The organism is Shewanella halifaxensis HAW-EB4 (genome assembly GCF_000019185.1).
GTDB classification, from domain to species: domain Bacteria; phylum Pseudomonadota; class Gammaproteobacteria; order Enterobacterales; family Shewanellaceae; genus Shewanella; species Shewanella halifaxensis.
Genome location: NC_010334.1, coordinates 5052672 through 5110342, shown reverse-complemented (window position 1 = coordinate 5110342; position 57671 = coordinate 5052672). Strand labels below are relative to the sequence as shown.

The following is a 57671-nucleotide window of genomic DNA, read 5'->3' as shown; positions in this document are numbered from 1 at the left end:
AGACCAACCCCAGCCATATATGCAATGTGAGAAAGCGTCGAGACCAGTACTACTCAATATATAGTTTGAGGCTCTGTCTACTTTTTTAAGTTGTCTATTACCTTTTTTATCATTGTAAACTAAAGAACTTCTAAACGATATAAAGTCAAAGTCATTATTAACTTTGCCTAACGCCTCAGCTAAAGCATTACTAGATAAACTATCATCTGCATCCAATCTTATCACATAATCATAACTAGCTAGTTTTAAGGCGTTTTTTCTAGATAAATAAATTCCGCTATTATCTTGAGAAGTCAGCTTAATAGTAAATTCGTCAGAATGATCTCTAATGATATCATTTACAATATCAATGCTTTTGTCTGATGAACCATCATCAATAATAATCCATTCAAAGTTTTTATACGTTTGTTTAATTAAAGAGTTATAGCACTTTTTTATATTTATCTCTTCATTGTACATTGGGGTTATTATTGATACTGACATATCCAAATCTCATATAAAAATTTAAATTCATTTGCATTTTATGCATTCTATAAAGCGTTACATATATTTCAATAGGAATATAAAGCTATAAGCTAATGATCATAAGTTGATAGTTTTAGAATTGTAACTGTACTTCTTTTACGTATGTATCTAGACCAAAATGTGTCATCGACACCACCAAAGAAAGGCATATCGCATTGTCAACTTTACCCTGAGGAAACTCTAGAGCTTGTTGGCAGATTACATCAATCAATCGATTGATCAATCTCTGGTAGCTATTTACTTTATGCAGTGTCACCGACGATTTCCTATGCGATGGCCAATTATTAAACGTATCATCATTTTCTATCATAAATAACTTTATAAATTCCCAGTGTTAAAAATAGGCAGTTAGATTATTTTGTTGGCTTTCGCTGTTCATTACTCATGCTGATAAGCGGGTTGCTAGATAACCATTGGTTATAATACGCACCATTTTTTCCGTATGAGTTATCTGCCATCACGACTTGCCTTCCTAGCAATACCGATAAAATGAGGCCATGGAGTCTATCGGTGTGTACGAGTTCATGTTGTAGAAAATAGTTCGAAGATGTAAATAGCAATGCATCTGATTGAATCTTCCAATCTTTTGCTAATTTATATTTCAATATAGGCAGTTTTTGCATCTTTTTGAAATACTTAAGTAGCATATGATCCGATAGCGTTAGCATGTTTACCCAGTCGAATTCTTTTTTGATGAACTCATTGCTAGTGCCACTACTCTCAATATCTTTGCGTTTTAAATTTAATACTCTTTTAACTTGAGTATCTTTATTGATCACTTCTCTTGCATCAACGAGAGGGTGAAGGCTGTGTGCCATATCGGGCATAAGCATCACTTTATCGCTAAAATGTTTGGCAATCTCGTAGGATCTTTTATCTCTCACTAACATGGTGACATCAGGATGAGAGCTAAAAATGTTCGCAGATTTCTCTTGAGCGGCTTTAGACTTGAAGAAAATAGTTTGTGGTAGCAGCACTATCTGTTTGTCTGGATATTGCTTTACAATAGACTCTCTGAGCTTTTGGTGTTTTAGATACAAGTCACCAAAGTTGCCGCCACCGTGCAGCATGATAACATCGGCCTGTTTTAGCTTGTTGTGATTTATATTTTTTTGAAATGCTCTGTGTATGACGTTAACTTCGTGATCATCAATAAACTGTTCAGTTCCTAAATAGATTAATGTATCACCAACATTATAATGTAGGGGAATATCGATATAAGCGACTTTCTTGCCTACTACTAATTTAGCGATTTCTGAATGCTGTTGTTTTAGTTGATCTAAATTTTGTTTCCATGATTGTGTATTTGAATCAATCATATTTAACTACCTTAATTTATTCATGATGTTATGTCTGACTTTCTACTGAACGCTAATTAGCTTCGCTTTTGTTCAATCAACCATAATCCAACATATTTATTAAAGTTCACTTGTGCATACGTCATCGCAACGATGAAGCCAACGCTACCATCTAAGAAGCCTCTACGAATGAAGTAGATATGGAAGAAGGTCCAAATCCCGCGCAGTAAAGCTAACCACAACCCTTTAGATTTTTTTCCTTTACGAGCATATTTTTGTGACCCGAGCCATGCATATTGAGCGGCTTTGTTTAATCCGTGACCGTAATCTCTATGGGTATAATGCAGCAATAGTCCGCCAAGCTTACCCGTTTTTCCTGGAGCTGGTACCACAGTTTCGTGCACCTCATCGAGGGTATAACGAGAGCCTTCTCTTTGGAAAAGGCGCAATACGGCGCGTGCACTTCGGCCATATTTTAGGGTAGTGCCATATAGTGTGACCCCCCAAGGCAGGCGGTACGAGGTTTCTTCGATGCAGTCTTGTGACAACAAATTAGTTATAGCCTGCTTCATCTCATCATCTAATGCTTCATCGGCATCAATAGATAGTACCCAGTCACAAGTTGCTTTATCTAGTGCGCGCTGCTTCTGCTTACCAAATCCTGGCCAATCGGTGATGCTGATGTCGTTGGTGTACTGCTTACAGATACTGACCGTCTCATCGGTTGAGCCACTGTCGAGTACGATAATTTGATCTGCTAAATCTACGATAGATTTTAAGCAAGCCTCAACACGATCTGCTTCGTTTTTAGTAATTAAAATAACGGATAACCGGTGTTTTTTCATAGAGGTATATAAAGTTTAACAATGGGGTAGATGATAAGTGCTCTTTTATGTTTTAAAGAGTGCGAATACGAAAGAATATTTAAGGGGCGATATTATAATTAAATACCAGATAAAATATAGTGTAAATTATGCTCAACAGTGGTTTTTGATACCCTCCCGATTAAAGTTACTTGCGCATAACATTTTTTCGTTATTTAATTTACAGTCATGGTGCAAATATAGGCTATTAATTTGCTCTTTTATAGTAAGTCATATTATTTATTCAGAAAGATTTAAAGCTGGGATAATGGCGTTACAATTATTTATTGTTAGCCAAGTTTATATATTGCTCCGCAACATATTGACTATCAATCACTTTAAATATCTCTGGATTGTTAAGTACTGGTGGATGAGCCAAACATTCTAAGGCCTTTGCTGCTAGCTTAGCTGGCTGACGCCTTGGAACTAAGTATTGTGCTAGGTCCCCTGTTAAAATTTCGCTCGGTCCGTGAGGGCAATCTGTACTGACCACTGGAGTACCACAAATTAGTGCCTCAGCGATAACGAGCCCAAAACCTTCAAAATCAGAGCTGAGTAGCATGAGCTTTGCACGTGCAATCCATGCATAAGGGTTAGATTGAAAGCCGGGCGTAATGATGCGGTCTTCAACGCCATATTTTCTTGCGAGTTTACGGGCCTTTTCTGGTCGATTAGTTAACAAAACTAACCTAGGAGCTGTCGGCATAGCATGCAAAGTTTGAAAGAGGATATCTAGGCGCTTCTGCCTTGTGACACGACCAATATGGATCATAAACGGCTCATTTGGCAGACCGTCAACCTCTTCCATAGCTTTAGCTTTAATATCGTCGATTCGAAATGGATTGTATATGGCCTGTACACTTTGAGGCTTCAACCAACGGGTGCTTCTGAGCTCTGTTGCGATGCCTTCTGATACCGTGATAATGCGCTTTCCTATTAAGGCTTTCGCTTTCTTCCAGCGGCGTAAGAAGTGAATCGGACCGCGTTTTAGCTCCATAATCAATTCTTGCTGAAGTGCACAATGGCAGAAATAGTAACAAGGCTCGAAGTCGCATCCATCCACGACCACATCACAATCTGTTGAATTGCTCAGGAAGAGCGAGAACTTACCATTTTTCTGTTCGATACTATGAATGCACTGTTGCAGTCTTCTTTTTTGAGCCGCCAGTGACAGAGATTTCTGTGAGTCAAAAACATAGTGAATAGTTATGTTTTTGGGAGGGGGGAAGTCGCCTTGATTCTCGAAAACGAAAAGATGCACATCTTGTCCTGCTTCTTGCAAAATCTCGGCTTGAGTTAACGCAACTTTGACTGTTCCGTTTGCATAAAAGTTGTGGCAAAAAATAGCAATCTTTTTCATTCTGCATTTGTCTCTGACATTTTATTAAGGTTGTGGATAATATCAGATGTGCGACTCGTAAGCACAAGCAAAGATAGTGTCTTGAAGCTAGTGAGCTTTGCATTAACGAAGTTTATTATGACTTATCTTAACCCGTCTCGACGGTATTTTATGATTTTTAATACGCTGTCATTCGATTATAATCATTTGCAGATTATTCTATTGAATTATGGTTGCTAGATTATGAAGTGTTTCGTTATTAGCTTGCTAACAGAAAAGAAAAGGCGAGCTCATATCAATCAAGAGTTTTCTTCACAAGCTATCCCGTTTGAGTTTTTTGATGCAACAACCCCGGATCTAAATGAAGCAGAAACAACTCGCCTGCAGATAGCGACTCAAGATACAACCCTAAGTAAAGGGGAGCTATCTTGCCTGTTAAGTCATGTTGCCTTACTACAGCAAATAGTTGATGAATCGATCCCCTACACCGCGATCTTCGAAGATGACATTCATCTAGGTAAGGATGCAGGCCGTTATTTATGTTCAGAAAGCTGGATCCCTAAAACAGCGGAGTTGATTAAAGTTGAGATGTTTAATCATATCGCTAAAGGAACATTTTTAGGTAATCATAAGTTGGCCCTAGGTGCTGAACTCTTTAAGTTACGAGGCAAGCATCTAGGTACCGCTGGCTATATCATTAGTTGCCGTATGGCTGGGCTATTATTGTCTGAAATCCGTCAATATCAGCCAATAGAGGCGATAGATAAGATTATGTTTGAAGAGATGATTACTTCAAAAAAAGTGGTCGCATACCAGCTCCAGCCAGCAATTTGTGCGCAAGATGACATCATCAACAGAAAAAACAGCTTACTCCATAGTAGTTTGAATGATGAACGAATACTGCCAGCTAAGAAAAAGTTGAGTTTAGGGCTAAAAGTTAAGCGTGAAGTGGACCGTATGCTTAGTCGTCGAATTCAATTTAAATAGCCCCATAAATTAATATCTATCTATCTGACGTTATGCGTCGTGTCCGTTATAATTAGCTTTTACCACTTGTGATATCAACCCATGAATCGTACTAAGAAGATCACCTTAAAACATATGAGCAAGCTTAAAAAAGCCAATGCTAAACTGCAAAATAGTAACAAGCCTAAGTACATTTCTAAGGCAGAAAGAGCGCGGTTGGAGGCTTTAGAAGCAGAAAACTCTGAGCAAATAGGCAGCGAATAGGTTGTTTGTTGCGCAAAAAGTCACTTTTCATGATCCAGATGCCATAATTCCGACACGGCTAATATTATTTACCCTAATGAATATGCCAGAATAGCCGGCTAATTTTGGTTTTGTAGGTTGTTTACTACAAAACCTAACGGATAGGAGTTTCATGAATACTGTATATTCAATCGGAGAACTAGAATCGTTTTTGGTCGCCATCTTGGTATTGTTTATCGGCCACTCAGTTAATCGTCACGTTCCTTTTTTCAAAAAATATAACATCCCAGAGCCCATTATCGGCGGCCTGGTTGTCGCAGCAGTGATTACTGTTCTTCATTTTCAGAATATTACACTAGCGTTTTCCTTGCCAATGCAAAACACGCTGATGCTGATGTTCTTCAGCACTGTGGGCCTTGCCGCCAGTTACAGGTTGCTTGCCCGTGGTGGTAAAAAAGTCTTTATTTTTCTTGGCATTGCCTCGATTTACATCATCTTGCAAAATGCGGTGGGTGTGAGTTTGGCGGCTGCATTAGGCTTAGAACCCTTGATGGGATTAGTTGCTGGTTCTATCACGCTATCTGGTGGCCATGGTACTGGAGCTGCTTGGTCGCAGACGTTTGCCGAGCAATACAACATGAATACGCTAGAGTTCGCCATGGCTGCCGCAACATTTGGGTTGGTGATGGGCGGTATCATCGGCGGCCCAGTGGCACAGAGGCTTATTGATAAGAATAAGCTGGAATCTTCTTATGGTATCGGTGGTAACCATCATAAAGACCACCCCGATCTAGTAACCTATGATCAGTTAGAGATCGATAATGTCACCGCTAAGAGTGTGTTAGAAACGCTGTTTATCATCATGCTTTGTGTCGCTGGGGCTAAGTGGGTAGGGCACTTAGTCGCTAGTTTCGATATTAGTTGGCTGAAGATGCCTGACTTCGTGTATGCGCTATTTATCGGGGTGATGATCACTAACTTCACCGAGATGACGCGCGGTTACAAGATGAATAATGAATGTGTCGATATCTTAGGCACAGTCGCCTTATCTCTGTTCCTTGCTATGGCGTTAATGAGCTTAAAGCTATGGGAAATTTTTGACCTCGCGATTCCGCTATTGATCATCTTAATGGTACAGACGGTCGTTTTGGCCTGTTTTGCTTATTTTGTTACGTTTAGAGTGATGGGCTCAAATTATGATGCTGCCGTGATGGCTGGAGGGCATTGTGGTTTTGGTATGGGGGCTACGCCAACAGCGGTTATGAATATGGGCGCACTGGTTTCCCGAAATGGCCCTTCACCACAAGCCTTCATGGTGGTGCCGATTGTCGGTGCCTTCTTTATCGATATCGTTAACTTGGTAGTACTGCAAGGCTATATCAAGTTCATTTTGTAGTAATTTAGTTTCACTTTAAATCAGGCACGCATAAGCGTGCCTTTTTATTGGACTAGAATTAATTTTGATCATGGTGCAATCAATAACGATTTTGATTCGTTATAGATATTGAACATCTTATTAATCAAAAGGACATTCTGATATGAAATCGACTAAAACAGCTGTAGGTGTAACCGTCGCAGGTATTCTTGCCGCCAGCCTTTCTCTGGGAGCACAAGCTGTACCTGAACAGCCCAAAGAATGGGAAAAATGTGCTGGTGTAGCCAAAGCCGGTGCTAACGATTGTGGAGCTTTAGATGGTAGCCATGGCTGCGCAGGCCAGGCTAAAGAAGACAATATGCCTACCGAGTGGATCTATGTGCCAGCAGGAACTTGCGACAAGATAACAGGTGGTGAAGTTAAAGCTGTTAAACCGGCCAAAAGTTAGTGCTTTCATCAAGTATTGCGGGCGCGGGCATAGGTTTGCGTATTCCCCATGTTCAGCAGTTATTGGCCGATGAGGCCATTAAAATACCTTGGCTTGAGGTATTGGTTGATAACTGGCTGGTGGATGGTGGCTTAAATCAGTACCTACTCAACGCCGTAAGTGAGCGTTTTGAGTTAGTTTTCCATAGTGTCGGCCTATCTCTTGGTGGCCCTAGTCCCCTTAACTTTGACTACCTTCGACAGATAAAAGCCTTGAAAGAGCAATGTGGCGCCCATTGGTATTCTGAGCATGCCAGCTTTTCTGGCAATGATGACTTTAAAGTTGCCGACCTGTTGCCATTGCCTTACACCCAAGAGGCGGTGATGCATATCAGCCAACGCATTAAGCAGACTCAGGACTTTATGGGTGAAAGGATTCTGCTAGAAAACGTGTCTACCTATATGAGCTGTCGACACAACGAGTTGAACGAGGGGGAGTTTATCGCTGCTATAGCCGAAGAAGCCGATTGTTACCTGCTGCTCGATATCAATAATGCGTTCGTCACTAGCATTAATCTCGATCAGTCGTTGCAATCCTTTATGGAGGCGATCCCTGTTGAACGAGTGAAGCAGATCCACCTAGCGGGGTTTCACGATAAGGGAGACTATCTGCTTGATGCCCATAATCATCCTGTTGACCCAAGTGTATGGGCGGGATTTAAGGCCTATATCCAGCAGCATGGTGCAATCCCTAGCATGATTGAGTGGGATAGCGACTTGCCGAGCCTAGAGCGATTACTGCAAGAGCGAGATATAGCAGCGGGTATATTACAAGCCGCTAGCACTGGAAGTGTGGGTGACAAGGCTGTTAGTGATACAAGTATTGGTGATGAGCAATGCGCTTAGCCCAGTGGCAGTCTGCATTTATCCATGCTCTTGAGCCTCATGGTAGTGGAGACAGTCTTGCTCAGTTAGTCAATGAGCGAGAACAGGATAGAGTCGAGATCTACCGCAATAATGCTTTTCAAGCGTTATTGAGTGCACTGCAGTTGGTCTTTCCCGTCTGCCAAGCGGTAGTGGGAGAAATCTGTTTTACGCAATTGGTGAGAGGTTATGGCCAGAAGCACCCGTTAATTGACAGTCACTTGAATAGCTATGGACAGCACTTTCCCCAATGGCTAGCACAAGAGGTCAGTCAGCATGCAGCCTTTAAAGAACTGCTGTATTTGCCTGAGCTCGCCCAGTTGGAGTGGCTGTTGAATCAAAGCTATTACGCAATGGATCTAGATAGGTTTATGCAGCCACCGAATTGCACGCTAGAGCAACTAGCTAAACTCAGTGAGCAGGCGCAGCTGCAAGCGGTTTTATTGTTACGTCCAGATTTAGCGTTACTTAGCTGCCATTATCCGGTACAGGAGGTGTGGAATAGGCATAATGCTCAACAGGAGCTCACTGAGCAAATGGGTTCCGGCACCAGTTACCTGTTGATCCATCGAGAGCGCTTTAAGGCGCAGTTTAGCGTCATTGATGCGACTCGTATGCAATTGCTAAACGGGTTATCTGCAGGGCAAACTCTTATGCAAATTGCTGACTCGGAGCAAGATCTTAACCTCTTAGGTGAACTGATTGAGCGTCAGTGGATCTGTGGCTTTCGATTGGCTGTAGAAGCGGACTGAATCGGGATGGATAGAGAGCTGCTACAGAGTTTGTATCGTTATTGCCTTTGCCTCACTGCAAGCAACGCCCAAGCTGAGGACCTATTACAAACGGCCATAGAGAGCTGGCTAAAGGCGAGTAGTCGGCCCGTTCAGTTAAGAGCCTATCTAAGAAAGGTGATCCGCAATCAGTTTATCGATGACTGCCGCAGGCTCAAGCTGGTGGATTTTGAGCCCCTAGACGACAATGCCCCCGCACTACTCGATGAAGCCTGTTTGGAAGAGATTGAAATTCAGCACAACCTCATTGAGCACCTATTTGAGCTTCTCAATTCTGCCGAGAGAGAGGTGCTCTACCTGTGGGCTATAGAAGGGTATAGCGCAGCAGAGATAGCTCAAGAGCTACAGCAACCTCGAGGCACTATCTTGTCACGTTTACACCGTATTAAATTAAAAGCAGCCGCTCTCGTTTTGAATAGTTCGGCGCAAAACATCGGCGGGCAATAGAGATGACCAAAAAGACTGACGCCACCGATATCAACTTTAAAGCCCTCGTTAAACAGCATATTGAAACTCAATCCTTGAGTGGGCAGGGGCTGGCTAGGATGGAAAGCCTATTAGCAGGCGTAGAAACCATTCAACGTCATTTGATAGATGAGTCTGAGTCATCGTTAATAGATACAGATGCAGCTTCTATGGCGCAAAAGGAAGAGCCTGAAGCAGTAGATAATGAGCCTACTGTAAGGGAGAAGAGTCGCAATTGGTATTCGTTACGACTTAAAAGTCTGATCGCGCTTGCGGCGAGTGTACTGCTCTTGGTGCTTAGCGTGCAGTGGTATCCAGAAGTAAACAGGCAAGGAGAGGCAAGGGACAGTCGAGAGCTAGCTGTGAGTGATATAGGAGTAAGAATTGCCGATGAGGTGGCTAAAAACCACATCAAGATGAAGCCATTAGAAGTGCAAACCGCACAGCTGTCACAGTTAAGGGCATATTTCACAGAGCTTGATTTTACACTAGTGAGTTCTAGTCGCATCGATGATGCGAACGAGATGGTTGGTGGCCGTTACTGCTCAATTCAAGGTCTGACGGCTGCGCAGATAAGGTTTGTTGATCGGCAGCAGTCCGTGACCCTATACCAAGTGCAATATGATAAGAGATTATATGGAGAGATCCCAACAATTGAGTCTGGCGAGCCACCGATAGAGCTCGTTGTGAGAGGAGTTGCTGTCGCTATTTGGGTTGAAAAAGGACTATTGATGGCAAGTGCTCGTGCGGCTCACTAAATCTGCCATATAGATATGACGAATAAAGTGAGCCCTGAATACTTGTGTTAAACGCTGCTTTAGTCGATGGCTTTATGATCTCGATGATAAAGCGCCCATTGTTCGACTTTTTCACCACTAGGCAAAGTACAGATCCCAGTCGCTAAATCCACTTTCCCCTCGAGTGATAAACAGTATTCTGCCGCAGGATTAGGGGCATCTAAAATCCCAGCTTCATCTTTAGAGTTTTTCTGATGCTGGCTGAACAATGACCATTGTTCAATCTTCTTACCGCTAGGTAGAGTACAGATCCCTGACATTGGATCTACCTTCCCATCTAGTGATAAACAGTATTCTGTCGCAGGGTTAGGGATATAAGTGGTTTCAACGGCTTGCTCATGATTTTGACGATACAGTTTCCACTGATCGATTTGCATACCGCTGGGTAAAGTACACATGCCAGTAGCGACATTGAGCTGGCCTTGTTGTGATATGCAAAACTCAGATGCCGGGTTGGGAGCACCAAATGAGTCTGCCGCTATTTTGTTGTCATGACGAAATAAGGTCCATTGCTCTACTTTTTCACCGTTAGCTAAAGTACAGATACTGGTAGCTAAATCCACTTTACCACCTTGTGCTGTACAGTTTTCACTAGCAGGGTTGGCTAACTGGTGTTTAGCTTTGGCTAAGCTTTGCTTAGTTGAATTGCGATAAAGGGTCCACTCTTCAACGCGTTTACCGTTAGGGAGGTTACAGTAGCCGACTTGTCCGCTCTCACCATTCTCTACGACGATATCGCCACCGAGTGAAATACAAAACATCGATGCTGGGTTAGCGAGTGTAGCTGCATCTTTTTGGCTGAGTTGTGGCTCAGGTTCTTTTGGATTACAAGCGCTTAATAGCAAGGCTGCTGTGATCACTAAACTCATTATTAGAGGCTTTTTCATATCTAATCATTCTCCACAGAGTTGATTTAGCTTGAGGTTGATACTAATCGATATAGGAAGATGGTTAACTCAGAGCTATTCTTTGATGCTTAATTCAAGGCGAATGAGTAAAGGCATACCGATCCCTTATTAACTCATGTAGCACAGAAGTTAGCAGTAAAAATACTTCTTTAGCATCTCAGGTATAGCGTTAGCGAGTTGATACATATTGTAACTATCAGTAACTATACTCTTCATTGGCTAAGCGTAAAGAAACATTTTACTGGATAATTCATCTACTTTAGAGCTAATTGGTAATATTTAACACTTGTGCAATAGATTTTTACGATGCATTCAATCGATAAAGACCGTTTCTTTTAATCGTGATTATCGCTCACACTGTTTTTGGGCAGAAAGAGCGTGCGTTGTTAATTAAGAGAATACTCATGGAAATAGTAAAAAAGGCAGGTTTAGCCCTATCGTTGAGCTTAGTCGTTGTTAATGCACAGGCTGACACGTTAACTCGTGACAATGGTGCTCCGGTAGGAGATAACCAAAATTCAATCACGGCTGGTAGTAATGGCAGCGTACTTCTACAAGATGTCCAGTTGATCCAAAAACTACAAAGATTTGCGCGTGAGCGGATCCCTGAGCGAGTCGTTCACGCCAGAGGCACTGGTGTACACGGCGAGTTTATTGCCAGTAGCGACTTGAGTGAATTAACACTGGCAGCGCCGTTTGCTGAAAAAGGTAAAGTTACTCCCGTTTTTGTACGATTCTCTACGGTTATTCACTCAAAAGGTTCGCCTGAAACCTTGCGCGATCCTAGAGGTTTTGCGACTCGTTTTTACTCAGATCAAGGTAATTGGGATCTCGTAGGGAACAACTTGCCAGTTTTCTTTATCCGTGATGCGATCAAATTCCCAGATATGGTGCATTCACTTAAGCCATCACCTATTACTAATCTACAAGATCCAAACCGCTTTTTTGATTTCTTTAGCCATGAAGCCACGGCGACAAATATGCTGACTTGGGTTTATACCAACTTAGGCACCCCTGCTAGCTACCGTAAAATGGACGGTTGGGGAGTACATGCATATAAATTTATTAATGATGAGCATCAGGTTAAATACGTAAAGTTTCACTGGAAAAGCCAGCAAGGCGTTGAAGGGTTAAGACCTGATGAAGTGGTTAATATTCAAGGTCAAAGTTTTAATCATCTAACAGAAGATCTCTATAGTGAGATCAATAAAGGTAATTTCCCAAAATGGGATCTTATGGTCAAGGTATTGCGCCCAGAGGATTTGAACAAGTTCAACTACAACCCACTCGATGCTACAAAAATGTGGCTTGATGTGCCAGAGACTAAAGTGGGAACCATGACGCTTAATCGTGTACCGGCAAACTTCTTTCAGGAAACTGAGCAGGCAGCATTTGCACCTTCTAATTTGATTCCCGGTATTGAACCTTCGGAAGATAAGTTGCTTCAGGGGCGTATTTTTTCCTATGCCGATACTCAGTTATATCGCTTAGGTGCCAACTTATCTCAACTGCCAATTAACCAACCTAAAGTGGCTGTGATGAATCACAATCAAGAAGGGATAGCTAATTATGGCCATACAAGCTCTGATATTAACTATCAGCCCAGCACTAAACTTACACTAGCAGAAGATAGTCGCTACCGTGCTGTAAAGACGCCACTGTCGGGCACTGTGCAACAAGCTGTTATTACTAAGCAAGATAATTTCACTCAGGCGGGTGTGCTTTACCGTAGCTTGAGCAAACAAGATAAGCGAGACCTTATTACAAACCTGTCAGCTGATTTAGGCAAGGTGCAAGACAGTCATGTTAAACACCAAATGTTGAGTTATTTCTATCAGGCTGATAAGGAATTTGGTAAGCGCTTAACTCAAGCTGTAGCGGGGGATTTAAATGAAGTGAAAAAACGCGCCAATATTTAACTAGTAACGAACTCTATAGGTTAACGCTTAATGGGCTAGCGTTAACGGTTTCCGAGTAAGTCCTGTAAGGCGTGTTTTGCTCTTTTCTGCCCAGTTTAGAGTGCGCCTTACGGGCAGTCTTAACTTCAATCGAAAGTCTTAAAAAGAAAACGTTAATTTGTTATCGAGGTCGAGTTCATGCGCCGTTCATTTTCATTGAAACAAACTTTTTCCCTGTTGTTGATGTCTTTAGTAGTAAGTATTTTAACTGCTACATTAAGTGCCAGTAAGGCTCAGGCTATCGCGCTGGAAACTGAAAAGTCAGATAAACATCTTGAGTCACAAGTTGAGAGTCAAACTGATCAGACTCGGCTGTTAATCGATTATTTTTTCGCTGCAGCAAGAGCGGGGGATATTGAGGTGCTAAATCACTTTATCGAAGCGGGGTTCCCCGTCGATCAGCGTAATTATCAAAGTTATAGCGCACTTATGGTTGCAGCGTACAATGGCCAAGCCGAGGCAACCTCAGCTTTACTTGAACATGGGGCGAATGCCTGCCTTCAAGATAAGCGTGGTAATACCGCAATGATGGGCGCGGTAATTAAGGCTGAGTTCGAGATTGTAAAACAGCTATACAGTCAGGAGTGTGATGCAGAGTTGACTAATAAATCGGGGATGACCTTGCAGGAATTTGCTCAATACTGGGGGCAAAGTAGTAAGTTAAGGGAAGCGAGCTTAGCGGCAAAGTAATAGCGGTTATACTGGTTATTGCTCAATATTTACTCTTAAACAATAAACGCAACCATAGGGTTGCGTTTATTAATTTATCTGCAAACAAATATGATTGCGACAAGAGTACGATAAGAGGAATTGACTAGCTACAGACAGAACAACTCGGTAGCTTCGGCAGTTTCATCTCACGAAACTCCATGGTCATCGCATCGATCATTAAAATACGACCGGCTAAACTCTGGCCCATATTAGCAATCATCTTGATGGCTTCAACCGCTTGCAAACAACCGATCATACCAACCACTGGTGCTAAGATCCCAGACTCGACACAGCTAAGCTGTTGCTCGCCAAAAAGCTTACTAAAGCAGTGGTAGCATGGGGTTTTATCCTGATAGTCAAATACAGTAACCATGCCTTCCATGCGAATTGCCGCAGCCGAAATTAGTGGTTTTTTATGCTTAAAGCAGCTTTGATTAAGCTGCTCACGCACGGCTACATTATCGGTACAGTCCATCACTATCGAATGCTGCTCAACTAATGCATCGATCTCATGATCATCGAGTACCGCATTGATAGTCTCTATCTGAATGTGTGGATTGAGCGCCATTAAACTTTGCTTGGCAGAGTCTACTTTAGCCTGTCCGACATTGGCATCTTGGTGCAAAACCTGCCTTTGAAGATTAGATATCTCAACGGTATCAAAATCGACTAAGGTCATTGAACCTGCTCCCGCTACTGCAAGGTATTGGCTAGCGGCGCAGCCTAAACCGCCAGCACCGATAATGAGCACCTTAGCTTGCTTGAGTTTTTCCTGGCCTTCAAAGTCCATCGACTTGATCGATATTTGGCGGCTATAACGCAATATTTCTGCATCAGACAAAATTTCATCTGTTGCTGCTTGTTCGGTCGACATCAAATTGATCTCATATTTAGGCTGTGCAGAGTTTAGCAAAGCACGCTATTAAAAGGTTCCACAGTCACTTGGCTGCCATCGCTTAAGCCGTCGCAATCTTGCTCCAAAATAATAAAGCAGTTTGCTAGGGTCATCGATGTCAGCATGCCAGAACCTTGGCCGCCAGTTAGCGCGACTTCGGCTTCACCCTGAGCGTTATAACTTAAGATGGCACGCTGATACTCGACTCGACCCGGGAACTTATGAATTTCACCTTTGAGTGTGGCTTTCAGTGTCACGGGCTTAACCTGAGGTAAGCCTTGCATCTTATTGAGTAGTGGCCAAACAAGTTTGTAGAAAGTCACCATCGATGAAACAGGGTTGCCTGGTAGTCCACAGAAAACAGCATCACCTAAATGGCCGAAGGCAAACGGTTTACCCGGCTTGATGGCTAGTTTCCAGAAGGTGATTTGACCTTCTTCATCTAAAATTTGTTTGGTGTAGTCGGCATCACCAACTGATACTCCACCTGAGGTCAGCACCATATCGGCGCATTCTGAAGCCGTTTTAAAGGCTTGGCGAATGGCTTCTTTGTCATCTTCGATAACACCAAGATCGATCCACTCGATATTACCGCGGCTAAGCAGGCCTTGAATGCTATAACGGTTAGAGTCGTATATCTGACCCGGTCCTAATTCGCTACCTACTGGGCGAAGTTCATCACCGGTTGAGAAAAATGCGACTTTAACAATGCGCTTAACGCGTAGCTGGCTTGCGCCAATCGTAGCTAACACGCCCATCTGGGCTGCACCAATTAAAGTGCCTGCTGTCAGTACTTTAGTGCCGCTTTTAAGTTCTTCACCGCGGTAGCGTACGTTTGCGCCTTTCATTTTTGGCGCTTCAATGGTGATCTGCTCACCTTCAGCGCTGACTTTTTCTTGCATCTGCACCGTATCATAGCCACTGGGTACAGGTGCACCAGTCATGATGCGGATGCAGCCACCTTTGATGCATTTACCCGTGAACGGATGACCCGCAAAAGATTGGCCTATTAGCTTGAGCGGTGTGCCAACACTGAGATCGGCAAGATTAAAGGCATAACCATCCATTGCCGAGTTATCGAAAGGAGGAAGATCGATATGCGAGGCAAGATCTTCAGCAAGTACTCGACCTAGCGCCTGTGGCAGTGTCACGACTTCTGAGTCTGTGATGGGTTGTACTTGTTCTAGTAATTTAACGATAGCCTGATCGGGATGCATTAGGCTAGGTTGCGAACATGGATCTGCATGAGTCTGCATCTATCTATCCTTGAGACGTGAATCGGAACGTTAAGTAAAAACGAATATAGCGCATTATGCCATGGTGAACGTAGATGGCTATGATCTGCGCGGCAGTTTTTAAACACAGTTAAAATAGGGTCGCAATTAGTAATAAGCATCTAACGACTACTAATAGGCGGGCTCTATCCTTTAAGGCTGATCTAACTGGTTTATTTTGTTAAAAATAATCGTATCCACGGTAACTTAAAACTCTGTAAATGAAAACCATTATTATTTATTTAACAATCACTTAAGTAAATTTTATTGCAATTACTAGCTAGCTTGATAACAATAACCGCCACAAACCGAAAGCCCTAAGGAATTGATATGTTAGCCCAGAAGATGATTGACCAGTTAAATGACCAGATCAATATGGAGTTCTTCTCCTCTAATCTGTATCTACAGATGAGCGCATGGTGCGAAGATAAAGGCTTTGAAGGCGCAGCTAAGTTTATGCGTGCTCATGCCGAAGAGGAAATGGGGCATATGCATCGTTTGTTTACTTATGTGAGTGAAACTGGCGGTATGCCTTTACTTGGGACTATCGAAGCACCACAAGCTGAGTTCTCATCACTGCTTGCTTTGTTTGAGTACACCTATGAGCACGAGCAATTGATCACTAAGAAGATCAACGAACTGGCTCATGCGGCTTTTACGAACCAAGATTATTCTACTTTTAACTTCTTACAGTGGTATGTGTCAGAGCAGCACGAAGAAGAGAAACTATTCAAATCTATCGTCGATAAAATTCGCCTAGTGGGTGAAGATGGTAAGGCGCTATTCTTCGTAGATAAAGATTTGGCGCAGATGGCGATTGAAGAGTCGGCGAGTGTAATGACTAGTGCTGCGGTATAAGTCGCTTGTTTAAAAAATAAATCATAAAAAAGAGCAGCCTAGCTGCTCTTTTATGATCTCTAGTTTAAGTGTGGCTACACTGCGCTGAGTTCTGGAGCTAACTTGAGATATTGAAATGGCTTCGCTTGTTGTAAAAACTCAACCAGCTGCGGCTTGGTGAGCGGCCTAGACATTAAGTAGCCCTGGGCATAGTCACAGCCGAGGCTGTGTAAGAATTGCCACTGCTCAACGGTTTCAATCCCTTCTGCCACCAGTGGCATCTCTAAGCTTTGCGCCATCATCACAATTGCTTTGATCAACTTTGCATCAGACGGATTGTTGAGTACATTATCGATAAAGCTCTTATCGATCTTAATGACCGAAATAGGGCATTGGGTGAGGTAGCTGAGTGCCGAGTAGCCGGTACCAAAGTCATCGAGATAGATATCGACACCGAGCTGTTTGATAGACTCTAGGGTCTGCAGGCAGCGAGGCTTGTCTTCTATCAGCATGCTCTCGGTGATTTCGATATGCAGATCTTTAGCGCAGATGGCATGTTTAGATAAGGCGTCTTTGAGTATGTCGTAAAAGCTGACGTCCTTGGAGTTAATGCATTGGCGTCCTGACACGTTAATAGCCATCTTGAGCATCAACCCTTGAGAGTGTAATTCGGCAAGATCGGACAGGGCTTGGTGCAGGATCCACTCTCCCAAGGGCTCGATCAACCCCGCCTCTTCGGCTATTGGAATAAAAGCTTGTGGTGAGATAACGCCGAACTCTGGATCATTCCAACGGATAAGGGCTTCGACACTGATTATCGCGCCGTTACGCATATCTATGACCGGTTGATACTCAAGGTAAAACTCCGATTGCTTGACCGCTCTACGTAACCTCTGCTCTAGGTGCATCCGCTCTAGCATCTCAACGTTCATCTCGGGAGAGAAATATTGGTAATGGGCTCGACCGTCACGTTTAGCTTGGTACATGGCGGTTTCAGAGTTGTGTAGTAGCGTCTCAATGTCTTGACCATCTTCTGGATAGAAGGCGATACCGAAGCTGGAGGAGATATTGGTTTCATGATTACCGATCATGAAAGGCTTAGATAGGGCATCACTCAGTTTTTTGGCTAATAGCTCGGTGCCAACGCTGCCTGTTTGTGGCGCGATAATCACAAACTCATCTCCGCCAATACGGGCGATAGAATCATCGGGCCCTAACACGGCTTCGAGTCTTGCTGCCGACTGTTTTAACACCTTGTTACCCGCGGCGTTACCGTGAAGTTCATTAATAAACTTAAAGTGGTCGAGATCGATAAAGAGGATGGCAACTTGGCTATCGGTATTCTGCGCAGTATCGAGAGCTTGCTGCAGCCTTGAGGAGAACAGGTGCCGATTAGGGAGTTTAGTCAATGAGTCATAGTTGGTTTTGTACCAAAGGTCTTGCTCATACTGCTTGTTGTTACTGATATCTAAAAATAGACCAATGTGTTGAATTGTTTCATTCTGGCTATTCTTTACGGCGGAGATTTTAAGGTATTCAGGATAGATTTGACCATCTTTACGCTTATTCCAGATCTCACCCTCCCAGCTCCCCTTAGTGATTAGTGTTTGCCATAGCTTTTGGTAAAAACTCTGCGGGTGATGGGCCGAGTTTAAGATGTTTGGTGTCTTGCCTTTGACATCCTCTAAGCTATAGCCGGTAATCTTGGTAAAGGCGGGATTGACGAGTTCGATGCGGTTGTTGGCATCGGTAACTAAAATTCCTTCGGCCGAGTGGCGGAACACCGCAGAGGCTTGATGTAGGGCGCGTTTTGATTTCATACGCTCTGATACCATCTGGTTTACCGCGACTGCTATCTGTGCAAGTTCATCTTTGCCCTTAACCTCTAGATCTAATACAAGACTTGGATCTTTTGCCAGTTTTTCGACGTCATCAACGATGCTTCTTACCGAATTGATCAGATTATTGCCAATACATCTACCGATTAAGTAGACGATGCCGAAGAAGAGTAGTCCCGCAACAATGCTGATATACAGATAGGAGCGGATCTGTTGTTTCTCGACCTCATTCTGGTACGCCATTCTCTCAGTCAGTTGGGTATTGATCTTATGTAGCGCATCGACCCCCGCCGTTGCTGTGTTCCACCATGTTTCGCTATCTATGATTGGGGCTTGTTGCTGTAGTTGATTTAGGCTGTCATGCAGGGTGGTATTTTGAGCCTGTAGCTCTAATGTTGCACCTGAAGTGGGTAACTGCGTTAACTCTGCTTCAGTGACATACTCTTGGTAGTTTGTGGCGGTTTGCTCAATGCTGTTGACTAACGCTTGTTGTATTGGCGTAAGGTTATGATTGTTATTTAAATTTTCGAGAGCAACTCTTAAGGTGGAGTAATTTTCTCGAAAGTTAGAGAGATAGGCTGGGTTTAATGTGGTGAGGTAGGCATTAAAGTTATAGCTCAGCCCACCATAACCGAACAGATCACTAATGAGCTCTGCCTGCTTAACCAGATTAACCTGTAGCTGTAGTTGTGTTCGGTAGCTGGAGATAAGTTGCTTTGTTTGGCTGTCCATCAATTCGCTAAAACTATTGCGGTTATCTGGAGTCATGACCGAAAAAGCATTGGTAATCGCATTGTCGAGTAGCCCCCTAACCTGGGCTATCTGTTTAAAAGAGTCAGGCTCTAATGTTGGGGCCGCAAGCAAACTATTGACCAGCCCGCGCTCTTGCCCCGCCAATTCCTGGATCTTGAGCATATTGATCAGATCAGATTGCACTAGTACTTGGTACGAGTTATCGCTCTTAAAACGTAACAGCGAGACAAAGTTAATGAGTTTTTGGGTGAGTCCTGAGTAGAAGTTGAAGTATTCTGGTGTGTTTAATTCGAGTACTTTTTGCCGAGCAATCTCTAGCTGTTGTCGTGCTAAGCTGGCTTTACTGAGCTGATTTTGTAGGGCATGAAAAAGCTCTGCGTCATTGCTTGCGGTTTCTACAGTTTTCTCTAATGCGGAGCTTTGAAGCAGCTCTTGAAATTTTCTATCGGTATTGAGCCACTGCTGTTCTAAACGCTGTTTAAACGCACGTCCACCACTACTGAGATATCCCGCCGAGAGTCCGCGCTCCTTCTGGAGCTCATAGATAACATTCTCTATGCCTAGGGTCACATTGGTGGTGAGCACATTGCTTGAGGCATCTTGGTATTGCTTAAATAATGTTGTTGCACTCAGCACTGCCAAAAGTACCAAGATAAACATAGGTAATGATGCCGATAGAAAGAGTTTCTGTTTTAAGCTCAGTCGGCTTAATACGGGAAGCATTCGATGGTGACCCTCCACAGGACAGCATTTTGGCTTAGTTGGGAACGATGAACAAAAAAGATCGTTAGATAATAACCGTAGAAATTATAGGGAGTCTCAGTGAGTTCATTAAAGTCGAATATAGATCACGGATTTAGCAAAATACATCAAACCGCAACCAAATCAAAGATTCTAGTGTGATGTTTGTTATGCCAGGTGGGTATAAGTTAGTGTTTGTGGGTTGGGCTGGATGGCAGCCGCAGTCTGTTGCGGCTGCTGGTATCTTCAGAGTGGTTACTGAGTTGTTCGGTAGGCAACGATATCTTCGATAGTGAGTACTGGCATGTCGTGCTGCTGACCAAATTCAATTATTTCAGGTAGGCGAGCCATAGTGCCATCGACAAGAGTCACCTCACAAAGCACTCCGTAAGGCTTAAGTCCGGCAAGCTTCATTAGATCGACAGTGCCTTCGGTATGGCCGCGACGCTCTAGCACTCCGCCAGGGCGAGCGCGCAATGGATAAACGTGGCCAGGGCGTGCTAAGTCATCAGGCTTAGCGTTATCGGCAATAGCAGTCTTGATAGTGGTGACACGGTCGGCTGCAGATACGCCAGTGGTCACACCTTGTTTGGCTTCAATACTCACGGTAAAAGCGGTGCCATATTGGCTATTATTGTCACTCACCATAGGTGGAAGTTGTAGCTGCTCGATACGTTCGTCGGTCAAACAGAGACAAACGATACCGCTGCACTCGCGAATAAGCAGTGCCATCTGTTCGTTGGTGAGTGTTTCTGCCGAGTAGATCAGATCGCCTTCATTTTCACGATCTTCATCATCAACAACTAACACACCTTTGCCTTGGCGAAGTGCGGTTAGTGCTGCATTAACACGTTCGATTGCATTGCCATATGGGGCAAGTAAAGACTGATTCATGGATAACATCCTTAATATACGACATTGGGGTGACCAGAATCAGGGCGTATAGAAAATGACACATAACTTAAGCCAACACTATTGGCTTAGAGAAATATGCATAATAAGAGCTGAGCAAAATGCACCACAAAGCCTATGGTAGCCATATGGATTACTCGCCTAATCTTATATTCTCTTTCATCCGGACTTAGCGTACTAACATCTTTGTTCAGTACCCATTACCGTCGGCTCTGGAGTAGGTGCAACCTTATCGGTGACGGGCGTCATTGATAAGGAGTGTTTACCAGATCTGCTGACCCTAGTTAATATTCGCAGCTATTAATATTGATATTTAATAGCGTAAACTAGGCGCTCGCGGGCTTTTACAGTGGGATCAACATTCACACCATAACTTACCGCCGGTGGGGAGTTACACCCCGCCCTGAGAATTATACTTGGCTGAATATTAATGGATTGATTAACAAATCGACCAAGTGGCGCAATATTGCGCCTATTTAAATAAAATGACAAGCTGGGGCGTAAAAATGGCGAGATGGTTCAAAAACTGTCACCTGAAAGCCATTAATGAGTTTCCCCAGTTAAAAGTACGGATTACTTCGATTGAGATTGCACAAGGATGCGTTAATGAAATTGATTTCTCCCCTCACACTGAGCGCTGTATTGCTACTTGGATGTAATAACATGACCCCAAAAATGCCCGTTGAGCCTCCTAAAGCCGACAAAATTTCCCATGCCATGACGCTTCACGGCGTCACTCGTGTCGATGATTATTACTGGATGCGAGATGATGATCGCAAAGCTCCAAAAGTTATCAGCCATTTAAACGCAGAGAATGCTTATACCAAAGAAGAGTTCAAACAGTTTAACGACCTTAAGCTGCGTTTGTTTGATGAGCTGGTGGGTCGTTTAGATAAAGATGAGTCGAGTGTGCCGTACTTCTGGCATCAACATTGGTATTACCGCTACTACAAACAGGGATTCGAATACCCAGTTATCGCCCGTAAAATCGCGTTAGAGAGTGATAATGAGCAAATTCTGCTGGATGTGAATGAACGTGCAGAGGGAAAGGATTTTTATGGTTTGGGCGGGGTGTCGGTGAGCCCAGATGAAACCAAGGTCATTTTTGGTGAAGATCTATTAAGCCGTCGCATCTATACCTTGTACTTTAAAGACTTAACTTCTGGCGAGCTCATGAGCGACAAGCTAGAGGGGACCGATGGTGGTGTCGTATGGGCTAACGATAATCAACACCTATTTTATATCGCCAAAGATCCGCAGACTCTGCTGGGTTATCGAGTATTCCGCCATAAGTTAGGTACGGCGCAATCAGAAGATGTGCTTGTGTACGAGGAGCAAGATGACACCTTCTATATCAGCTTAGGAAAATCGCTAGATGAGTCGGTTATTGTCTTGCATGCCGAAAGTACGGTGACCAGCGAAGTCAGTATGCTCGATGCGAAGCAGCCCCTTGGTCAGTTTGAGCCCGTGCTGCCTAGAGAAGAGGGGCATGAGTACTCGGTGTCTAAGTTAGGCGACAGCTATTACATCCTGACTAACTGGCAGGCGACCAACTTTCGCTTGATGAAGGTGGCGATTAACCAAGCTGCGGATAAGAGTGCTTGGCAAAATGTTATCGCCCATGATCTGAACTCTCGTATTGAAGATGTGTTGCTGCTTAGCGACTATATGGTGGTGCAAACCCGCGAGAGAGGCATTAGCCGCATTCGTGTCTATCCGTTTAATGGTCAAGCAGAGTTTGAGCTGGCCTTTAATGATCCAGCCTATGTGGTTGGCTTCGATATTAACGCTAACCAGCAAAGCGACAAGCTAAGAATTTATTACTCTAGTCCAACCACGCCCGAGTCTGTGTATGAATATGCGCTGGCTAAACCAAATGAGCGAGAGCTACTTAAGCAGGAAAAAGTGCTGGGTGAGTTTGATGCCGATGCTTATCAAGCCGAGCGCTTGTTTATCGAGGCGCGTGACGGTAAAGAGGTGCCAGTGACCTTGGTTTATCGTAAAGACAAGTTTAACAAGGACGGCACTAATCCACTGTATCAATATGGTTATGGCTCTTATGGCTATACCGTAGAGCCAGACTTTAGCTCATCAGCCTTGAGCCTACTGGATCGCGGTGTAGTGTACGCCATAGCTCATGTACGAGGTTCTGAGATGCTCGGCCGAGCATGGTATGACGATGGCAGAATGTTGAATAAGCAAAACAGCTTCAACGATTTTATCGATGTCACCAAGGCGCTTACAGAGCTAGGCTATGGCGCTAAAGATAAGGTCGTTGCCGCTGGTGGTAGCGCTGGTGGTCTGCTTATGGGCGGGGTTATCAATCAGGCACCTGAGCGTTACTTTGCCGTAGCGGCACATGTTCCGTTTGTTGATGTAGTTACCACTATGCTCGATGAGTCGATTCCGCTAACTACCAATGAGTATGACGAGTGGGGCAACCCCAATGAAAAAGTCTATTTCGACTACATGCTTGGCTATGCCCCTTACGACAATATCAGCGCCCAAGCTTACCCGCATCTGTTGGTGACAACAGGTTTACACGACTCGCAAGTGCAGTACTTTGAGCCTGCTAAGTGGGTCGCCAAGCTGCGAGACCTTAAGACTGATGATAATATGCTGCTGTTCGATACCGATATGGAAGCGGGACACGGTGGCAAGAGTGGCCGTTATCGCCAGTATGATGATACGGCGAAAGAGTATGCCTTCTTCCTTGGCTTGTTAGGCTTAGATGATAAGGCGACTCAACAAGGCAAAATGACAGAGGGTGCTAGCCGTTAATGGCTGATATTGTTCAAATACCGGAGACTAACAGCCTTGAGCCAGTAAGTAGCCCTGAGCTTACAGATCGCTATGAGCCTGTAAGTCGCTCTGAGCTTACAAACGCCTTAGAGGCTGTAAAAACAGAGCCGACTTGGTTTCTGTATATGGTGCGCTGCGCTAACGGTCATCTCTATACTGGGGTGACTACAGATGTGACTCGGCGTTTTGCCGAGCACCAGAGTGGCAGTGCTAAGTCGGCTAAATACCTACGAGGCAAGGGGCCACTGACATTGGCCTACTCGGAAACCGTGGGTAGTCGCTCCGATGCGCTCAAGCGTGAGATAGCATTGAAGAGATGGCCTAGAACTAAGAAGCTCGCCTTGATCGAGGGATGAGTCGAATAGTCACTGGTGCAACGTTATCTTGTGCAAGTGCTATTACAGACACCGATGAGCTTACAATCAGCGATTTAATCCAAGTATAGATTAGTGAAAAACCGCTCTTCTCGAGGAAGGTAGTGGTTTTCATCATCCAGAGAGAATGCGACTCTGGTTGCTTTACCTTTAAGTTCATCTCTAGGCACAAAACCATACACTCGTGAGTCGGCGCTGTTGCGGCGGTTATCGCCCATGACCAGATAATGCCCCTCGGGGACGGTCACCGTTTCGAAGCTGCTTAACTGATCGCTGGCATACTTTTCAATACGGATGCTATGGGATAAGCCATTAAGATTTTCTGTGGCGATCAGCTCACGCTGATCACTGGTTACTAGTGAATAATCCAACGCCTTGCCATTAATAAATAGGACTTCATGACTTAAGCTAATTTTATCCCCTGGCAAGCCTATTACCCGCTTGATTAAGCGTTTATCCGCGGCTTTTGATTCAAAAACGACAATTTCTCCCCGTTCTGGCTCACCCGTTGTAGCTAATGAAATTTGAGTAAAGGGCACTCGTAAGTCATAAGCCATCTTATCTACCACAATACGGTCGCCTTCTTTAATCGTAGGCTGCATAGATCCAGTCGGTACTGTGTACCAGTCGGCGATAGCACTTCTACAAACAGACATTAAAACAATGAATAGCACTAGCTGACGATTATCTTTCCAAAGCTGTTTCACTTTATTCATAAGGCACTCTTATTCAATTAGTTGGGCAGGGCACTGTTGACGTTAGTGCTCTTGTAGTCAGGATCTCTGACCGCTAGGCACACTAGTCGGCAACAAGCCCTGCGCCGGGAAGGCGTTTATACGAAAAACTTAGTGCATACTGACTGAGCCGTTGATGTTATCTACGCTTAAATCACCTGAACCGGATTCGATAATGCTTAAACCCAGAGTGTTATCAACATCGATATCACCAGAACCATCGTCAATGACCACGCGGCCGTTGACGTTGTTAACGTTTAAGTCGCCTGACCCATCGTCAATATGGGTATCGCCGCCAATGCCTGAAAGAGTGATAGAGCCAGAGCCATCTTCTAAGGTGAGTTTGCCTGTGGTGTTGCTAATTTCAACAGAGCCTGAGCCATCTTGGGTATTGAGGTCGTGACCGCCCTTGATCCACAAATCGCCAGAGCCATCGTCTAAGGTAATATTCGCCTGAACATTGTTGATTTCGATATCGCCAGAGCCATCGTCGATATCTAGCATCATGCTGCTGGGAACTTGTATGGTGAGATCGATATAGGGTGAGCGCTGAAAGTTAATGCTGCTATCGAACTCGGCAATCAGTGTGGCTTTAGAACCGTTTTGCTTGAGGCTGAGATTACTCTCGATATCGCCATAGGTGTAGATATCGGCGGTAACCATGATTTGCGACAGCCCTTCGACACCCTGAATGTTGAGATCGCCTGCGCCAGTCTCGGCGACTAAGCTTTCGATGTGAGTGGCATCAATTTGTAATTGTTTCTTCTGGTGGTTGAGTGGCCCTGCGCTGGCACCGTTAACATTGATGATGCAGCCGGAAAGTGAAATAGCAATAACGGTGGCAAGCAGAGTTGAGGTTGATTTCATCGGGTAACTTCCTTTTATTATTTTGATCTTAAGGTCTAAGCGTCTCAAGATCTAAGTGCAGGCTTAACAAAGCTGCTTTTAATGTTTATCTGTCTCTGAATAAGCAGTAACCATGCCAACAAGTTATCTAATTGTTTTGAATGTGTTATCTTTGTGTTGCTGGCTGTCTTAGTAGTAAATTTCCTCACTTACTATGATGGAAGTGCAATTATTAGTTAATTTACTCAAAGGCTTGGCTGAAAGTGCAGAACCTAGAACCTAGAACCTAGAACCTAGAACCTAGAACCTAGAACCTAGAACCTAGAACCTAGAACCTAGAACCTAGAACCTAGAACCTAGAACCTAGAACCTACTAATGCTCAAGCCTAGAATCTAAGATTTAAAATTATGTAGGGAAACAGAGATGGATTATTTATCGGTTAACCAACAAGGCTGGGATAGGCGTGTACAGACTCACGTGATGTCTGAGTTTTATGATGTCGCAGGTTTCCTTAAGGGAGCGAGTTCACTGCAAGAGATAGAGCTGGCTCACTTAGAGGTAAAAGGTAAAAGCCTACTGCATCTTCAGTGTCACTTTGGCTTGGATACCTTGTCGTGGGCTCGGATGGGCGCCAATGTTACCGGCGTCGATCTATCATCAGCGGCTATCACTCAAGCTCGCTCGCTTGCCGAGCAGGCAGAACTGAATGCTGAATTTATCTGCTGCGATGTTTATAGCGTGACAGAACGTGTAGCACAGCAATTTGATCTGGTGTTTACTTCCTACGGTGCGATTGTTTGGCTACCGGATCTCGATAAGTGGACACAAGTTATCGCGAGTAAGCTGGTGGCTGGTGGTCAGTTTTATATGGTGGAGTTCCATCCTGCTCAGGCGGTATTTGAAGGCTATAGCTATTTTCACCAAGATGCGCCAGACGTAGAGGATGAAGTGACCTATACCGAGAACGCTAATGACGATACCAATACCTTTATGAGTTGGTCGCACTCGTTGTCCGATGTGATTAATGCGCTCATCAAGGCTGGCCTTGAGGTAAACAGCTTCAATGAATTCCCCTTTAGCCCCTACAACTGTTTCGAAGGCTTAACTGAAGAAACGGTAGAGGTGGAATTGCCGCAAGGCACTGAACAACGTCAACGCTATTTTGTTGAGCAACAGGGCCAGCGCCTGCCGTTAACCTACGCGATATCAGCCACTAAAAAGCCTTAAAAACAGCACCTAGAGGCTAATGCTGGTAAGTTAAGCCCAAATTTGAGTAATAAGTAAAGAATCCACCTTCTGAAGAAGGTGGCTTTGCCCATATGTTACAAAGCAGACTCCCTAGAAGGGAGCTTTCCTATCCTGCTTTAGCAAGACGCCGCAAATATATCCCTATAGGCCTTTTATTCAAACATGGGCTAAATCATCCCTGATTTAGAAGCTTGCACAGCACTTCTAGCAAAGCTTAACTGTATCGCTGAGTCTAACGTGGATATGTTTAAATGAGCTTATAAGCCATGTGTCGCAGGGATGCGATAAGCGAGCCTTCATGGATACTTTCTCTTCAACAAAAAGTCGGTGTGCTAATAAGCCATTAAACATAGCCTACTCCATAACTTTCATTCGTTTTATTTCAGGTAAAGCTTAATTGATGATAATCACCTACTGAAGTAGGTGGTTTAGGGCTGAAAACAAAACCCAAGAACCCAGCTTAAACTGGGTTCTTTGCTTTAAACGCTATAAACCACGAAGCACTGGGTACTTTAGGTATTGATTATCAAAGTAGGGGCTACGCTCATAGAACCAGCGTAACCGGGCTCTAGGGTTGGCAGCAAATTCCGGATCGTTAAGTGCCTTATCAAACTCGGCTTGTAGTGCTGGCTCATCCTTTAACATCTTTGCCGCCAACGGCTCTACCGCGTAGTTTTCAATATACTCGGTACGGGTGAATATTGGATTAAAGAAGCCCCACTGGAACAGTGAATCCGGCGATTGCGGCTCCAGCAGCAAGATGGCGAGATCGCCTAAGGGTTGCTTGGTATCGATACGTACCGTACCCGCAGGCAATTTTACATCGACCCCGTGGCTAGTGACCTCGGCCTTGACCTGTTGACGCCCTTCATAATCACTGTTGTTAAAGCTTGGGTTGGTAAATTGATATTGCTGCAGCTTAAGCTCTGCAGGCTTATCTAGCGTGGTCATGCGAATGCCATGAACACTTAAGCGTTCAATCACCTCTTGCCACTGCGGTGGAATATAATAAGCGTCTGGGCGGCTCACTTTGATATCGGCCTTAGTCCCACCAATAACGGGCAAGTTTGGGTAAAGCTGTGGCTCACCATTCCAGCGCACAATCTCGTTACCACTAATAGCGCTTTGTTCTAACGTGTAACCTATTCCCTTAAAATCCCAGCCTTGTGCTTGCTGCTCCTGTTGCCAAGTGAGGGTCACTCTAGGTGAGTATCGATACCTGTCCTGCTGAATGGCGGATATTAGCTTAGTGCTATCGTCGGCTATCGCTTTAAGGCTGGATTCGAGCATCACATAAGTACCTAGCACCCGTTGCTTAAAGGGCTTTAGGCTGTGATTTTCAATCAAAATTGTGGGTAGGTGGCGAGCGTCGCCATAACCATTAGAAAAGCGCGGGCTTGCGTTCCACAATGACATTCCCTTGGTGATGTCGGTATTGTCTATGGCAAACACTAAAGGACCGGGAATGTGACCTTGTTCAGACAGTGCAGACTCAATCATTGGGCGATAGCTATTCTCTAGCCAATTGTAGATCGCAGGGCTTTGTCCTTGGGCTAAGTTGTAGCCAAAAGTGACGTCGTATTGATAGTCGATGCCGTCGGTAACGTGCACGTCGATATAGAGATCCGGCTGCCAAATATTGATGGCTCGCAGCATATGTTGCATTTCGGGCGTGTCGGCTTTGGCATAATCACGGTTAAGGTTGAGGTTTTGCGCTGTGGTGCGCCAGCCCATGTTAACCGGGCCTCGCTGATTGACGCGGTTATATTCAGTTGAGCGTTCATGGCCATCAACACTGAAAATTGGTACAAACAGTAGGTTGGCGTTATTAAGTAGCTCAGCCTTGCCATTAAACACCATGTCGCGTAGTAACATCATGCCGGCATCTTTGCCGTCAATTTCCCCTGAGTGGATCCCTGCCTGTGCTAGCAAGGTCGGTTTGCCATTACTTGCTAAAGCAGTTGCGTCTTCCGCTCCCTCTTTGGAGGCGACAATCATCCAGATCTCACGACCTTGTGGGCTCTTGCCTATGCTCACCTTCTTAAGCATCTCGCTCTCGGCTATCAGTTTGTCTAACCAGGCAAAGGTTTCATCATAGCTCGGGCTAGTCTTAAGGCCGTTTTGCTCAAATGGTGTCGCCCATTTTGAATCTGCCGCTAGGATGAGAGATTCACTGCCACCGTGCCAAGAGGTGAGCGGCGGCAAAATCTCATCGTTGATATAGGTGTTTGCTAGTTGAGGCGTCGTACTTGTTTGAGCTGCCGCGGAACAGTAACCGCTGGTGCTGGCCGCCAATAAGGCGATGGCCGATAGGGAAGTTAAGCGCATAGTCGGGTACCCATTTTTAGCTATTTTAATTATTATTAGGCCGTTATCTTTCAATAAAATATCGATAAGTGCAACTGCGTAACTGTTTCAAAATATGCGCTTGGGTGATCTTATGCAGATATGGATAGGCCTTAGATTTCGGGGAGAAACCTAAGGCCTACCTATAGTGTGCATTTTGGGAAGACCATGCATCAAGTCGTGCTTGAATGTCATTCGTCTAACTCATGGTGAGTTCAGTTTCGTCCTCAAAAATGGCTTCAATTGGCATCTCAAATAACCGAGCAACTTTAAAGGCTAAGGGTAGACTCGGATCATATTTGCCCTTTTCTATGGCGTTGATGGTTTGGCGCGACACCTCTAGTTTTTCAGCCAAGTCGGCTTGAGTCCAGTCGCGCTCGGCTCTGAGCACTTTTAGACGGTTTTTCATCGGTAACTGATCCTTCCTTTAATAATGCCAACGATATAGGTCAAAGCGATTAACACAATGAGATATGCAGCATTGAGAGGCGGCACAATAGCGCTATTTTCCAATATTGAATAGCTGGAAAAGCTAATAATGGCGACCCCTACAGACAAAGCGAGTGCATCTAACTGAACCTTGCGCTCCATCTCATCGAGTTGTACCAGAAAGTGGCGATAGGATACCAACATGGCGATACCGATAAGCGTATGAATGCAAAATGCTAAGGTGATTAATAGCCCGCTGTTTAGTAATTCATTCTCACTTAAAAAGGTGCTTATCATTAGTGTGAGGACCCAAAAGAGCGCAAGCAGATTAACTCGATTGGCATTTTTAAGGTCGCGCTTTGGCAGGCCCTTGGCGCAGATAGCTTCGATGATCTTCATGGTTACAGTTCCTTATGTATTGCGTGTCTTTTACTCTATTAATGTAAAGTAAGCTTGACTTAAACTTTAGAGGGTTATCAATTATAAGTCAAGCATGCTTTACTTTAAGTTTGCGAGGCTTTACATATTGAGGTTGGAGAGGAAGATGGTTTGTTTGATATTTTTAGCTATTTATAAGTAGGTTACGCCGCTTGGTCTTAGGCAATAAAAAATCCCAGCCTAGGCTGGGATTTTTTATTCTCGAACGCAATCTCTAATGTCATCTCTAATGTGAGCTACGCTCAAGATTGAGTGCTAGGCATCACGCCATTAAGCGTTAGGGCCAGCATCCTTGATTGAATCTGGTACCTGATACTTCTCGAAGTTAGCCTTAAAGCTGTCGGCAAGATGCTGAGCAAACTCGGCATACTGAGCCTTATCTTCCCATGTGTTGATTGGGTTAAGCAGCTTGCTGTCTACGCCTGAAATTGCAACCGGCACATGAAGGTTTAGCTTCTCTAGGTACTCAGTCTCAACATCTTTTAGCTCACCGCTTACGATGGCATCGACAATGGCACGGGTCGTTGGGATATCAAAACGCTTACCAATGCCATGTGGACCGCCGGTCCAGCCAGTGTTTACGAGGTAAACTTGGCTACCAAAAGACTCGATACGCTTCATCAGTAGTTCAGCATAAACACCCGCTGGACGTGGAAAGAACGGCGCACCAAAACAGGTAGAGAACGTCGACTGAATCGCGGCTGTTGACCCCATCTCAGTAGAGCCCACCTTAGCGGTATAACCCGACAAGAAGTGATAAGCCGCTTGCTCTTTAGTGAGCTTAGATACAGGCGGTAATACGCCTGAAACGTCACAGGTTAAGAACACAACCGCGTGTGGCTCTGCGCCGCAGTTATCCAGTTTACGCTGCGCAATATGCTCAAGAGGATATGCTGCACGCGTGTTTTCAGTCAGTGTTGAGTTGCTGTAGTCAGGAACACGATTTTCATCGGTCACGACGTTTTCAAGCACGGTACCAAAGCGGATGGCATCCCAGATAACGGGTTCGTTCTTCTGGCTTAGGTCGATACATTTTGCGTAGCAACCGCCTTCGATGTTGAATACACCACCGGGCGCCCAGCCGTGTTCATCATCACCAATAAGGAAGCGCTTAGGATCTGCCGAAAGAGTGGTTTTACCCGTACCAGATAGGCCGAAGAACAGAGTGGTATCGCCATCGTTGCCGACGTTTGCCGAGCAATGCATCGGCAGTACGCCTTTAGCGGGTAGCAGAAAGTTCTGTACCGAGAACATCGACTTTTTCATTTCACCAGCGTACTTAAGCCCTGCTAAAAGCACTTTGCGTTCGGCGAAGTTGATAATAACGGTGGCATCAGAGTGAGTACCGTCGCGCTCAGGAACACACTCGAAATCGGGTGCATTCATGATCTGCCACACGGGCTTGTCGGCGGCGTTAAACTCTTCTGGTACGATGAATAGATTGCGAGCAAATAGTTGGTGCCAAGCATACTGAGTGGTGACTTTTACTGGCTGGTAGTGCTCTTTGCTCGCACCGACTTCGAGGTTCGATACGAAAGTGTCTTTATCTGCCAGAAAGGTTTCAACTCGGTTCCAAAGCGCAGTAAACGCATCGGCTTCGAAAGGCTTGTTGACTGAGCCCCATTCGATATCGGTTTCAGAGCCCGGCTCTTTGACGATAAAGCGGTCGTTAGGGGAACGACCTGAACGTTCACCAGTCTTTGCAACTAAAGCGCCATTTGCGGTCAATTCGCCTTCCCCGCGTGCTAACGCAAGCTCGACAAGCTGGCCTGTTGAAAGGTTAAGATACTCGCGGTTTGATCCATCCGCCATCGGTAAGGTCTCCATCAGTGAGGTCAGAATTAGATGCTGATCTATAGTGCCAGCTTTTATTTAGGGCGATTGTAACGTATGCAGATATGAATATGTGGGCAAGATCAAAAAAAACACAAAAAAGTGAAGTGAAAACACTTTTCTTGAAGTTTTTGAGTATTTAGAGGGCGAAGTTTAGAATAAAAAAGGCGCTCAATGAGCGCCTTTAATTTAGGTTGCCGCTCTCAATAATTATTGAGTAACGTCACTACTTGCTGCATTGGCATAGATAGCTTCAACGTCGATTGCGCCGAAGGCATACTTGCTATTGCAATATTCACAGCCCATCTCTACCTTGCCTAACTCTGCAAGAATTGAGTAGATCTCTTCTTTTGCTACGGTGCGAATCGCCTGTGCACTACGCTCTCTTGAGCAGGTGCATTTGAATGTGACTGCTACAGGCTCAAATAAACGCACTTCTTCCTCGTGGTATAAGCGGTGTAATATCTCTTCGACTTCAAGAGTGAATAGCTCATCTTGCTTAACGGTTTCAGTGAGTATCGATAGGTGTTCAAATTCTTCGTTGTGGTTACCGTCGGTTGGCAATACTTGCAGAAACATGCCTGCGGCTTGCTTAGTGTCGGCAAACAACTTGATCTTAGTCGGTAGCTGCTCTGATTGTTCGAAATAGTCTTCTAAACATTCAGCTAAGGTCTCTTTATCTAAGCCAACTACACCTTGGTAACGTTCACCGTCATTAGGGGTTAGGGTGATTACCATATAGCCTTTGCCAAACATCTGCTGCAGGCTGGCATCATCACTAATTTCGCCGTCCCAGCGTGATACGCCACGAAGCTGTTGTAGGTTATTACCGTTAATTACCGCTAACGATACCGGGCCATCGCCTTGCAGTTGGATGCTGATGTCACCGCTAAACTTTAATGTTGCGGTTAGTAGTGACGTTGAAGCCATTAGCTCGCCCAATAGCTTCTGAATAACTAATGGGTATTCGTGTGCCGCAAGTACTTCTTGGTAGCTACTTTGTAGCTGTACCAATTCACCGCGTACGCTGGCATTTTCAAATAGGTAGCGGTATAAATTATCTTTGTTCATCTGTTCGTTCATTTCGGATTTCCAATTTTTAGCTTTCTTTAAAGCGCATGATCTGACGACGTTGCTTCTTATCCGGCTTCTGATCGGGAGCGGGGTTATTAAGAATATTCAAACGTCTTTGCTCGGCATAGGTCTCTCGTTTGGCTATACTTTGCGGTGTCTCTTCATAAAGGGTTTGTGCTATCGACCCTTTTTGACGGTATTCTGACAGTTTAGCGATGACAATCTCTTTTTCGTCATAGCCCTGTCTTAATCTGATGGTGGCACCTACCTCGGCATATTTGCTCGATTTCGTGCGCTGGCCGTTATAGTGTACTTTACCACCATTAATCATCTCTTTTGCGATGGCTCGCGTCTTATAAAAACGCGCGGCCCAGAGCCATTTATCAAGCCTTACTTGAATGGCTTGTTGCTCGTTGCTATTCATGAGCGACTCCAGTGATTAGATTAATTTAAATTAAAATGCTGGGTGAAGCTCACAAGCTCGGCAGTAATATACAAATCTTTACTTTCTCGCTGGTAAAATAGTGGCAGGCTTCACACCCTTTTTAGGCGCGTAAAGTTAGCATATCTGCTCAATTATCGCCAACATTGCTGCAGTTATGGGCTTGTTGCCAAAAGCAGTGTAGGTTAGCATGAGTCAGGATTTGCTAAATTATCATAATCAGAACAGAGGCCTGCAAAGAGGGTCCACTTAAATATGGATTTATTCGATAAATTTTTAACTAAAGCGGCTGGAGTGCCTCAAAAACCAGTCAGTACGGCGGTATTTGGCCTAGGGCTATTGATCGCTCTATATTTGTTAGCACAAATTACTTGGAAGTTAGTTCCAGATAACTCAGCTGCCACACGCTGGGTGCCGACTCCTGTGGCAAGCAATGCTAGCGGTCAAGTCAACATTCTCGGTTTACAACAACTCTCCCTTTTTGGTCAGCCTGATGCCGCGGGTGCTAAGCCTAAAGCCGCTCCGGTTGAAGAGATCATTACCGATGCCCCTAAAACCTCTTTATCTATCCAGCTGACTGGCGTAGTAGCATCGACTACTGAACAGAAAGGCTTAGCGGTTATTGCTTCAAGCGGTAGCCAAGATACCTACGGTTTAGGTGACAAGATCAGAGGCACGTCGGCCTCGTTAAAAGAGGTCTACGCCGACCGAATTATTATCACTAATAGCGGTCGCTACGAGACCTTGATGTTAGATGGTCTAGAATATAATACTAACGGCGCGGCTAATCAGCACTTGCAAAAAGCCAAGAGCGTTTCTAAAGGTAAGACTATCGACAACCGTAAGAATCGTGCCGTGGCTGCTGAGTTAAGTCAGTCTCGCGAAGAGATCTTAGCCGATCCGAGTAAGATCACCGATTATCTGTCTATTTCACCGGTTAAGAGCGGTGGAGAGCTAGCGGGTTACCGTCTCAATCCGGGTAAAGATCGTGAACTATTTAAGCAAGCAGGTTTTAAAGCGAATGATTTAGCTAAATCGATTAATGGCTATGACTTGACCGATATGGGGCAGGCATTAGAAGTCATGGCGCAGCTGCCGGAGATGACAGAAGTCGCCTTAATGGTTGAGCGTGATGGTCAGTTGATAGAGATAATGTTTAGTCTGCCAGAGTAATCGCAGCGGGAAATAACAATAGAATTTGCAGTAATACCAATTGAGTTTGCCGCAACGGAAGGTTTTAGGGGAAGAATAGCAATGAATAATAAGCGGATTAGACGCAGGCTAATCGCCGGTATGGTTATGGGGGCATCTTTATTAGCTCCTCAGCTTGCTTGGTCTGAGCAATATGCGGCTAACTTTAAAGGCACCGATATTCAAGAGTTTATCAACATTGTTGGTAAAAACTTGGAACGGACTATTATTGTTGATCCAACCGTTCGGGGTAAAATTAACGTCCGTAGTTATGATCTTCTTAACGACGAACAGTACTACCAATTCTTCCTCAATGTTTTACAAGTCTACGGTTATGCTGTTGTCGAAATGGACAACAACATCATCAAGGTGATCAAGGATAAAGATGCTAAAACCGCATCAATTCGCGTCGCCGATGATAGTGCCCCAGGACTCGGTGATGAGATGGTCACCCGTATCGTCGCGCTTTATAACACCGAGGCCAAGCAACTTGCCCCTTTATTGCGCCAGCTAAATGATAACGCTGGCGGTGGTAACGTTGTTAATTATGACCCTTCAAACGTATTGATGATCTCTGGCCGTGCGGCCGTAGTGAATAAGCTAGTTGAAATCGTACGCCGCGTAGATAAGCAAGGTGATACTGCCGTTGAGGTGGTAAGGCTTGAGTACGCTTCTGCGGGTGAAATTGTACGTATCATCGATACCCTTTATCGCTCTACTGCGAATCAGGCACAGATGCCAGGTCAGGCGCCAAAAGTGGTGGCCGATGAGCGTATTAACGCGGTAGTTGTCAGTGGCGATGAGAAGAGCCGTGAGCGTGTGGTTAAACTCATTAAGAAGCTCGATGCAGAGCAGGCAACCACAGGTAACACCAAGGTGCGCTACCTGCGTTATGCCAAGGCTGAAGATTTAGTTGAAGTATTAACCGGTTTTGCTGAGCAGCTTGTTGATGACAAGGGCGCGCCACAAGGTGGCGGCAGCAAACGTCGTAACGAAATTAATATTATGGCTCACACCGATACCAATGCCTTGGTGATTAGCGCCGAGCCTGATCAGATGCGCACCATTGAGAGTGTCATTAATCAATTGGATATACGCCGTGCACAGGTATTGGTTGAAGCGATTATCGTCGAAGTCGCTGAAGGTGATGATGTTGGCTTTGGTGTGCAGTGGGCCACAGAAGCTGGCGGTGGTACCCAGTTTAATAATCTAGGCCCTACCATTGGTGAAATTGGTGCTGGTATTTGGCAAGCACAAGGTGAAGAAGGTTCTACCGTTTGTAACGACGGCACTTGTACCGAGAACCCTGATACCCGTGGTGACATTACGCTATTGGCACAGGCGCTAGGCAAGGTAAACGGTATGGCATGGGGCGTGGCTATGGGTGACTTTGGTGCCTTGATCCAAGCGGTTTCCAGTGATACCAAGTCAAACGTATTAGCAACGCCATCTATCACTACCTTAGATAACCAAGAGGCCTCGTTTATCGTCGGTGACGAAGTGCCGATTTTGACCGGTAGCCAAAACTCCAGTAACGGTAACAGTAATCCATTCCAAACCGTTGAACGTAAAGAGGTCGGCGTAAAGCTTAAAGTCGTCCCTCAGGTTAACGAAGGTAACGCCGTTAAGCTGACTATTGAGCAGGAAGTGTCAGGTATTAACGGCAAAACGGGTGTCGACGTAACCTTCGCGACTCGCCGTTTAACCACCACGGTTATGGCCGACTCGGGTCAGATCGTGGTGCTAGGTGGTTTAATTAAAGAAGAGGTGCAAGAGTCGGTACAGAAGGTACCGTTCTTAGGCGATATCCCAATTATCGGTCATCTGTTTAAGTCGTCTTCGAGTGGTAAGAAAAAAACCAACTTGATGGTGTTTATCAAGCCGACGATTATTCGTGACGGTATCACCATGGAAGGCATTGCAGGGCGTAAGTATAACTACTTCCGCGCATTACAGCTTGAACAGCAAGAGCGCGGCGTTAACTTGATGCCAAATACCGATGTGCCAATCCTCGAAGAGTGGAATCAGGCTGATTATTTACCACCAGAGGTCAATGAAGTACTTAACCGTTACAAAGAAGGTAAAGGCTTAGATACTAAGATGCGTCAAACCGATCCGACACTTAAGAGTATTTCAGACAGTAAGAATACCGATGCTGCTGAAGTGGATAAGCAGTCGACAGAGTTAGAACATACTGGTACGGATAAAGATTCAAGCGATGAATGATAATCAAATTCCGGTCGATGAAGAGCTAGCGCAAGTATCGAGTGAGCTTGGGCTGGTGTCTGAGGAAGAAGCCGATCAAGTCTTCCATTCGAGCAGCAAAGAGCGATTGCCGTTTGCCTTTGCCCATCGCTTTAAGGTTGCGCTTGCTGTCGATGATGAAGGCAAGTTGTCGCTATATTATACTCAAGGCACGCCACTGAGTGCCCTGCTGGAAGTGCGCCGCTACTGCGGTAAAGAGTTACCACTGATAAAGCTAGAAGACGCTGCCTTTGAGGCGCGATTGACACAAGCTTATCAGGCAAACTCTTCTGAAGCGCAGCAGATGATGGAAGATATCGGTAATGAGATGGACTTGTTCACTCTTGCCGAAGAACTACCGCAAACTGAAGATCTGCTAGAGGGTGATGATGATGCGCCGATTATTAAGTTAATTAATGCACTATTATCTGAAGCCATCAAAGAAGAAGCCTCCGATATTCATATCGAAACCTATGAGAAGCAGTTGATTGTTCGCTTCCGTGTCGATGGCATTTTGAAAGAAGTCCTTAAACCTAATCGTAAGCTGTCATCTCTGTTGGTATCACGTATCAAGGTTATGGCGCGTCTCGATATTGCCGAAAAACGGGTACCGCAAGATGGCCGTATTTCGCTGCGTATCGCCGGTCGCGCCGTCGATGTGCGTGTATCTACCATGCCATCAAGTCATGGTGAGCGAGTGGTACTGCGTCTACTTGATAAGAATACGGGTAATTTAGATTTAGAGCAGCTCGGTATGACCGAGTCTGTACGTCATCAGTTTGATGAACTTATCCGTAGACCTCACGGCATTATTTTGGTGACCGGTCCGACAGGCTCGGGTAAGAGTACCACGCTATACGCGGGTCTTACCGAGCTGAATTCAAAAGACACCAACATTCTTACCGTTGAAGACCCGATAGAATATGAGCTTGAAGGCATAGGTCAGACTCAGGTTAACACTAAGGTCGATATGACTTTCGCTCGTGGCTTACGTGCTATTTTGCGTCAAGATCCTGATGTGGTGATGATTGGTGAAATTCGAGATCTTGAAACTGCACAGATTGCGGTTCAAGCGTCACTTACTGGTCATATGGTTATCTCAACCTTACATACCAATACCGCATCGGGCGCCATTACTCGTCTGCAAGATATGGGGGTTGAACCTTTCCTTGTGTCTTCGAGTTTACTCGGTGTGCTAGCGCAGCGTCTTATTCGAACTCTGTGCTCAAGCTGTAAAGAGGAGCACACCCCGGATGATCGTGAAAGAGAATTGTTAGGTATTACCGCTGACGATCCGCGGGTTATTTTCCGCGCTAAAGGCTGTCAGGCTTGTGGTCATAATGGCTATCGTGGCCGTACAGGTATTCATGAGCTATTAACCGTCGATGATACCGTGCGTGAACTTATCCATACTGGCCGAGGCGAGCTCGCTATTGAGAAACACATTCGTCAATCAGTACCGAGTATTCGTCACGACGGTATGAGTAAGGTGCTTGCGGGTAAAACCACCCTCGAAGAAGTGCTGCGAGTCACTCGAGAGGAGTAGTCATGCCCGCATTTGAATACAAAGCATTAGACAAGACGGGTAAGCAGCAAAAGGGCGTGGTCGAGGCCGACACCGCCAGACATGCCCGCACCCAGTTAAGAGAACAACGCTTGATGCCGCTGGAGATTACTCCTGTGGTTGAGAAAGAGAGTAAGGCAAAATCTGCCGGCTTTAGTTTTCTAAAACGCGGCATCTCTACCGCCGAGCTTGCGCTGATCACCCGCCAAATTGCGACCTTAGTGGCAGCGGGTCTACCCATTGAAGAAGCATTAAAGGCCGTTGGTCAACAGTGTGAGAAAGACCGTTTAGCCAGTATGGTGATGGCGGTGCGTTCACGCGTGGTTGAAGGTTATAGTCTGGCCGATTCCATGGCTGAGTTTCCGCATATTTTCGATGAGTTATATCGTGCTATGGTGGCGTCTGGCGAAAAGTCGGGCCACTTAGAAGTGGTGCTCAATCGTCTTGCCGATTACACCGAACGTCGCCAGCAGCTCAAGAGTAAAATGACCCAGGCGATGATCTATCCCATCGTGCTGACAGTGGTCGCCATAGGTGTTATTGCTATCTTGCTTGCTGCGGTTGTGCCGCAAGTTGTTGGTCAGTTCGAGCATATGGGGCAGGAGCTTCCTTGGACGACCGAGTTATTGATCGCATCATCTGACTTTATCCGCGATTATGGGCTTATTGTATTAGTCGCCATTGTCGGCCTGTTCTTTATTGCTAAACGTTTATTAGTCACCCCTAAAAATCGCATGATATACGACAGCATGTTGCTGCGCTTACCTGTGATCAGCAAGGTGAGTAAAAGCCTTAATACAGCGCGTTTTGCCCGTACATTGAGTATTTTGACTGCCAGTTCAGTCCCTCTACTCGATGCGATGCGCATCGCCAGCGATGTACTGGTTAACGTCAAAGTGAAAGCGGCTGTTGAAGACGCAACATTGCGGGTACGAGAAGGCACGAGTTTGGGCACTGCACTAGCCAACACTAAACTTTTTCCGCCTATGATGCTCTATATGATTACCTCTGGTGAAAAAAGTGGTCAGCTTGAGCAGATGCTTGAGCGCGCCGCCGATAACCAAGACCGAGAGTTTGAGTCTAACGTGACGATAGCTTTAGGGGTGTTTGAACCTATGTTAGTTGTTAGCATGGCGGCAGTGGTTCTGTTTATTGTTCTTGCTATTTTGCAGCCAATTTTGGCGCTGAATAATATGATTAGTGGTTAATACTCACTTTCAGCTCCAACTTATCTGGTGGCAGTGTGTGAGTTTTTTAGTTTAAGGAAGTAGTTAATGCAAACACGTAATAAACAACAAGGTTTTACTCTTTTAGAAGTCATGGTGGTCATCGTTATTTTAGGTATTTTAGCCTCTATGGTTGTACCTAACTTGATGGGTAACAAAGATAAAGCCGACCAACAAAAAGCGGTTTCAGATATTGTTGCATTAGAAAATGCCTTGGACATGTATAAGTTGGATAACAGTGTTTACCCAACAACAGAGCAAGGTCTAGAAGCACTAGTGCAAAAGCCAACTATCTCTCCTGAGCCACGTAACTATCGTGCCGATGGTTATGTTAAGCGTTTGCCGCAAGATCCATGGCGTAGTGACTATCTGCTATTGAGCCCTGGTGAAAACGGTAAGTTAGATATCTTCAGTGCGGGCCCAGATGGCCAGCCAGGTACAGAAGATGATATCGGTAACTGGAACCTACAGAACTTCCAATAAGATGATCTTGCCGCGAGTTAACTTAACCCGCCAAACGGGCTTCACCTTAATGGAGGTGTTGCTCGTTGTTTTGCTTATGGGGCTTGCTGCGACAGCGGTGACTTTAAGCATGGGGGGAGCGAGCAAAGAAAAAGCGCTTGAGCGAACCGCACAGCAATTTATGATGGCTACCGAAATGGTGCTGGATGAAACTGTGCTGAGCGGGCATTTCGTTGGCATCGTGATAGAAGATAGCAGTTATAAATTTGTTTATTACGATGAAGGAAAGTGGAAGCCTTTAGAGCAAGACCGATTGCTGGCCGAGCGTCAAATGGAGCCGGGCGTCGAGATGGTATTGGTGCTGGATGGTCTACCATTAGTTCAGGAAGATGAAGAGCAAGACTCTTGGTTTGATGAACCGCTGATTGAAAAATCAGCCGATGATAAGAAAAAATTCCCTGAGCCACAAATCATGTTATTCCCTAGTGGTGAGATGAGCGCGTTTGAGCTGTCTTTCGTTAGCGAAGATGAGATGCAGCAAGATATCGAAGTGGTTGTCTTTGGTGATGCTTTGGGACGCTTAAGGATGGGCTTTGAAGATGAAGAAGTCCTATGAACAGGCAGATTAAACAGAGAGGCATGACCCTGCTGGAAGTGATCGTTGCTTTAGCCGTGTTTTCTATCGCCGCGGTATCGATCACTAAGAGCTTGGGTGATCAGATTGCCAATATGCCTATTTTAGAAGAGCGCACCATGGCGCAATGGGTTGCACACAACCAGATGGTCGATGCTAGGTTAGACCCTAAGTTTCCTGATATTGGCCGTAAAGATGGTCAAGTCGAGTTAGCCAATCAAGATTGGTATTGGCGTAAAGAGGTCATCAAAACGACCGATGATAATTTTAGAATGATCCGTATTAGTATCAGCGATGACGAGCGATTTAAACGGGTCATTGCCGAAGTGAGCAGTTATGTACTTAAAGCGGATTAAGACTCAACGCGGCTTTACGCTGCTTGAGATGCTGATCGCCATCGCCATTTTTGCAATGCTAGGATTAGCGGCAAATACCGTGCTGAGTACCGTGATGAAAAACGATATAGCGACCCGAGACTTTGCCGCCAAATTAAAGGCGATGCAACAAGGTTTTGGTGTGATTGAACGCGATTTAAATCAAATGGTTGCTCGCACTCCTCGGTTACTGGAGGGTGGCAGAGGAACCACGGTTTTTCAGACGGGTAGCAATATGCTCGACTCAGAATCCGAGTCATTAGTATTTTTTCGTTTAGGCTGGCTAAATCCCGACGGGTTGTTGCCTAGAGGTAGCTTGCAATCGGTTGCGTATGTGGTGATGGAAGGCCAGTTACAGCGTTGGTATTACCCTTACCCAGAGCCTGAAATTGGTGCCGAGCCGATCAAAACAGTGATTATGGATAAGGTCATTTCGGTTGAATATGCCTTTTTCACGGACGATAAGTGGGAACGCAAGACTGATGCGACTAAGTTACCTAAAGCTATTGCCATAGAAATCGAGTTTGAAGATATCGGCAAAGTGCAGCGTAAGTTTTTAGTGCCTAAAGGTGCGCCAGCTGGCAGCAGTGATGACAGCGATAATGGTGGCAATAATAACGGCGGCGATAGCAACGGTAATAACGGCGATGATTCCAAGCCTGACGACAACGGCAGCGGTGGCAACAACCAAGGTGGAGGTGAATAGAGATGCCTTCTAAGCAACGCGGTGTCGCTCTGATTGTTGTACTCTTGATTGTGGCTATGGTGGCAATTATTGCCACTAATATTACTTCACGTAATCAGTTGTCGGTTAGACGCACCCTGAACATGGCGCAGTATGATCAAGCCTTTTGGTATGCTATTTCGGGTGAAGAGATCGCTAAAAAGGTCCTGAAACAAGACTTAGATGACTCTGATACTGTGCACCTGCAGCAGTATTGGGCACAGGCCGATGTGGTATTTCCCGCAGAAAAGGGCGAGATTGCCGGTAAAATTAGCGATATGAGAGCCTGTTTTAATGTTAACTCGTTATCTGCACCCAGTGAGAAAGTCGAGAATGGTCAGCCTAAAATGCCTTTGCCTGCGGTGCAATTTAAAGGCCTGCTGGTAGCGCTAGGGATGGATGAGTTCGCTGCTGAGCGCTTAGCGCAAACAGCTAAAGATTATATCGATGAAGATCAGACTGCCGGCCCCTATGGCGCCGAAGATGCAGAATATGAGTCACGAAATGTCCCTTATCGAGCAGCTAATACCTTGATGAGCCATAAGAGTGAACTACGTGCTGTGATGGGCTTTACCCAAGATATTTACTTAAAACTGGCGCCATATGTGTGTGCAATACCCGGCAATACCACTCAGGTGTTAAACGTCAATACGGTACCCGTAGAGCAGGCGGCGTTAATTGCAGGTATGTTTGATAATAAGATTTCGGTGGGCGAGGCTGAAAGCATCATCAATCAACGCCCGCTAGACGGTTATGACAAGATAGAAGAGTTTTGGGAAAACTCCTCCATCGCTTCATTAGCCAGTGACGCCAAGCTCAAGTCGAGCTTTGGGGTATCGAGTAAATACTTCTTACTCGAGGCTGGGGCAAAAGTGGATACCGCAGTATTTAGATTAGAAAGCGTGCTGTATGGCGACAGTAACAAATTAGAAGTGTTATCCCGCCAATTTGGTGGGCAAAAATAACAACGGTCCTTTAAACGAGCTTAAAGAGACTTGTGGAGACAGATCAGTGAGTGAAAGACTATTTATCCGCTTAGGACAAACTGCCGAGCAACCCTGCTCTTGGCTAGTTTGGTCTGAGCAGGAACAAGAAATTATAGGTTCTGGTGAGCTTAGCGACGCCAGTGCACTATCAACTCTTACTGAAAGAGCGGGTAATCGTGCGGTTGACATATTAGTGCCAGCCTCAAGTATTACATTAACTCAAGTTGAGCTACCAGAGAAAAGCCAGCGCCAAGCGGTAAAGGCACTGCCTTTCATGCTGGAAGAGAACCTTGCGCAAAATGTTGATGAACTGCACTTTGTAACAGGGCCGCGAAATGGTGATGCCTTGAGTATTGCCGTGGTTGCTCATGAGCAGATGCAAGCATGGCTTGAATGGCTTAGTGATGCCGGTCTTAAAGCAAAATGTATCGTACCCGACTGCTTGGCGTTGCCATTGGCTGAGTGTGACTGGGCTGCCATGAGTTTTGGCAAAGAGATTTTACTGCGCACCGGTGAAGGTAGCGGTGTGAGTTTGAGTCAAAGCTGGTTGGATGTGGCTTTGCCACAGCTGCTTACCGTGGCAGACAACGCGCAAACTACCGTAGCGGGTTATACCGAACTGCAATTAGCGGGCACGGAAGTCAAAGTTCAGCCACTTGATCTACCCATGTTAGTGCTGGCTAGAGGCGTGTTGAATGCCCCTATGAACCTGCTTTCTGGTGTTTACAAACCCAAGAAAGAGTATGGCAAGCATCTAACCTTGTGGCGTAATACGGCTATCGCGTTTGCTGTAGTCATCGTTTTAGCCCTGGTGAATAAAGGCCTGAATATTCATCAGATGAATAGCGACGCCGATGCGTTACAGGCACAAAGCGAGCAGATTTATAAGCAAGTTGTGCCTGGTAGTTCACGCGTGGTGAACCTGCGCTCACAGATGGGGAGTTACGTGCGTACCCTTCAAGGTGGCGGCAGTGGCAGCGAATTTTTTGTTATGCTCAAGGGTATGCAAGATGCATTTGCTCAAGTACCAGCACTTAAGCCGACAACATTGCGTTTTGATAGTAACCGTAATGAAATCCGCATGCAGGTTACAGCCAAGAACTATGAGCAGATTGAAAAGTTTAAAGAGATCATTGCGCGTTCTTTCAAGCTCGATGGGGGTGCGATGAACAGTGGTGAGTCTCAGGTCACCAGCACCTTAACCATAAGGAGCAAATAAGATGGAAAATTTTAAAGCTTGGTGGGGTGGATTAGTACTACGTGAGCAGCAAATGGTTGCGGCTTGTGGTGTGGTGTTGGTCATCGGTATCTTGTATTGGGGTATTTGGACTCCGATTGCGAATGCGGAAGATGAGGCTCAGCGCAGATTAGAGGGCCAACAGAGTACGCTAAACTACGTTAAGCAAACCGCTAATCGTATTGCAGGACTTAAACAAAGTGGTAGTAGTAACGTATTTAGAGGCAGTTTAAGTGCGGCAGTTAACCAAGCAGCAGGCGCATTTGGACTCACCATTACTCGTATGCAGCCACAAGGGAATAAAATTCAAGTGTGGATGGATGAAGTGCCTTTCGATACCTTGCTAAATTATTTGAATGAACTGGTACAGAACAAGGGATTGTCGTTAGAAAGTATAGACTTAGCCGAGTCTGACACCCCAGGTTACGTTAATGTTCGTCGTATTCAGTTGTCCAAGTAAGGTGTTGTAGTGAAATTAGCAAAAATGATTGCACTGGGCTTTTTAGTCTACTTAGTTTTTTTAGTGGTGTTATTTCCGGCAAGTGTCGCTGTAAAGCTGGCCCCCTTGCCAAAGAATGTGGCTATTAGTGGTGTATCTGGCACGGTTTGGGCGGGCAAAATAGATATGCTGAGTGTGCAGAAGCGCCAAGTGGAGATGATAAGCTGGGATCTTAATGTTTGGTCTTTACTGACTGGCACCGTTAAGGCCGATGTGGTTATTGGGAGCAGAGCCAGCGCGGTAAACGGTAAGGGAACAGTAGCCTATTCACTAAGCGGTTTAGATGTCAGTGGCTTAAGATTTGAGGCGCCGAGTAGCTTCTTGTTAGGACGTACTAACTTACCTTTTAGAACCAAAGTAAATGGTGACTTAAGTGTGTTGGTTGATAACTTTGAGCAAGGCTTACCTTGGTGTGAACAGCTATCGGGCAAGTTGTTTTTGAACCAAGTCAATGTGACTAACCAGTTCGGTAAGTACCCGTTAGGGGATATCGCACTGGGTCTGGCTTGTCTCGACGGTAAAGTTGAACTGACAACAGATGAAAAGCTTAATGCTTTAGGCCTTGATGGCAGCATCGTATTAGCCGATAACAAGATGGTACAAGTGAATGCTAAGATCCGCGAAGTAAGCACTCAGCCAGATGACTTGAAGAAGGCGCTATCTTTCTTAGGCAAGAAGGACAGCCAAGGCTATTACCCGCTCACCTATCAAGGTCGATTACCTATCTAGTTCTTATATCAATCGGTATTAATGAAAAGGCGCTTATACAGCGCCTTTTTGTTGATTACTTTTGCAAAAGTAGTTCATCTAGCAGGTAGTGATAATCTTCAATTGCTGGAAAATCATCAAATATCTTATTAGGCTTTTGGCTATCAGGGTTCGCTATTCCTAATTGATACCCCACCCCCGCTAATTTCGCCGCTTGTAATATGGCTTCGTTATCATCGATAAACAAACAACGGCTTGGCTGCAAATTGAACTGCTTAAATAGATGCTGCCAAAATAACGGATGTTCTTTTGGATAACCCGTTTCATGGCTGGAGATCATGCTGTCGAGCCCTAAGGCTAAGTCGGTATGTTCTAATTTCAGACCAAGATTCTTTGGGTGGGCGTTAGTCACCAAAATACGCTGTTTTCCAGCCTGTTTAAGCGCGTCCAAGAAAGGCATGCTGTCTTGACGCAGCTGGATCCGCTCAACTAGAGTGCGGTGCAGCGACATAATATCCAGTCCCATCTGCTGCTCCCAATAGTCGAGGCAGTACCAGTTTAAGGTTCCCTCTACATTAAGGTAGCACTGCTCAACCCAGTTATTGGCCTCTTTGATGGAGATATTTCGCTGTTCGCTGAGTACCTTAGGGATCAGCTGCATCCAAAAGTGATTGTCGAAGTGTAGGTCTAGTAAAGTCCCGTCCATATCGAGTAAAACTGTGTCAATTTCGTTCCATGGAAACATAGTTACGCGATCCTAGAAAATTCATGTTGTAGATTGGGTGAACAATAGTAAGATTATACTGAATTAAATGATAAGTCGGCAGCGGCACTGGAATGTGTATGACTAAAAAAAATGAGAAACCTGAAATTTTGCACGCTGAAGTCGTTGCTAGAAGTCGACTGTTTCAAATTGAACGAGTGCACTTGAGGTTTTCCAATCAAGTCGAGCGTCAGTATGAGCGTATGAAAGGCAATAATCGCGGTGCGGTAATGGTTGTGCCTGTGCTCAACGGTACTGAGCTGTTGTTAGGTCGAGAATATGCTGCAGGTACTCATAGCTATGAGCTAGGGTTTCCTAAGGGGTTGATCGATCCCGGAGAAGAGGCCCATGAAGCAGCAAATCGCGAGTTACAGGAAGAGATAGGTTATGGGGCGAGAAAACTGACCCATTTAATGGAGCTAAGCCTAGCACCGGGTTATTTTGCTAGTAAAATGCAGATATTTTTAGCTGAAGACCTTTACGAAAGTATCCTCGAAGGCGATGAGCCAGAACCTATCGATATGGTTCCTTGGCCATTAACTGAATGGCAAGATCTACTGAATGAGGACGATTTTTCAGAGTCTCGTAGTGTAAGTGCTTTATTTTTAGCGCAAAAACATCTACAACTAAGATAGACAAAACGACGCAGGTCATGGGTGTTAGGCTGTTGGAGTAGTTATGAATCCAGAGAATTATGTAGATCAAGTCATTGAAATCGCAACATTAGCAGGCAAGGAAATTCGTGATATTTATCAAAAAGGTGATTTCGAACGCGAGATCAAATCTGATAATACGCCAGTGACCTCTGCAGATCTCGCCGCTCATGAAATCATTACTGATGCGCTTAAGGCGTTGACGCCCGATATCCCCGTATTATCTGAAGAAGATGCCGATATTCCGTTCGAGCAACGCTGTGATTGGCAACGCTACTGGTTAGTGGACCCATTGGATGGTACTGGCGAGTTTATCGCGGGTAGCGGTGATTTCTCAGTAATTATTGCGTTAGTTGAACATAACCGTCCGATTTTGGGCGTGGTGTATGTGCCAATGACTGAAGTCTGCTATTACGGCATTGCGGGCTTAGGCTCCTACAAGCGTAAAGATGGAGCAGAAGTGCGCATCAGCAGTTTGCAGCTAAGCAAGGATGGTTCTGAGTCATTACGCTTAGCGGTAAGTCGCCGCCAAGATCCGCAATCTGTGATTAAACTTTTTAATCAGAGTAAGCACTGTGAACTGGTGGTGCTCGGTGGCGCAGCGCTTAAAAGTTGCTTAGTCGCCGAAGGACGAGCCGATTGCTACGTACGTATTGGCCCAACTGGTGAATGGGATACGGGTGCCGCGCAGATTATCGTTGAGGAAGCCGGTGGGCAGATCATGGATCTTAATCTACAGCCGCTGACTTACAATGAGCGAGAAAGCCTAGAAAACCCTAATTTTATAGTGGTCGGTGCGCCAGCACTTGAGTGGGACCAGATCCTTATTAATGAATGATTCAACACTAATATCAATCGCTTGCAAGCAAGATCTTGCCGCGATTGATGCTCTTGAACGCCAATGTTTTGCTGGACATTGTTATCCAGATTTTTTCTTTAGACAGGCATTGGACTGTTGGCCCAGTGGTTTTCTTGTGGCCAAAGATGGCGATGCCAAAGTTATCGGTTATCTATTGGCATCAACGAGTGCTAGAGCTGATGTTGCTTGGGTTTTGTCGGTAGCGGTATCGGATAGTGCGCGTGGCAAGGGTATAGGCACTAGACTTATCTCCCAATTATTAGCCACACTCTCTCCTGAGATTAATCAGCTAAATCTGACCGTAGCGCCAGACAATCCAGCTAAAGCATTATATCTGCGTCGTGGTTTTACCGAGAACGGCTTCGAGGCCGATTACTTTGGTGAAGGTGAGCCAAGGCTGCTGATGAGTTACTTCAAACAGGAACATTGCTAAGGTCGATGTTATTTAGCCGACGTTTCTTACCTTATTTTGTCACTCAATGCCTAGGTGCATTGAATGACAATGTATTTAAGAACGTTTTATTGCTGTTAGTGAGCTACTCTCAGATCGACGAATTACCCATAGATGTTCACCTATTTGTAAACTTGGCCGCAGGCTTGTTTATTCTGCCTTTCCTGCTGTTTTCTGCCCATGCAGGGCAGGTGGCTGACAGTGTCGATAAAGCTTTGTTGATCCGTCGGCTTAAGGTTCTTGAGCTGGTGATTATGACGGTGGCTATATTTGCCATTATTAGTCACAGTTATCTGCTCATGTTGCTATTGCTGTTTTTGACAGGCGTACAATCAGCCTACTTTGGGCCAGTAAAATACTCCCTGTTACCTAGAGTACTGCGCGACAGTGAGCTGGTTTCTGGTAATGCTTGGGTAGAGATGGGCACCTTCTTGGCAATTTTGGCTGGTACAATTTCAGCTGGAATGATCGTTGCCAGCGATTACGCGACCTACTGGGCTGCAGCCACGGTATTTACCCTAGCATTGATAGGTATGACTGCGAGTTGGTTTATCCCGAGTATTCCTGCTCATTCAGATGTAAAGCCACGCTTTTCTATTGTCTCCGCCACCTTAGTCAATATTAAAAAGGTGCGCCAATCTTCCGAGATCTGGACTGCCATTTTAGCTATTAGTTGGTTTTGGTTTGTCGGCGCGACTTATCTGACTCAGTTTCCAAACTTTGCTCGTATTACGTTAAACGCGGATCCCACCGTGGTATCGCTACTCTTGCTGCTGTTTTCGGTTGGTATCGGTACAGGCTCGTTTGTTTGCGAGCGCTTGTCTTGTCGGCAAGTCGAGTTGGGGATAATGCCATTAGGATTGACGCTATTAGCCATATTTGGCATCGATCTCTACTTTGCGCTACCTGGTCAGCTCGGTGTTGAGACGCTTTATAGCCTACAAAGCTTCATTGCTGAGGCGGCTCATTATCACCTAATGCTTGATCTATTTATGATCGGCGTTGGCGGTGGTTTGTTTATTGTGCCGCTATACACCTATATCCAGGCGCGGGCGAAAGAGGGCGAGTGCGCGCAGGCGATAGCCAGTAATAATATTATCAATGCCTTGTTTATGGTGAGCTCGGCTATTTTTGCCATGCTGGCACTCAATGTGTTGCAGTGGTCGATAGCACAGCTGTTTTTACTGCTGGCTAGCGCCAATTTGCTCGTGCTGCTGTTATTGCTTTGGCGTTGGCCTGAGTTACTTTTGAGTGTTTGTAGCTACTTTATCCGAAGAGTTAAGTATAAAACTCAGTTGTTAGATCCTGAATTACTGCATAAATCCCCCAAGCTTTTGCTGGTGACCAATGGTCTAACTTGGCGAGACTTGGTGGTAATTTTCGGTAGTTTTAGCCATCCAGTCTTATTTACGTCGGACGTTTATCAAAAAGCTGCTAATCATGGCTTGGTTAGCTGGGCACTGTCTCGATTGACTTGGTATGCGGGTCGTCATATCGATATTGATAGCGTGATTTGTGTGAATAATCCCTCTGTCGGCGAGTTTAAAGCGCGTGCTGAATTTGCAGACTATAAAGTGGTGCGAGTAACATTTGATGCTGTTGAGGGACGGGAACTCAGGGTGAAAATAACCCCATTAGCTGCCGATAATGACAGGCTAATGGGATTAGCTTAAATCAAGATTAGTGGTTATCTAGCCACTGGTGCATCGCTTGATGGTCACCCTTAAAGATGACTCGGTCGGCTTTTTTGTCGATTTGATATTGATACATTGGGTCGTAGTATTTTACTAATAGCAATTCAATCCACTCTAAGTGAGCACTAGTATCATTTTGACTTGTCTGAATGTTTAACGCGTTGGTGATGATTGCTTGAAACTCATCGTGCTGCTTGTTACCTAGGCGCTTTTTGATGCCGGTGATGCTCTGCGCTAAGTATTGGGCGAACGCTTCAAAACCCGCTTCTTCGCCCAGTCTTTGAATATAGCCGGAGTGCATCTTATGCACGTATTCATTAAGAAGGCGCGCCAGTCTAGCATCTAAAGACTCCTCTAGGACCAATACGCCGGCAGCTTGCATCCCTGTATAAAACGCTTGGGGCAAGGCTGAACGGCCAATTAGATAGCTTTCGTCTTCAAGCAGCAAGTGCTTGGCAGCACTGTCTTGGTGTTTTAATAGTGCGACAGCGAGTGCGTTCTCGAAGTTGATCTGGCTTGGTTGTGGCTCATGATAACGACCAAAGCTAGAGCCTCTATGGTGAGCAAGCCCTTCTAGATCAACCGCCTCTTTGCGCTTTAGTAGAAAGTCTGTTTTACCACTACCTGTGATCCCACTGAGGATCAGCATAGGCTTCATGTTTGGCGCATCATCGATAGTTTCAATTAGAAACTGTCGCATCGCCTTATAGCCACCTTCGATAAAGGGAATATCTAGGCCAGCTTCTTTTAGCCATTGTTGGGTCAGCTGTGAACGTAGGCCACCGCGGAAACAATAAAGGTATCCATCTGGATTCTTGCTGAAAAAATCCAGCCAAGCATCGACTCTTTGCTGCTTTATTTCACCATGAACCAGTGAATGACCGAGCTTGAGCGCGGCTTCTTGGCCACGCTCTTTATAGCAAGTGCCCACCTTTTTACGCTCTTCATCCTCCATTAGAGGGTGGTTAACGCTGGCAGGAAAGGCACCTTTCTCAAACTCTACGGGTGCGCGCGCATCCATTATTGGATGATCGTTAACGAATATTCGACGATATTCGCTAGCACGCACTTTATTGAGTGACATTAAATAAGCTCCACGGTTTTAAGCGCATTCTTTTCGACTAACTGACCGATACAGATAGGTTCGATATCATTGTCAGCTAGCAGTGTTTTCAAGGCTGCTTCACCATCGTTTGCAACGGCAATCAACAAACCGCCACTGGTTTGCGGGTCGCAAATAATGGCTTTTTGCTCATCAGTCAAAGTGGGTAAATGCTCACCGTAACTGTCGAAGTTTCTATGGGTGCCACCAGGGACGCAGCCCATTTCTAAATAATGGCGTGCATTAGGTAGTAAAGGTAGCAGGCTAATATCAATCTTGGCACTTAAGTCTGCACCATGGCACATCTCTAGCAGGTGGCCTGCTAAGCCGAATCCGGTGACATCGGTTAGTGCATTAACCTGTGGGATCTTAGCGATCTTAGGGCCAAGAATATTTAGCTGACACATGGCTTCAGCCGCAGTATTTAAATCGGCATCCGCTAGCTTCTTCTGCTTTTGCGCTGTGGTCAAAATGCCAATGCCCAAAGGCTTAGTAAGGTAAAGTTTATCGCCAGCTTTTGCTGTATCGTTTTGCTTTAGCTCATCTAGTGGGATTTGGCCGGTTACGGCGAGACCGAAAATAGGCTCTGGTGAGTCGATGCTATGGCCACCGGCTAGCATGATACCTGCGTCTGCACAGGCTTGTCGGCCGCCATCAACAACTTTCTGTGCCACTTCTGCAGGTAATTTATTAACTGGCCAACCTAGAATTGCAATAGCCATCATAGGCGTACCGCCCATAGCGTAGATATCACTGATGGCATTTGTCGCGGCGATACGACCAAAGGTAAATGGGTCGTCGACAATAGGCATAAAGAAGTCAGTGGTGCTGATAATGCCAGTGGTCTCATTGAGCTTATAGACAGCAGCATCATCACGAGTTTGGTTACCCACCAGTAGGTTCGGGTCGTCAAATACAGGTAGTTGAGTAGCGAGTATTGTGCCGAGTACTTTTGGTGAAATTTTGCAGCCGCAACCAGCGCCGTGACTATACTCGGTAAGTTTAATTTCTGAATCGGTCATGAGCTTAAAACGCCCTAAAAATGGTAAGTAGCCGATCATAATAGACCCATAATCCAGTGACTTCAATCGACCTCAGGCACAAGTTGAGACTTGAACCTTATCCTTGAGGGCTATACTTGCAGCCTTTGGGAAATCATGACCCGTAAAAATAAAAAAGCCGCAGTGTTAGCGGCTTTGTATTTGTATTGAATTTAGCTAAAACTTGCTGTCAAACTGTGCCAGCTTTTTTGTTGCTGCTTAAAGCGTAATTTTAGCTCTTTTACTTGGCTAAGCAGTTGTTTGTTAGCAAGCTGTTTGCGCTTGGCTTCAATTAAGGCTTTCTTGGCATCATAATACTCAGCAAGGTGAGTTTTCAGTGTTTCGTATTCTGCTTGTAACTTCTCGATCAGCTCTTCGCTATTAGGCAGGTGAGCCACCTTGATCTTGGTGCGTTTGAGCTGCATCTGTAATCGAGCATACTCAATACGCTCTTGTGGCACCACTCGACGACTATCGGCTAATCTCATCCAGGCTAAGGTGTTAATCAGCCATTTAGTCGGGTCATACTGCCACCAGTGGATACCGTTACGGTAGTCATTCTCGAAGATATGGTGATAGTTGTGGTAACCCTCACCGTAAGTTAACAGTGCGATGAAGCCATTATCTCGGGCAGTGTTTTTATCTGTATAGGGCTGCGAGCCCCAGACATGTGCCAGTGAGTTGATGAAAAAAGTGCAATGATGTACGACCACTAGGCGTAATAATCCGGCTAGCAACACCATGCCTAAGATATCGCCATTTAACCAACCTAATAGGATGGGCAAGCCAAAGTTCATGGTAAGTAGGAGTGGTAGGTAATACTTGTGTTGCCACATGACGATCTTATCGTTCTGAAGATCACGAACATTCTTGTAGTCATGGTAACGCTGGGCCTGATATTCGCGCAGCATCCAGCCTATATGGCTGTACCAGAAGCCCATTTTTGCTGAATAAGGATCTTTATCGTTGTTATCGACATGCTTATGATGCTCTCGGTGATCAGAAGACCAGTGTAACGCACTATTTTGCAAGGCCAATGCGCCACCAAGGGCATATAGAAACCGAACCGAAGCATGAGCTTTATAGGTACGGTGAGACCAGAGTCTATGGTAGCCCCCCGTGATGGATAGGCCACTTGCAAAAGCGACAACCACGAAGCAAAGCCATTCAATGGCATCAAAGCCATAGGCGATACCGTACCAAGGCACGAAGATTACAGCACAGGCGAATGTGATGCTAAATAGACTCACATTCATCCAGATGATGGGAGGTTTTTTCATTATAGTTTTAAATCCCTTGTTGAGCGTACATCTGTACGCTAATTTAGCTTGGATAGTGATCTGGGTCAAGTTTGTAGATGCTGCGTTTTGTATTAAAAAGCGGTATTATTCAAGGAATAATTTTCGTAAGTAGGTTCAACATGGGCATTAGAGCACAACAAAAAGAAAAGACTCGGCGGGCACTTGTCGATGCGGCGTTTAATCAATTAAGCGCAGAACGTAGCTTTTCTAGTCTGAGTCTGCGCGAAGTAGCCCGTGAGGCAAATATTGCTCCAACATCTTTCTATCGCCACTTTAAAGATATGAATGAGCTGGGCTTAACCATGGTTGATGAGGGTGGCTTAACCCTAAGGCAGATGATGCGTAAAGGCCGTCAACGTGCTGAGGCCGGCGGTAGTGTTATTCGCATTTCGGTTGAAACCTTTATGGAAGTGCTAGAGTCAAACCCAAACGTGTTTCGTATTCTACTGCACGAGCGTTCAGGGACATCAGCGCCTTTTAGAGGTGCTGTAGCGCGTGAGATTGAACATTTTATTTCGGAATTGGCCCATTACACCGAAGCGACGGCAAATAGGACACCGGACTTGGCTCATGCTCAAGCTGAAGCGTTAGTGACTTTGGTATTTAATGCGGGGGCCGCAGCTCTAGATATGAAACGTGCCGATCGCAAGATCTTAGCTGATAGGTTAGTTATTCAGTTACGTATGATAGCGATGGGATCTGAGGCGTTACAACAGAAGATGGATAGTCGTTAGATTTTAAATCGTTACACATGCTTGTGAACTGCCATTAAGTCCTGAATCGCTAACTGGATTTTAGCTTTTTAGCGACATGGTATCGTTGATGAGACAAAAATGCCGCATTCATGATGAAGCGGCATTTTTAATTGGGTAGAAAATTTAACGCTTTTCCAAAAATACCCCAGACTCCATATGGTCGGTATACGGGAACTGATCAAATAGAGCAAAACGAGTGATCTTATGGGTCTTGCTCAGCTCTGCTAAGTTATCGAGTAAGGTATGGGGGTTACATGAGATATAAACGATACGCTCATAACCTTGTACCAGCTTAACGGTGTCAGCATCCAAGCCTGCGCGTGGTGGATCGACAAAAATGGTATTACAGTTATAGCTATCGAGATCTATGCCTTCTAAACGTCTAAAGCTACGCTTCTTAGCCATAGCTTCGGTGAAATCCTCGGCAGACATACGGATGATCTGCAGGTTTTCGACCTGATTGACCTTGATGTTGTACTGAGCAGACTCAACCGATGGCTTAGCAAGCTCGGTAGCTAACACGCGGTCGAAGTTCTGTGCTAAAGCGATAGAGAAGTTACCGTTACCACAGTAGAGCTCTAGCAAATCACCAGTGCTGTTTTTAGTGACATCAATTGCCCACTCAAGCATCTTAACCGATACCTTGCCGTTAGGCTGAGTAAAGCTATTTTCAATTTGATGATACTGTAATTGCTTACCAGCAACATTAAGCGACTCAACAACGAAATCTTTATCAAAGATGATTTTTTGCTTTCGTGCACGACCAATTAAGTTAACGTTAAACTGAGTACTAAGAGTCTGCTTTAAGATCTTGGCTTGCTGCTCCCATTCACTATCAAGCTGCTTGTGGTAAAGCAATGAAACTAAGATCTCGCCACTGAGCGTCGATAGAAAATCAATTTGGAATAAGCGATGACGCAAAATAGTATTTGGCTTTAATAGCTCAACTAGGGCAGGCATCATCTTATTGATGAGCTCGCTTGCTGGTAGAAACTGATCGCAGCGGACCTTGCTATTAAGTTCTTTATCGAACATATAGTAATAGAGGTCTTCGCCTTCATGCCAAACTCTAAACTCTGCACGCATACGATAATGTGCTGGCTCTGAGCTGAATGTTTCTAGTTCAGGGGTATCAAAATCAGCAAATAACTGCGTTAACTTGACGCGCTTCGTTTCGAGTTGCACATCATAGGTTGTAGGATCCATTGCTGCTAAATTCATATCTTGATCACCGTTGGCATTAATTAGGGGCGGAATATTATACTAGATAGCTGGGATGTCCAGTTTCTGGCTTCCGATTTTACCTAGGTTGTGGGAAAATTCTAAAGCAATATAGCTAATCCTGCCGCAAGTTAGACATTACAGCAGGCTCATTTTTTCCTATCGAGTTGTTTTTATCCTATAGCGGAGATTGTTTGTGTCAGGACCGATTGTAATTTTTGACTCAGGGATTGGTGGTCTATCTATCTTTGATGAGATCAAAAAGGTATTACCCGACCAAGGCTATTGCTATCTATTCGATAATGCTCGTTTACCTTATGGTGAACTCGAAGAGTCGGTATTAATTAAAGGCTGCGTCGATCTGATTTGTGAGCAAGTAAAGCGAATTGATGCAGTGCTTGTTGTGGTTGCCTGTAACTCCGCCAGTACCTTAGTTTTACCTGGATTAAGAGCCAGGCTCTCGATCCCTATCGTTGGAGTCGTACCAGCAATCAAACCAGCGGCACAAATCTCAAAGACTCGGCATATAGGGTTGTTAGCAACCCATGGGACGATTAAGCGTTCTTATACTAGAGAGTTAATTAAAGAATTTGCCGGTGACTGTAAAGTCGACCTGTTTGGCTCATCTGAACTTGTTATGTTGGCGGAAGCAAAGCTTGCTGGCGAAAAACTCGATCTCATTAAACTAGAGTCGCAGTTAAAGCCGATCCAACACTCTGATTTAGATACGCTAGTATTGGGCTGTACTCATTTCCCAATCATAGCTGACGAAATACAGCAGGTATTAGGTGCTGGAGTAAAGTTATTAGATTCAGGTAAAGCGATTGCACAAAGGGTTAGCTATCTACTCGAGAACATCGAAGATAAGCTAGATAATAGTGCAGGGGAGTTGATGGCCATCTATACAACGGAGGAGATTACGCCGGGGTTAGCAACCAGACTAGCCGAAAAAGGTTTCACTACTATAGCTTCACGTTCTTCAGCTAATCTAGATTAGCTATACATCTCTAGGCGTTGCTATCACTTTTATCTGAATCTTGTGATTTAGCTTCACGCACTTTCAATGTTCTTTCTTGGAAGTCGAACTCATTAAGCTTTGTCATGGCTTTCTTCGCACCAGCCTCTGACATTTCAATAAATCCAAATCCCTTACGGCGCCCTGTTTTACGATCGCGAACTAAGCGAACAGAGTTTACAGGACCGTATTCGCCAAATAGCGCTTTCACTTCACCTTCATGAACTCTATAAGGAAGGTTACCTACATATAGTGTCATAGTAGGACCGCTATATGGTTCGTTGCTGTTAGTTGTAGTAGAAGCAGGCGTTTTAGATTGAAGAGAAAAAATAACGCTCGCGATGATAGCACCAGTAAAGAAAGCAATGGCACCGTTTAGATCTGGTGCGATCTGAAAAATAGCGAGTGCACCTATAATGGCTACGGCCAAGACGATCAAGAATGACTTCTGCATAAATATAATCTCTGAAGAATAAATGAATTGATAACTAACTGTTAATAACCTGCATATGGTAATGAATTATTAGCCAATACACTAGTGTGTTGCTGAAAAAATGAACTTTATCTGCAAGCTAGTGCAAAATTGATGTAAAACCGAACAGCTAAAGTGTGATAAATGAGCGTAAAATAGCGCTTTGTTGAAAAGATAAGCATGCGAACGATTTCTTTATAAAAAGCACTTGCGCTCTTTTCGAATCTCCCTATAATGCGACCCCACTGACACGGTGAAGCAGGCAACTAGCCAAGCAAGCAGTGTTAGAGAGATTAACCTCTACGGAGATTAGCCTCAGGTGACAATCGCTTTAAGAGCTTCGGGTTTTGACTTCTGCTTAAGAAATCATCGCTTGAGAAACTTCTTAAAATAAGCGCTTGACGCCGCCACTGGAGAGTGTAGAATACGCCTCCTCAAGCCAACGACCTAGCGTCTTAGGCTGCTAACTGAAAGACTTGTTCTTGATAGGATTAGCACGCTCTTTAACAATATGACAAGCAAATCTGTGTGGACACTCACAGAGATTAAGTTATTCGAAATTGCCTCTCACGAGGCAATCAAAAAATTACTTAATGAATGAGTGTTCATAGCAATATGTAATACAGAATTCGTTGAGCCGCTGATTTAGCCTTACTTGTAAGGTGGAAGAAGCAAAAAAACTTTAATTGAAGAGTTTGATCATGGCTCAGATTGAACGCTGGCGGCAGGCCTAACACATGCAAGTCGAGCGGTAACACAAGGGAGCTTGCTCCTGAGGTGACGAGCGGCGGACGGGTGAGTAATGCCTAGGTATCTGCCCAGTCGAGGGGGATAACAGTTGGAAACGACTGCTAATACCGCATACGCCCTACGGGGGAAAGGAGGGGACCTTCGGGCCTTCCGCGATTGGATGAACCTAGGTGGGATTAGCTAGTTGGTGGGGTAATGGCTCACCAAGGCGACGATCCCTAGCTGGTCTGAGAGGATGATCAGCCACACTGGAACTGAGACACGGTCCAGACTCCTACGGGAGGCAGCAGTGGGGAATATTGCACAATGGGCGAAAGCCTGATGCAGCCATGCCGCGTGT

55 protein-coding genes, 1 rRNA gene and 1 riboswitch (2 of these 57 cut by a window edge) are annotated in these 57671 nt (G+C 45.0%); of the genes, 33 read left to right on the top strand and 23 right to left on the bottom strand.

What is annotated here, in order from left to right; translation table 11 throughout:
- From SHAL_RS21775 to SHAL_RS21760, 4 genes are all read right to left on the bottom strand, one after another.
- A protein-coding gene (locus SHAL_RS21775; protein ID WP_012279250.1) for a glycosyltransferase family 2 protein crosses the window boundary here: on the bottom strand, positions 1–483 show its 5' end (the start). Its footprint begins 504 nt before the window's first position; 483 of the gene's 987 nt are visible here — the first part of the coding sequence; the start codon lies at positions 481–483; its stop codon lies beyond the left edge, outside the window.
- Positions 484–878: 395 nt separating this feature from the next.
- Complete coding sequence (locus SHAL_RS21770; protein WP_012279249.1) at positions 879–1844, bottom strand: polysaccharide pyruvyl transferase family protein; 966 nt, start codon at positions 1842–1844, stop codon at positions 879–881.
- Positions 1845–1900: 56 nt separating this feature from the next.
- Positions 1901–2668: a glycosyltransferase family 2 protein gene (locus SHAL_RS21765; protein WP_012279248.1), complete on the bottom strand. Its 768-nt coding sequence runs from the start codon at positions 2666–2668 to the stop codon at positions 1901–1903.
- A 298-nt stretch (positions 2669–2966) separates the two neighbouring features.
- Positions 2967–4046, bottom strand: coding sequence for a glycosyltransferase (locus SHAL_RS21760; protein ID WP_012279247.1), 1080 nt, complete (start codon positions 4044–4046; stop codon positions 2967–2969).
- Between the two features lie 222 nt (positions 4047–4268).
- Here SHAL_RS21760 and SHAL_RS21755 point away from each other — a divergent pair, with 222 nt between their 5' ends.
- The 8 genes from SHAL_RS21755 to SHAL_RS21725 all read left to right on the top strand — a co-directional run bounded on the left by SHAL_RS21755 (position 4269) and on the right by SHAL_RS21725 (position 9973).
- On the top strand, positions 4269–5012 hold the full coding sequence (locus SHAL_RS21755) for a glycosyltransferase family 25 protein (RefSeq protein WP_012279246.1): 744 nt from the start codon (positions 4269–4271) through the stop codon (positions 5010–5012).
- Between the two features lie 81 nt (positions 5013–5093).
- On the top strand, positions 5094–5255 hold the full coding sequence (locus SHAL_RS22875; protein ID WP_012279245.1) for a DUF2986 domain-containing protein: 162 nt from the start codon (positions 5094–5096) through the stop codon (positions 5253–5255).
- Between the two features lie 151 nt (positions 5256–5406).
- The gene (gene gltS / locus SHAL_RS21750) at positions 5407–6630 is read left to right on the top strand and encodes a sodium/glutamate symporter (RefSeq protein ID WP_012279244.1); all 1224 of its coding nucleotides are present in this window, start codon (positions 5407–5409) and stop codon (positions 6628–6630) included.
- A 142-nt stretch (positions 6631–6772) separates the two neighbouring features.
- Positions 6773–7057, top strand: coding sequence for a BufA1 family periplasmic bufferin-type metallophore (locus SHAL_RS21745; RefSeq protein ID WP_012279243.1), 285 nt, complete (start codon positions 6773–6775; stop codon positions 7055–7057).
- Positions 7057–7941 (top strand): MbnB/TglH/ChrH family RiPP precursor modification enzyme, encoded by an 885-nt coding sequence (locus SHAL_RS21740; RefSeq protein WP_012279242.1) that lies wholly within the window; start codon positions 7057–7059, stop codon positions 7939–7941. The genes SHAL_RS21745 and SHAL_RS21740 overlap by 1 nt, the downstream gene beginning before the upstream one ends.
- A complete protein-coding gene (locus tag SHAL_RS21735; protein WP_012279241.1) occupies positions 7932–8711 on the top strand; it encodes an HvfC/BufC N-terminal domain-containing protein in 780 nt (259 codons plus the stop codon). The genes SHAL_RS21740 and SHAL_RS21735 overlap by 10 nt, the downstream gene beginning before the upstream one ends.
- 6 nt (positions 8712–8717) lie before the next feature.
- Positions 8718–9197: an RNA polymerase sigma factor gene (locus tag SHAL_RS21730; protein ID WP_012279240.1), complete on the top strand. Its 480-nt coding sequence runs from the start codon at positions 8718–8720 to the stop codon at positions 9195–9197.
- A 2-nt stretch (positions 9198–9199) separates the two neighbouring features.
- On the top strand, positions 9200–9973 hold the full coding sequence (locus SHAL_RS21725) for a hypothetical protein (protein WP_012279239.1): 774 nt from the start codon (positions 9200–9202) through the stop codon (positions 9971–9973).
- A 59-nt stretch (positions 9974–10032) separates the two neighbouring features.
- Here SHAL_RS21725 and SHAL_RS21720 read toward each other — a convergent pair whose 3' ends face one another.
- A complete protein-coding gene (locus SHAL_RS21720; protein ID WP_012279238.1) occupies positions 10033–10899 on the bottom strand; it encodes a DUF333 domain-containing protein in 867 nt (288 codons plus the stop codon).
- Between the two features lie 425 nt (positions 10900–11324).
- Between SHAL_RS21720 and katE1 the strand changes: the two genes are divergently transcribed.
- Positions 11325–12839 (top strand): catalase KatE1, encoded by a 1515-nt coding sequence (gene katE1, locus SHAL_RS21715; RefSeq protein ID WP_012279237.1) that lies wholly within the window; start codon positions 11325–11327, stop codon positions 12837–12839.
- Between the two features lie 177 nt (positions 12840–13016).
- Positions 13017–13568: an ankyrin repeat domain-containing protein gene (locus SHAL_RS21710; RefSeq protein ID WP_012279236.1), complete on the top strand. Its 552-nt coding sequence runs from the start codon at positions 13017–13019 to the stop codon at positions 13566–13568.
- Positions 13569–13692: 124 nt separating this feature from the next.
- On the opposite strand, the gene moeB is transcribed toward SHAL_RS21710, so the two are convergent.
- Both moeB and moeA read right to left on the bottom strand, forming a co-directional pair.
- The gene (gene moeB / locus SHAL_RS21705) at positions 13693–14463 is read right to left on the bottom strand and encodes a molybdopterin-synthase adenylyltransferase MoeB (RefSeq protein ID WP_012279235.1); all 771 of its coding nucleotides are present in this window, start codon (positions 14461–14463) and stop codon (positions 13693–13695) included.
- A gap of 32 nt (positions 14464–14495) precedes the next feature.
- Complete coding sequence (gene moeA, locus SHAL_RS21700) at positions 14496–15740, bottom strand: molybdopterin molybdotransferase MoeA (protein ID WP_012279234.1); 1245 nt, start codon at positions 15738–15740, stop codon at positions 14496–14498.
- 348 nt (positions 15741–16088) lie between these two features.
- Between moeA and ftnA the strand changes: the two genes are divergently transcribed.
- Positions 16089–16616, top strand: coding sequence for a non-heme ferritin (gene ftnA, locus SHAL_RS21695; protein WP_012279233.1), 528 nt, complete (start codon positions 16089–16091; stop codon positions 16614–16616).
- Between the two features lie 74 nt (positions 16617–16690).
- Here the strand turns inward: ftnA and SHAL_RS21690 are convergent, their stop codons facing one another.
- The gene (locus SHAL_RS21690; protein ID WP_012279232.1) at positions 16691–19909 is read right to left on the bottom strand and encodes an EAL domain-containing protein; all 3219 of its coding nucleotides are present in this window, start codon (positions 19907–19909) and stop codon (positions 16691–16693) included.
- A gap of 273 nt (positions 19910–20182) precedes the next feature.
- A complete protein-coding gene (gene ribB / locus SHAL_RS21685) occupies positions 20183–20821 on the bottom strand; it encodes a 3,4-dihydroxy-2-butanone-4-phosphate synthase (RefSeq protein WP_012279231.1) in 639 nt (212 codons plus the stop codon).
- 165 nt (positions 20822–20986) lie between these two features.
- Positions 20987–21254: riboswitch (FMN riboswitch) on the bottom strand.
- A 191-nt stretch (positions 21255–21445) separates the two neighbouring features.
- On the opposite strand from ribB, the gene SHAL_RS21680 reads away from it, so the two are divergent.
- Both SHAL_RS21680 and SHAL_RS22870 read left to right on the top strand, forming a co-directional pair.
- Entirely contained in the window at positions 21446–23620 is a 2175-nt protein-coding gene (locus tag SHAL_RS21680; protein ID WP_012279230.1) for a S9 family peptidase, read from the top strand.
- The gene (locus SHAL_RS22870) at positions 23620–23997 is read left to right on the top strand and encodes a GIY-YIG nuclease family protein (RefSeq protein WP_012279229.1); all 378 of its coding nucleotides are present in this window, start codon (positions 23620–23622) and stop codon (positions 23995–23997) included. The genes SHAL_RS21680 and SHAL_RS22870 overlap by 1 nt, the downstream gene beginning before the upstream one ends.
- A gap of 74 nt (positions 23998–24071) precedes the next feature.
- Here SHAL_RS22870 and lepB read toward each other — a convergent pair whose 3' ends face one another.
- On the bottom strand, positions 24072–24731 hold the full coding sequence (gene lepB / locus SHAL_RS21670; protein ID WP_012279228.1) for a signal peptidase I: 660 nt from the start codon (positions 24729–24731) through the stop codon (positions 24072–24074).
- Between the two features lie 129 nt (positions 24732–24860).
- Positions 24861–25616, bottom strand: coding sequence for a DUF4097 family beta strand repeat-containing protein (locus SHAL_RS21665; RefSeq protein ID WP_012279227.1), 756 nt, complete (start codon positions 25614–25616; stop codon positions 24861–24863).
- A gap of 403 nt (positions 25617–26019) precedes the next feature.
- On the opposite strand from SHAL_RS21665, the gene SHAL_RS21660 reads away from it, so the two are divergent.
- Complete coding sequence (locus tag SHAL_RS21660; RefSeq protein ID WP_012279226.1) at positions 26020–26823, top strand: class I SAM-dependent methyltransferase; 804 nt, start codon at positions 26020–26022, stop codon at positions 26821–26823.
- Positions 26824–27330: 507 nt separating this feature from the next.
- Here the strand turns inward: SHAL_RS21660 and SHAL_RS21655 are convergent.
- From SHAL_RS21655 to hslR, 6 genes are all read right to left on the bottom strand, one after another.
- A complete protein-coding gene (locus tag SHAL_RS21655; RefSeq protein WP_012279225.1) occupies positions 27331–29172 on the bottom strand; it encodes a M14 family metallopeptidase in 1842 nt (613 codons plus the stop codon).
- A gap of 217 nt (positions 29173–29389) precedes the next feature.
- Positions 29390–29599, bottom strand: a complete 210-nt coding sequence (locus tag SHAL_RS21650; RefSeq protein WP_012279224.1) for a helix-turn-helix transcriptional regulator — start codon at positions 29597–29599, stop codon at positions 29390–29392.
- Entirely contained in the window at positions 29596–30018 is a 423-nt protein-coding gene (locus tag SHAL_RS21645) for a hypothetical protein (protein ID WP_012279223.1), read from the bottom strand. The genes SHAL_RS21650 and SHAL_RS21645 overlap by 4 nt, the downstream gene beginning before the upstream one ends.
- A 309-nt stretch (positions 30019–30327) precedes the next feature.
- Positions 30328–31869, bottom strand: coding sequence for a phosphoenolpyruvate carboxykinase (locus SHAL_RS21640; RefSeq protein ID WP_012279222.1), 1542 nt, complete (start codon positions 31867–31869; stop codon positions 30328–30330).
- 231 nt (positions 31870–32100) lie between these two features.
- Complete coding sequence (gene hslO / locus SHAL_RS21635; protein WP_041416639.1) at positions 32101–32961, bottom strand: Hsp33 family molecular chaperone HslO; 861 nt, start codon at positions 32959–32961, stop codon at positions 32101–32103.
- Between the two features lie 28 nt (positions 32962–32989).
- Positions 32990–33388, bottom strand: coding sequence for a ribosome-associated heat shock protein Hsp15 (hslR, locus tag SHAL_RS21630; RefSeq protein WP_012279220.1), 399 nt, complete (start codon positions 33386–33388; stop codon positions 32990–32992).
- Between the two features lie 273 nt (positions 33389–33661).
- Between hslR and gspC the strand changes: the two genes are divergently transcribed.
- The 12 genes from gspC (at position 33662) to SHAL_RS21570 (ending at position 45276) form a co-directional block, all read left to right on the top strand.
- The gene (gene gspC, locus SHAL_RS21625; RefSeq protein WP_012279219.1) at positions 33662–34579 is read left to right on the top strand and encodes a type II secretion system protein GspC; all 918 of its coding nucleotides are present in this window, start codon (positions 33662–33664) and stop codon (positions 34577–34579) included.
- A gap of 81 nt (positions 34580–34660) precedes the next feature.
- Complete coding sequence (gspD, locus tag SHAL_RS21620) at positions 34661–36823, top strand: type II secretion system secretin GspD (protein WP_012279218.1); 2163 nt, start codon at positions 34661–34663, stop codon at positions 36821–36823.
- The gene (gene gspE, locus SHAL_RS21615; protein ID WP_012279217.1) at positions 36816–38387 is read left to right on the top strand and encodes a type II secretion system ATPase GspE; all 1572 of its coding nucleotides are present in this window, start codon (positions 36816–36818) and stop codon (positions 38385–38387) included. Before gspD ends, gspE begins: the two co-directional genes overlap by 8 nt.
- 2 nt (positions 38388–38389) lie before the next feature.
- Positions 38390–39613: a type II secretion system inner membrane protein GspF gene (gene gspF / locus SHAL_RS21610; protein WP_012279216.1), complete on the top strand. Its 1224-nt coding sequence runs from the start codon at positions 38390–38392 to the stop codon at positions 39611–39613.
- A gap of 66 nt (positions 39614–39679) precedes the next feature.
- A complete protein-coding gene (gene gspG / locus SHAL_RS21605; RefSeq protein WP_012279215.1) occupies positions 39680–40114 on the top strand; it encodes a type II secretion system major pseudopilin GspG in 435 nt (144 codons plus the stop codon).
- Positions 40077–40709: a type II secretion system minor pseudopilin GspH gene (gspH, locus tag SHAL_RS21600; protein ID WP_012279214.1), complete on the top strand. Its 633-nt coding sequence runs from the start codon at positions 40077–40079 to the stop codon at positions 40707–40709. The genes gspG and gspH overlap by 38 nt, the downstream gene beginning before the upstream one ends.
- A complete protein-coding gene (gene gspI / locus SHAL_RS21595; RefSeq protein ID WP_012279213.1) occupies positions 40706–41083 on the top strand; it encodes a type II secretion system minor pseudopilin GspI in 378 nt (125 codons plus the stop codon). The genes gspH and gspI overlap by 4 nt, the downstream gene beginning before the upstream one ends.
- The gene (gspJ, locus tag SHAL_RS21590) at positions 41064–41807 is read left to right on the top strand and encodes a type II secretion system minor pseudopilin GspJ (RefSeq protein ID WP_012279212.1); all 744 of its coding nucleotides are present in this window, start codon (positions 41064–41066) and stop codon (positions 41805–41807) included. Before gspI ends, gspJ begins: the two co-directional genes overlap by 20 nt.
- Positions 41808–41809: 2 nt before the next feature.
- A complete protein-coding gene (gene gspK, locus SHAL_RS21585) occupies positions 41810–42790 on the top strand; it encodes a type II secretion system minor pseudopilin GspK (RefSeq protein WP_012279211.1) in 981 nt (326 codons plus the stop codon).
- Positions 42791–42836: 46 nt separating this feature from the next.
- Entirely contained in the window at positions 42837–44030 is a 1194-nt protein-coding gene (gene gspL, locus SHAL_RS21580; RefSeq protein WP_012279210.1) for a type II secretion system protein GspL, read from the top strand.
- A 1-nt stretch (position 44031) separates the two neighbouring features.
- Positions 44032–44508, top strand: coding sequence for a type II secretion system protein M (locus tag SHAL_RS21575; RefSeq protein WP_012279209.1), 477 nt, complete (start codon positions 44032–44034; stop codon positions 44506–44508).
- A 9-nt stretch (positions 44509–44517) separates the two neighbouring features.
- Positions 44518–45276 (top strand): type II secretion system protein N, encoded by a 759-nt coding sequence (locus tag SHAL_RS21570; protein ID WP_041416174.1) that lies wholly within the window; start codon positions 44518–44520, stop codon positions 45274–45276.
- Between the two features lie 55 nt (positions 45277–45331).
- On the opposite strand, the gene yrfG is transcribed toward SHAL_RS21570, so the two are convergent.
- Positions 45332–46000, bottom strand: a complete 669-nt coding sequence (yrfG, locus tag SHAL_RS21565; protein WP_012279207.1) for a GMP/IMP nucleotidase — start codon at positions 45998–46000, stop codon at positions 45332–45334.
- 98 nt (positions 46001–46098) lie between these two features.
- Between yrfG and nudE the strand changes: the two genes are divergently transcribed.
- The 4 genes from nudE to SHAL_RS21545 are packed head-to-tail and all read left to right on the top strand — an operon-like array spanning position 46099 to position 49654.
- Positions 46099–46653: an ADP compounds hydrolase NudE gene (gene nudE / locus SHAL_RS21560; RefSeq protein ID WP_041416172.1), complete on the top strand. Its 555-nt coding sequence runs from the start codon at positions 46099–46101 to the stop codon at positions 46651–46653.
- A 43-nt stretch (positions 46654–46696) separates the two neighbouring features.
- Positions 46697–47509, top strand: a complete 813-nt coding sequence (cysQ, locus tag SHAL_RS21555; protein WP_012279205.1) for a 3'(2'),5'-bisphosphate nucleotidase CysQ — start codon at positions 46697–46699, stop codon at positions 47507–47509.
- Entirely contained in the window at positions 47502–47963 is a 462-nt protein-coding gene (locus tag SHAL_RS21550; protein WP_012279204.1) for a GNAT family N-acetyltransferase, read from the top strand. Before cysQ ends, SHAL_RS21550 begins: the two co-directional genes overlap by 8 nt.
- 5 nt (positions 47964–47968) lie before the next feature.
- Entirely contained in the window at positions 47969–49654 is a 1686-nt protein-coding gene (locus SHAL_RS21545; RefSeq protein WP_012279203.1) for an MFS transporter, read from the top strand.
- Positions 49655–49661: 7 nt separating this feature from the next.
- On the opposite strand, the gene mnmH is transcribed toward SHAL_RS21545, so the two are convergent.
- The 3 genes from mnmH to SHAL_RS21530 form a co-directional block, all read right to left on the bottom strand.
- Positions 49662–50759 carry a tRNA 2-selenouridine(34) synthase MnmH gene (gene mnmH, locus SHAL_RS21540; RefSeq protein WP_012279202.1) on the bottom strand — a complete coding sequence of 366 codons (1098 nt, stop codon included), beginning with the start codon at positions 50757–50759 and terminating at the stop codon, positions 49662–49664.
- On the bottom strand, positions 50759–51799 hold the full coding sequence (selD, locus tag SHAL_RS21535) for a selenide, water dikinase SelD (RefSeq protein ID WP_041416638.1): 1041 nt from the start codon (positions 51797–51799) through the stop codon (positions 50759–50761). Before selD ends, mnmH begins: the two co-directional genes overlap by 1 nt.
- A 191-nt stretch (positions 51800–51990) precedes the next feature.
- On the bottom strand, positions 51991–53097 hold the full coding sequence (locus SHAL_RS21530; protein WP_012279200.1) for an acyl-CoA desaturase: 1107 nt from the start codon (positions 53095–53097) through the stop codon (positions 51991–51993).
- A gap of 140 nt (positions 53098–53237) precedes the next feature.
- Between SHAL_RS21530 and fabR the strand changes: the two genes are divergently transcribed.
- Positions 53238–53852, top strand: a complete 615-nt coding sequence (fabR, locus tag SHAL_RS21525) for an HTH-type transcriptional repressor FabR (protein ID WP_041416171.1) — start codon at positions 53238–53240, stop codon at positions 53850–53852.
- 144 nt (positions 53853–53996) lie between these two features.
- Here the strand turns inward: fabR and trmA are convergent, their stop codons facing one another.
- A complete protein-coding gene (trmA, locus tag SHAL_RS21520; RefSeq protein ID WP_012279198.1) occupies positions 53997–55094 on the bottom strand; it encodes a tRNA (uridine(54)-C5)-methyltransferase TrmA in 1098 nt (365 codons plus the stop codon).
- 196 nt (positions 55095–55290) lie between these two features.
- On the opposite strand from trmA, the gene murI reads away from it, so the two are divergent.
- Positions 55291–56091, top strand: a complete 801-nt coding sequence (gene murI / locus SHAL_RS21515) for a glutamate racemase (RefSeq protein ID WP_012279197.1) — start codon at positions 55291–55293, stop codon at positions 56089–56091.
- A 10-nt stretch (positions 56092–56101) separates the two neighbouring features.
- Here murI and SHAL_RS21510 read toward each other — a convergent pair whose 3' ends face one another.
- Entirely contained in the window at positions 56102–56563 is a 462-nt protein-coding gene (locus tag SHAL_RS21510) for an RNA recognition motif domain-containing protein (protein ID WP_012279196.1), read from the bottom strand.
- Positions 56564–57264: 701 nt separating this feature from the next.
- On the opposite strand from SHAL_RS21510, the gene SHAL_RS21505 reads away from it, so the two are divergent.
- A 16S ribosomal RNA gene (locus SHAL_RS21505) occupies positions 57265–57671 on the top strand; it runs 1136 nt beyond the window's last position.

Coding starts and splice junctions, on each gene's coding strand:
- fabR (WP_041416171.1), top strand. CDS start 53,238: ATGGGCATTAGAGCACAACAAAAAGAAAAGACTCGGCGGGCACTTGTC.
- SHAL_RS21680 (WP_012279230.1), top strand. CDS start 21,446: ATGAAATTGATTTCTCCCCTCACACTGAGCGCTGTATTGCTACTTGGA.
- katE1 (WP_012279237.1), top strand. CDS start 11,325: ATGGAAATAGTAAAAAAGGCAGGTTTAGCCCTATCGTTGAGCTTAGTC.
- gspJ (WP_012279212.1), top strand. CDS start 41,064: ATGTACTTAAAGCGGATTAAGACTCAACGCGGCTTTACGCTGCTTGAG.
- hslR (WP_012279220.1), bottom strand. CDS start 33,388: ATGAATAGCAACGAGCAACAAGCCATTCAAGTAAGGCTTGATAAATGG.
- SHAL_RS21650 (WP_012279224.1), bottom strand. CDS start 29,599: ATGAAAAACCGTCTAAAAGTGCTCAGAGCCGAGCGCGACTGGACTCAA.
- hslO (WP_041416639.1), bottom strand. CDS start 32,961: ATGAACAAAGATAATTTATACCGCTACCTATTTGAAAATGCCAGCGTA.
- moeB (WP_012279235.1), bottom strand. CDS start 14,463: ATGTCGACCGAACAAGCAGCAACAGATGAAATTTTGTCTGATGCAGAA.
- ribB (WP_012279231.1), bottom strand. CDS start 20,821: ATGAATCAGTCTTTACTTGCCCCATATGGCAATGCAATCGAACGTGTT.
- SHAL_RS21720 (WP_012279238.1), bottom strand. CDS start 10,899: ATGAAAAAGCCTCTAATAATGAGTTTAGTGATCACAGCAGCCTTGCTA.
- SHAL_RS21745 (WP_012279243.1), top strand. CDS start 6,773: ATGAAATCGACTAAAACAGCTGTAGGTGTAACCGTCGCAGGTATTCTT.
- gspE (WP_012279217.1), top strand. CDS start 36,816: ATGAATGATAATCAAATTCCGGTCGATGAAGAGCTAGCGCAAGTATCG.
- gspG (WP_012279215.1), top strand. CDS start 39,680: ATGCAAACACGTAATAAACAACAAGGTTTTACTCTTTTAGAAGTCATG.
- SHAL_RS21765 (WP_012279248.1), bottom strand. CDS start 2,668: ATGAAAAAACACCGGTTATCCGTTATTTTAATTACTAAAAACGAAGCA.
- SHAL_RS21645 (WP_012279223.1), bottom strand. CDS start 30,018: ATGAAGATCATCGAAGCTATCTGCGCCAAGGGCCTGCCAAAGCGCGAC.
- gspF (WP_012279216.1), top strand. CDS start 38,390: ATGCCCGCATTTGAATACAAAGCATTAGACAAGACGGGTAAGCAGCAA.
- SHAL_RS21710 (WP_012279236.1), top strand. CDS start 13,017: ATGCGCCGTTCATTTTCATTGAAACAAACTTTTTCCCTGTTGTTGATG.
- yrfG (WP_012279207.1), bottom strand. CDS start 46,000: ATGTTTCCATGGAACGAAATTGACACAGTTTTACTCGATATGGACGGG.
- gspI (WP_012279213.1), top strand. CDS start 40,706: ATGAACAGGCAGATTAAACAGAGAGGCATGACCCTGCTGGAAGTGATC.
- gspD (WP_012279218.1), top strand. CDS start 34,661: ATGAATAATAAGCGGATTAGACGCAGGCTAATCGCCGGTATGGTTATG.
- SHAL_RS21510 (WP_012279196.1), bottom strand. CDS start 56,563: ATGCAGAAGTCATTCTTGATCGTCTTGGCCGTAGCCATTATAGGTGCA.
- SHAL_RS21660 (WP_012279226.1), top strand. CDS start 26,020: ATGGATTATTTATCGGTTAACCAACAAGGCTGGGATAGGCGTGTACAG.
- trmA (WP_012279198.1), bottom strand. CDS start 55,094: ATGAATTTAGCAGCAATGGATCCTACAACCTATGATGTGCAACTCGAA.
- SHAL_RS21735 (WP_012279241.1), top strand. CDS start 7,932: ATGCGCTTAGCCCAGTGGCAGTCTGCATTTATCCATGCTCTTGAGCCT.
- mnmH (WP_012279202.1), bottom strand. CDS start 50,759: ATGTCACTCAATAAAGTGCGTGCTAGCGAATATCGTCGAATATTCGTT.
- SHAL_RS21655 (WP_012279225.1), bottom strand. CDS start 29,172: ATGCGCTTAACTTCCCTATCGGCCATCGCCTTATTGGCGGCCAGCACC.
- SHAL_RS21530 (WP_012279200.1), bottom strand. CDS start 53,097: ATGAAAAAACCTCCCATCATCTGGATGAATGTGAGTCTATTTAGCATC.
- SHAL_RS21725 (WP_012279239.1), top strand. CDS start 9,200: ATGACCAAAAAGACTGACGCCACCGATATCAACTTTAAAGCCCTCGTT.
- lepB (WP_012279228.1), bottom strand. CDS start 24,731: ATGAATAAAGTGAAACAGCTTTGGAAAGATAATCGTCAGCTAGTGCTA.
- SHAL_RS22870 (WP_012279229.1), top strand. CDS start 23,620: ATGGCTGATATTGTTCAAATACCGGAGACTAACAGCCTTGAGCCAGTA.
- SHAL_RS21690 (WP_012279232.1), bottom strand. CDS start 19,909: ATGCTTCCCGTATTAAGCCGACTGAGCTTAAAACAGAAACTCTTTCTA.
- cysQ (WP_012279205.1), top strand. CDS start 46,697: ATGAATCCAGAGAATTATGTAGATCAAGTCATTGAAATCGCAACATTA.
- SHAL_RS22875 (WP_012279245.1), top strand. CDS start 5,094: ATGAATCGTACTAAGAAGATCACCTTAAAACATATGAGCAAGCTTAAA.
- gspK (WP_012279211.1), top strand. CDS start 41,810: ATGCCTTCTAAGCAACGCGGTGTCGCTCTGATTGTTGTACTCTTGATT.
- SHAL_RS21755 (WP_012279246.1), top strand. CDS start 4,269: ATGAAGTGTTTCGTTATTAGCTTGCTAACAGAAAAGAAAAGGCGAGCT.
- SHAL_RS21545 (WP_012279203.1), top strand. CDS start 47,969: ATGTTATTTAGCCGACGTTTCTTACCTTATTTTGTCACTCAATGCCTA.
- nudE (WP_041416172.1), top strand. CDS start 46,099: ATGACTAAAAAAAATGAGAAACCTGAAATTTTGCACGCTGAAGTCGTT.
- SHAL_RS21770 (WP_012279249.1), bottom strand. CDS start 1,844: ATGATTGATTCAAATACACAATCATGGAAACAAAATTTAGATCAACTA.
- SHAL_RS21575 (WP_012279209.1), top strand. CDS start 44,032: ATGGAAAATTTTAAAGCTTGGTGGGGTGGATTAGTACTACGTGAGCAG.
- SHAL_RS21760 (WP_012279247.1), bottom strand. CDS start 4,046: ATGAAAAAGATTGCTATTTTTTGCCACAACTTTTATGCAAACGGAACA.
- SHAL_RS21640 (WP_012279222.1), bottom strand. CDS start 31,869: ATGGCGGATGGATCAAACCGCGAGTATCTTAACCTTTCAACAGGCCAG.
- moeA (WP_012279234.1), bottom strand. CDS start 15,740: ATGCAGACTCATGCAGATCCATGTTCGCAACCTAGCCTAATGCATCCC.
- ftnA (WP_012279233.1), top strand. CDS start 16,089: ATGTTAGCCCAGAAGATGATTGACCAGTTAAATGACCAGATCAATATG.
- gltS (WP_012279244.1), top strand. CDS start 5,407: ATGAATACTGTATATTCAATCGGAGAACTAGAATCGTTTTTGGTCGCC.
- gspC (WP_012279219.1), top strand. CDS start 33,662: ATGGATTTATTCGATAAATTTTTAACTAAAGCGGCTGGAGTGCCTCAA.
- selD (WP_041416638.1), bottom strand. CDS start 51,799: ATGACCGATTCAGAAATTAAACTTACCGAGTATAGTCACGGCGCTGGT.
- gspH (WP_012279214.1), top strand. CDS start 40,077: ATGATATCGGTAACTGGAACCTACAGAACTTCCAATAAGATGATCTTG.
- SHAL_RS21665 (WP_012279227.1), bottom strand. CDS start 25,616: ATGAAATCAACCTCAACTCTGCTTGCCACCGTTATTGCTATTTCACTT.
- SHAL_RS21730 (WP_012279240.1), top strand. CDS start 8,718: ATGGATAGAGAGCTGCTACAGAGTTTGTATCGTTATTGCCTTTGCCTC.
- SHAL_RS21550 (WP_012279204.1), top strand. CDS start 47,502: ATGAATGATTCAACACTAATATCAATCGCTTGCAAGCAAGATCTTGCC.